The sequence below is a fragment of the Cupriavidus sp. TMH.W2 genome, assembly GCF_050847365.1.
Classification (GTDB): Bacteria; Pseudomonadota; Gammaproteobacteria; order Burkholderiales; family Burkholderiaceae; genus Cupriavidus.
Genome location: NZ_CP193792.1, coordinates 57,672 through 113,421, shown reverse-complemented (window position 1 = coordinate 113,421; position 55,750 = coordinate 57,672). Strand labels below are relative to the sequence as shown.

Annotated in this window: 53 protein-coding genes and 1 pseudogene (2 of these 54 only partly in view); 26 read left to right on the top strand and 28 right to left on the bottom strand. The window is 64.6% G+C overall.

The features are described from left to right. Positions 1–689 carry the 3' portion of a porin gene (locus tag ACREYQ_RS00500; protein WP_432258871.1) on the top strand. 436 nt of this gene lie to the left of the window's left edge, so the window shows 689 of its 1,125 coding nt (coding positions 437–1,125); the start codon falls outside the window, past its left edge; its stop codon occupies positions 687–689. Positions 690–736: 47 nt separating this feature from the next. Here ACREYQ_RS00500 and ACREYQ_RS00495 read toward each other — a convergent pair whose 3' ends face one another. Both ACREYQ_RS00495 and ACREYQ_RS00490 read right to left on the bottom strand, forming a co-directional pair. Next, positions 737–1,501 carry a sensor histidine kinase gene (locus tag ACREYQ_RS00495; protein WP_432258870.1) on the bottom strand — a complete coding sequence of 255 codons (765 nt, stop codon included), beginning with the start codon at positions 1,499–1,501 and terminating at the stop codon, positions 737–739. Next, positions 1,498–2,235 (bottom strand): response regulator transcription factor, encoded by a 738-nt coding sequence (locus ACREYQ_RS00490; protein ID WP_432258869.1) that lies wholly within the window; start codon positions 2,233–2,235, stop codon positions 1,498–1,500. The genes ACREYQ_RS00495 and ACREYQ_RS00490 overlap by 4 nt, the downstream gene beginning before the upstream one ends. 223 nt (positions 2,236–2,458) lie before the next feature. Here ACREYQ_RS00490 and ACREYQ_RS00485 point away from each other — a divergent pair, with 223 nt between their 5' ends. Beyond that, the gene (locus ACREYQ_RS00485; RefSeq protein ID WP_432258868.1) at positions 2,459–3,139 is read left to right on the top strand and encodes a response regulator transcription factor; all 681 of its coding nucleotides are present in this window, start codon (positions 2,459–2,461) and stop codon (positions 3,137–3,139) included. 17 nt (positions 3,140–3,156) lie between these two features. On the opposite strand, the pseudogene ACREYQ_RS00480 reads toward ACREYQ_RS00485, so the two are convergent. The 3 genes and pseudogenes from ACREYQ_RS00480 to ACREYQ_RS00470 form a co-directional block, all read right to left on the bottom strand. Then, positions 3,157–4,142, bottom strand: a pseudogene (locus ACREYQ_RS00480) (Bug family tripartite tricarboxylate transporter substrate binding protein). Positions 4,143–4,242: 100 nt separating this feature from the next. Next, entirely contained in the window at positions 4,243–4,548 is a 306-nt protein-coding gene (locus ACREYQ_RS00475) for a hypothetical protein (protein ID WP_432260446.1), read from the bottom strand. 190 nt (positions 4,549–4,738) lie between these two features. Then, a complete protein-coding gene (locus tag ACREYQ_RS00470; RefSeq protein WP_432258867.1) occupies positions 4,739–5,974 on the bottom strand; it encodes an MFS transporter in 1,236 nt (411 codons plus the stop codon). Between the two features lie 123 nt (positions 5,975–6,097). Between ACREYQ_RS00470 and ACREYQ_RS00465 the strand changes: the two genes are divergently transcribed. Further along, positions 6,098–6,976, top strand: coding sequence for an AraC family transcriptional regulator (locus tag ACREYQ_RS00465; RefSeq protein ID WP_432258866.1), 879 nt, complete (start codon positions 6,098–6,100; stop codon positions 6,974–6,976). 9 nt (positions 6,977–6,985) lie between these two features. Here the strand turns inward: ACREYQ_RS00465 and ACREYQ_RS00460 are convergent, their stop codons facing one another. The 3 genes from ACREYQ_RS00460 to ACREYQ_RS00450 form a co-directional block, all read right to left on the bottom strand. After that, positions 6,986–8,233: a M20 aminoacylase family protein gene (locus ACREYQ_RS00460; protein WP_432258865.1), complete on the bottom strand. Its 1,248-nt coding sequence runs from the start codon at positions 8,231–8,233 to the stop codon at positions 6,986–6,988. A gap of 269 nt (positions 8,234–8,502) precedes the next feature. After that, positions 8,503–9,351 (bottom strand): fumarylacetoacetate hydrolase family protein, encoded by an 849-nt coding sequence (locus ACREYQ_RS00455; protein WP_432258864.1) that lies wholly within the window; start codon positions 9,349–9,351, stop codon positions 8,503–8,505. Positions 9,352–9,358: 7 nt separating this feature from the next. Next, positions 9,359–10,075, bottom strand: a complete 717-nt coding sequence (locus ACREYQ_RS00450) for a GntR family transcriptional regulator (RefSeq protein WP_432258863.1) — start codon at positions 10,073–10,075, stop codon at positions 9,359–9,361. Positions 10,076–10,263: 188 nt separating this feature from the next. Here ACREYQ_RS00450 and ACREYQ_RS00445 point away from each other — a divergent pair, with 188 nt between their 5' ends. The 3 genes from ACREYQ_RS00445 (at position 10,264) to ACREYQ_RS00435 (ending at position 13,649) form a co-directional block, all read left to right on the top strand. Next, entirely contained in the window at positions 10,264–11,562 is a 1,299-nt protein-coding gene (locus tag ACREYQ_RS00445; protein ID WP_432258862.1) for an MFS transporter, read from the top strand. A 91-nt stretch (positions 11,563–11,653) separates the two neighbouring features. Further along, positions 11,654–12,850 carry a serine hydrolase domain-containing protein gene (locus ACREYQ_RS00440; RefSeq protein WP_432258861.1) on the top strand — a complete coding sequence of 399 codons (1,197 nt, stop codon included), beginning with the start codon at positions 11,654–11,656 and terminating at the stop codon, positions 12,848–12,850. Positions 12,851–12,920: 70 nt separating this feature from the next. Further along, complete coding sequence (locus ACREYQ_RS00435; protein ID WP_432258860.1) at positions 12,921–13,649, top strand: maleate cis-trans isomerase family protein; 729 nt, start codon at positions 12,921–12,923, stop codon at positions 13,647–13,649. A 256-nt stretch (positions 13,650–13,905) separates the two neighbouring features. Here the strand turns inward: ACREYQ_RS00435 and ACREYQ_RS00430 are convergent, their stop codons facing one another. The 4 genes from ACREYQ_RS00430 to ACREYQ_RS00415 all read right to left on the bottom strand — a co-directional run bounded on the left by ACREYQ_RS00430 (position 13,906) and on the right by ACREYQ_RS00415 (position 17,952). Further along, positions 13,906–14,520 carry a glutathione peroxidase gene (locus ACREYQ_RS00430; protein WP_432258859.1) on the bottom strand — a complete coding sequence of 205 codons (615 nt, stop codon included), beginning with the start codon at positions 14,518–14,520 and terminating at the stop codon, positions 13,906–13,908. Between the two features lie 96 nt (positions 14,521–14,616). Beyond that, entirely contained in the window at positions 14,617–16,107 is a 1,491-nt protein-coding gene (locus tag ACREYQ_RS00425; RefSeq protein ID WP_432260445.1) for an MDR family MFS transporter, read from the bottom strand. 535 nt (positions 16,108–16,642) lie between these two features. Continuing rightward, a complete protein-coding gene (locus tag ACREYQ_RS00420; RefSeq protein WP_078194692.1) occupies positions 16,643–17,083 on the bottom strand; it encodes a CBS domain-containing protein in 441 nt (146 codons plus the stop codon). Between the two features lie 155 nt (positions 17,084–17,238). Then, the gene (locus ACREYQ_RS00415) at positions 17,239–17,952 is read right to left on the bottom strand and encodes a TetR/AcrR family transcriptional regulator (RefSeq protein ID WP_432258858.1); all 714 of its coding nucleotides are present in this window, start codon (positions 17,950–17,952) and stop codon (positions 17,239–17,241) included. A 65-nt stretch (positions 17,953–18,017) separates the two neighbouring features. Between ACREYQ_RS00415 and ACREYQ_RS00410 the strand changes: the two genes are divergently transcribed. Next, positions 18,018–19,133: a DUF2855 family protein gene (locus ACREYQ_RS00410; RefSeq protein ID WP_432258857.1), complete on the top strand. Its 1,116-nt coding sequence runs from the start codon at positions 18,018–18,020 to the stop codon at positions 19,131–19,133. A gap of 78 nt (positions 19,134–19,211) precedes the next feature. Here the strand turns inward: ACREYQ_RS00410 and ACREYQ_RS00405 are convergent, their stop codons facing one another. From ACREYQ_RS00405 to ACREYQ_RS00385, 5 genes are all read right to left on the bottom strand, one after another. Continuing rightward, the gene (locus ACREYQ_RS00405; RefSeq protein WP_432258856.1) at positions 19,212–19,634 is read right to left on the bottom strand and encodes a type II toxin-antitoxin system VapC family toxin; all 423 of its coding nucleotides are present in this window, start codon (positions 19,632–19,634) and stop codon (positions 19,212–19,214) included. Continuing rightward, entirely contained in the window at positions 19,634–19,879 is a 246-nt protein-coding gene (locus ACREYQ_RS00400) for an AbrB/MazE/SpoVT family DNA-binding domain-containing protein (RefSeq protein ID WP_432258855.1), read from the bottom strand. The genes ACREYQ_RS00405 and ACREYQ_RS00400 overlap by 1 nt, the downstream gene beginning before the upstream one ends. A 148-nt stretch (positions 19,880–20,027) precedes the next feature. Continuing rightward, a complete protein-coding gene (dbpA, locus tag ACREYQ_RS00395) occupies positions 20,028–21,437 on the bottom strand; it encodes an ATP-dependent RNA helicase DbpA (protein WP_432258854.1) in 1,410 nt (469 codons plus the stop codon). Between the two features lie 33 nt (positions 21,438–21,470). Then, positions 21,471–22,373: a DUF72 domain-containing protein gene (locus tag ACREYQ_RS00390; protein ID WP_432258853.1), complete on the bottom strand. Its 903-nt coding sequence runs from the start codon at positions 22,371–22,373 to the stop codon at positions 21,471–21,473. Positions 22,374–22,513: 140 nt separating this feature from the next. Then, a complete protein-coding gene (locus ACREYQ_RS00385; protein WP_432258852.1) occupies positions 22,514–23,722 on the bottom strand; it encodes a DUF4382 domain-containing protein in 1,209 nt (402 codons plus the stop codon). Between the two features lie 418 nt (positions 23,723–24,140). Between ACREYQ_RS00385 and ACREYQ_RS00380 the strand changes: the two genes are divergently transcribed. Further along, positions 24,141–25,940, top strand: a complete 1,800-nt coding sequence (locus ACREYQ_RS00380) for a methyl-accepting chemotaxis protein (protein WP_432258851.1) — start codon at positions 24,141–24,143, stop codon at positions 25,938–25,940. Positions 25,941–25,954: 14 nt separating this feature from the next. Here the strand turns inward: ACREYQ_RS00380 and ACREYQ_RS00375 are convergent, their stop codons facing one another. Further along, positions 25,955–26,395 carry a helix-turn-helix domain-containing protein gene (locus ACREYQ_RS00375; RefSeq protein ID WP_432258850.1) on the bottom strand — a complete coding sequence of 147 codons (441 nt, stop codon included), beginning with the start codon at positions 26,393–26,395 and terminating at the stop codon, positions 25,955–25,957. A 66-nt stretch (positions 26,396–26,461) separates the two neighbouring features. On the opposite strand from ACREYQ_RS00375, the gene ACREYQ_RS00370 reads away from it, so the two are divergent. Then, complete coding sequence (locus ACREYQ_RS00370; protein WP_432258849.1) at positions 26,462–27,352, top strand: class I SAM-dependent methyltransferase; 891 nt, start codon at positions 26,462–26,464, stop codon at positions 27,350–27,352. 101 nt (positions 27,353–27,453) lie between these two features. Here the strand turns inward: ACREYQ_RS00370 and ACREYQ_RS00365 are convergent, their stop codons facing one another. The 3 genes from ACREYQ_RS00365 to ACREYQ_RS00355 form a co-directional block, all read right to left on the bottom strand. Further along, positions 27,454–28,347, bottom strand: a complete 894-nt coding sequence (locus ACREYQ_RS00365) for a restriction endonuclease (protein ID WP_432258848.1) — start codon at positions 28,345–28,347, stop codon at positions 27,454–27,456. Between the two features lie 189 nt (positions 28,348–28,536). Next, positions 28,537–29,055, bottom strand: a complete 519-nt coding sequence (locus ACREYQ_RS00360; protein ID WP_432258847.1) for a lecithin retinol acyltransferase family protein — start codon at positions 29,053–29,055, stop codon at positions 28,537–28,539. Positions 29,056–29,340: 285 nt separating this feature from the next. Beyond that, positions 29,341–29,664 (bottom strand): nucleotide pyrophosphohydrolase, encoded by a 324-nt coding sequence (locus ACREYQ_RS00355; protein ID WP_432258846.1) that lies wholly within the window; start codon positions 29,662–29,664, stop codon positions 29,341–29,343. A gap of 145 nt (positions 29,665–29,809) precedes the next feature. Here ACREYQ_RS00355 and ACREYQ_RS00350 point away from each other — a divergent pair, with 145 nt between their 5' ends. From ACREYQ_RS00350 to ACREYQ_RS00320, 7 genes are all read left to right on the top strand, one after another. Then, positions 29,810–30,469 carry a methyltransferase family protein gene (locus ACREYQ_RS00350; RefSeq protein WP_432258845.1) on the top strand — a complete coding sequence of 220 codons (660 nt, stop codon included), beginning with the start codon at positions 29,810–29,812 and terminating at the stop codon, positions 30,467–30,469. A 134-nt stretch (positions 30,470–30,603) separates the two neighbouring features. After that, on the top strand, positions 30,604–31,398 hold the full coding sequence (locus ACREYQ_RS00345) for an IclR family transcriptional regulator (RefSeq protein WP_432260444.1): 795 nt from the start codon (positions 30,604–30,606) through the stop codon (positions 31,396–31,398). Positions 31,399–31,486: 88 nt separating this feature from the next. Then, positions 31,487–32,242: a glutamine ABC transporter substrate-binding protein gene (locus ACREYQ_RS00340; RefSeq protein WP_432258844.1), complete on the top strand. Its 756-nt coding sequence runs from the start codon at positions 31,487–31,489 to the stop codon at positions 32,240–32,242. A gap of 18 nt (positions 32,243–32,260) precedes the next feature. After that, the gene (locus ACREYQ_RS00335; RefSeq protein ID WP_432258843.1) at positions 32,261–32,929 is read left to right on the top strand and encodes an amino acid ABC transporter permease; all 669 of its coding nucleotides are present in this window, start codon (positions 32,261–32,263) and stop codon (positions 32,927–32,929) included. Then, positions 32,926–33,687, top strand: coding sequence for an amino acid ABC transporter ATP-binding protein (locus ACREYQ_RS00330; RefSeq protein WP_432258842.1), 762 nt, complete (start codon positions 32,926–32,928; stop codon positions 33,685–33,687). Before ACREYQ_RS00335 ends, ACREYQ_RS00330 begins: the two co-directional genes overlap by 4 nt. A 2-nt stretch (positions 33,688–33,689) precedes the next feature. Further along, on the top strand, positions 33,690–34,634 hold the full coding sequence (hutG, locus tag ACREYQ_RS00325; protein ID WP_432258841.1) for a formimidoylglutamase: 945 nt from the start codon (positions 33,690–33,692) through the stop codon (positions 34,632–34,634). A 171-nt stretch (positions 34,635–34,805) separates the two neighbouring features. After that, on the top strand, positions 34,806–35,366 hold the full coding sequence (locus tag ACREYQ_RS00320; protein ID WP_432258840.1) for an N-acetyltransferase family protein: 561 nt from the start codon (positions 34,806–34,808) through the stop codon (positions 35,364–35,366). A gap of 13 nt (positions 35,367–35,379) precedes the next feature. Here the strand turns inward: ACREYQ_RS00320 and ACREYQ_RS00315 are convergent, their stop codons facing one another. From ACREYQ_RS00315 to ACREYQ_RS00295, 5 genes are all read right to left on the bottom strand, one after another. Further along, on the bottom strand, positions 35,380–35,838 hold the full coding sequence (locus tag ACREYQ_RS00315) for a DUF2846 domain-containing protein (RefSeq protein ID WP_432258839.1): 459 nt from the start codon (positions 35,836–35,838) through the stop codon (positions 35,380–35,382). Further along, complete coding sequence (locus ACREYQ_RS00310) at positions 35,835–36,245, bottom strand: hypothetical protein (RefSeq protein WP_432258838.1); 411 nt, start codon at positions 36,243–36,245, stop codon at positions 35,835–35,837. Before ACREYQ_RS00310 ends, ACREYQ_RS00315 begins: the two co-directional genes overlap by 4 nt. Continuing rightward, positions 36,242–36,679 (bottom strand): hypothetical protein, encoded by a 438-nt coding sequence (locus ACREYQ_RS00305; RefSeq protein ID WP_432258837.1) that lies wholly within the window; start codon positions 36,677–36,679, stop codon positions 36,242–36,244. The genes ACREYQ_RS00310 and ACREYQ_RS00305 overlap by 4 nt, the downstream gene beginning before the upstream one ends. A gap of 200 nt (positions 36,680–36,879) precedes the next feature. Then, on the bottom strand, positions 36,880–37,845 hold the full coding sequence (locus tag ACREYQ_RS00300; protein WP_432258836.1) for a hypothetical protein: 966 nt from the start codon (positions 37,843–37,845) through the stop codon (positions 36,880–36,882). A 157-nt stretch (positions 37,846–38,002) separates the two neighbouring features. Next, positions 38,003–39,637: a hypothetical protein gene (locus ACREYQ_RS00295; protein WP_432258835.1), complete on the bottom strand. Its 1,635-nt coding sequence runs from the start codon at positions 39,635–39,637 to the stop codon at positions 38,003–38,005. A 507-nt stretch (positions 39,638–40,144) separates the two neighbouring features. Here ACREYQ_RS00295 and ACREYQ_RS00290 point away from each other — a divergent pair. The 9 genes from ACREYQ_RS00290 to ACREYQ_RS00250 all read left to right on the top strand — a co-directional run bounded on the left by ACREYQ_RS00290 (position 40,145) and on the right by ACREYQ_RS00250 (position 53,410). Further along, a complete protein-coding gene (locus tag ACREYQ_RS00290; protein WP_432258834.1) occupies positions 40,145–42,484 on the top strand; it encodes a type VI secretion system Vgr family protein in 2,340 nt (779 codons plus the stop codon). 8 nt (positions 42,485–42,492) lie between these two features. Next, the gene (locus ACREYQ_RS00285; RefSeq protein ID WP_432258833.1) at positions 42,493–43,317 is read left to right on the top strand and encodes a hypothetical protein; all 825 of its coding nucleotides are present in this window, start codon (positions 42,493–42,495) and stop codon (positions 43,315–43,317) included. Beyond that, the gene (locus tag ACREYQ_RS00280; RefSeq protein WP_432258832.1) at positions 43,220–44,164 is read left to right on the top strand and encodes a hypothetical protein; all 945 of its coding nucleotides are present in this window, start codon (positions 43,220–43,222) and stop codon (positions 44,162–44,164) included. The genes ACREYQ_RS00285 and ACREYQ_RS00280 overlap by 98 nt, the downstream gene beginning before the upstream one ends. Positions 44,165–44,173: 9 nt before the next feature. Further along, positions 44,174–45,744 (top strand): IS3 family transposase gene (locus ACREYQ_RS00275; RefSeq protein WP_432257673.1). Its coding sequence is split into 2 segments (ribosomal slippage): positions 44,174–44,603 and positions 44,603–45,744, totalling 1,572 coding nucleotides; the frame shifts between segments, so codons are not numbered across the junction. Between the two features lie 51 nt (positions 45,745–45,795). Then, positions 45,796–46,839 carry a glycoside hydrolase family 19 protein gene (locus ACREYQ_RS00270; RefSeq protein WP_432258831.1) on the top strand — a complete coding sequence of 348 codons (1,044 nt, stop codon included), beginning with the start codon at positions 45,796–45,798 and terminating at the stop codon, positions 46,837–46,839. Then, positions 46,836–47,729 (top strand): tetratricopeptide repeat protein, encoded by an 894-nt coding sequence (locus ACREYQ_RS00265; protein ID WP_432258830.1) that lies wholly within the window; start codon positions 46,836–46,838, stop codon positions 47,727–47,729. Before ACREYQ_RS00270 ends, ACREYQ_RS00265 begins: the two co-directional genes overlap by 4 nt. Positions 47,730–48,236: 507 nt before the next feature. Then, positions 48,237–48,626 carry a hypothetical protein gene (locus ACREYQ_RS00260; protein WP_432258829.1) on the top strand — a complete coding sequence of 130 codons (390 nt, stop codon included), beginning with the start codon at positions 48,237–48,239 and terminating at the stop codon, positions 48,624–48,626. Further along, positions 48,627–49,865 carry a hypothetical protein gene (locus tag ACREYQ_RS00255; RefSeq protein WP_432258828.1) on the top strand — a complete coding sequence of 413 codons (1,239 nt, stop codon included), beginning with the start codon at positions 48,627–48,629 and terminating at the stop codon, positions 49,863–49,865. Next, complete coding sequence (locus ACREYQ_RS00250; protein WP_432258827.1) at positions 49,862–53,410, top strand: ImcF-related family protein; 3,549 nt, start codon at positions 49,862–49,864, stop codon at positions 53,408–53,410. Before ACREYQ_RS00255 ends, ACREYQ_RS00250 begins: the two co-directional genes overlap by 4 nt. A gap of 136 nt (positions 53,411–53,546) precedes the next feature. Here the strand turns inward: ACREYQ_RS00250 and ACREYQ_RS00245 are convergent, their stop codons facing one another. Further along, positions 53,547–54,398, bottom strand: coding sequence for a TauD/TfdA dioxygenase family protein (locus ACREYQ_RS00245; RefSeq protein WP_432258826.1), 852 nt, complete (start codon positions 54,396–54,398; stop codon positions 53,547–53,549). Positions 54,399–54,467: 69 nt separating this feature from the next. Further along, positions 54,468–55,250 (bottom strand): GntR family transcriptional regulator, encoded by a 783-nt coding sequence (locus ACREYQ_RS00240; RefSeq protein WP_432258825.1) that lies wholly within the window; start codon positions 55,248–55,250, stop codon positions 54,468–54,470. A gap of 95 nt (positions 55,251–55,345) precedes the next feature. Here ACREYQ_RS00240 and ACREYQ_RS00235 point away from each other — a divergent pair, with 95 nt between their 5' ends. Further along, positions 55,346–55,750: the 5' portion of an SDR family oxidoreductase gene (locus tag ACREYQ_RS00235; protein ID WP_432258824.1), read on the top strand. The gene runs 378 nt beyond the window's last position; 405 of the gene's 783 nt are visible here — the first part of the coding sequence; it begins with the start codon at positions 55,346–55,348; the stop codon falls past the right edge of the window.

Genomic DNA, 55,750 nt, shown 5'->3' with positions numbered 1-55,750 from the left:
CGCAGCTGCGCCGCAACAACGTGGTCAGCTACAGCGGCTCGTTCAGCGGCTTTGATTTCGGCGCAAGCTATGGCTTTGGCGAAACTCCGGGCAGCTTCACGAAGGCAAGCGGTTCGGGCGCCGGCACCAATTCGCCGTACTTCGGCGTGCGCGCAGCCTATAGCTACGGCCCGTTCGGCGTGGGTGGCGTGTACCAGGAAATCCGCGACCAGAATGGCAACAAGCAGCAAATGTGGGGCGCCAGCGGCAAGTACACGATCGGACCCGCCAAGATCTTCTTGGGCTACATCGGTGGAAAGGACCGCACCGGCGTGATCGACGGCATCCTGAACAACGCCGCAGTCGTCTCGACAACCCGCTGGACCATCCCGACCACCGCCGGCTCGGCTGCTTCCAACGCCAACCCGCGCAAGGACACTCTGGGCTTCGCCGGCCTGACCTACCAGGCTACCCCGGCCCTGGCGCTGACTGGCGCGTTCTACGGCGATTACGTCGAGAACAAGAACGGCATCGCAAATAACAACGGCCGCCGCTACACGGCTGCGTTCATCGCCGAGTATTCGCTGTCGAAGCGCACGCAAGTCTACGGCGCAGCGGACTGGAACAAGGTGTCGGGCGCTACCGAAATGGAACTGCCGGGTCGCGGCAACCAGACCAGCTTCGGCGCTGGTATCCGCCACATCTTCTGATTGTCGTTTGATCAGTTTGGCGAAAGGCACCTTCGGGTGCCTTTTTTTCATGGCCGCGGCCGGCGCCGCAGCCACAGGTACCAGCCGGCTTGCGGGGTGGCCTCGCCCACCGGCTGCAACGGCACCAGCATGCCGCCATGGCGCGCCACCACGCGCTGGGCGCACAGCAGCGCCGGACCGGGCAGGCCCAGGCGCACGCCGCCCTCATCGTTGGCGGGATCGAACACGATCGACAGCGCCAGGCCGCCGGCATGGCCGCGACACGCGATCCGCAGCGCCGTCCCAGGCGCCGCCGCATCGATGGCACTTGCCAGCAGCCATTCCAGCGTGCCGCCCAGCATGGCCTGGTCCCCCCCAATGCGCGGCAGGCGCCCCGCCGGCCGTTCCAGCCGGACACCGGCCTCGCTGGCCAGGGTCCACACCCGGTCCAGCGCTTCATCGAGCAGGGTTCCCATGACAATCCGTTGCATCCGATAGGCATGGCGCGTTTCGCGCAGCAGCCGGTTCAGGTCATCAATATGGCGCAGGGAACGGCGCGCATGGCCGCCGACCTGCGCCAGCAGCGCCGCATCGGCTTGATCCTGGGTGCGGCGCAGCGCCAGCCAGGCCAGCAGCGAGGCATTGGGCTCGCGCAGGTCGTGGCCGAGCACATGCAGCAGCATGTCCTGCACGGCGACGGGATCTCGTATGTCGCCGCGCCGGCCGGGCGCAGGCGCTGCGGCAACGGGGCCGCGCAAACCCCGCGCCAGCCAGCGGCTGCCGAGCCACAGCGCCGTGGCAAACGCGGCATGACGCAACAGCGGCGTCCTCACGCTGCCGCCCGCTCGGGACACCCGGCGCGGTCCGTGCGCTCCAGCCGGTAGCCATGTGTGTAGACCGGCGTCAGCCGCATGCCATGCGCAGCCTGCAGCCCAAGCTTGCTGCGCACGCGCGACACATGGGTATCGATGGTGCGCGACATGGGCGAGATCTCGCGCCCCCAGACCGCGGCGGTGATGTGGTCGCGCGTGACGATACGGCCCTCGTTGCGGAACAGCAGCACCGCCAGGTCGAACTCCTTGGGCGTCAGGCCGACCGGGTGGCCGTTGCAGGTGACCTTGCGCAGTGCGCAGTCAAAGGCGTAATCGCCCACCCGCAGCGGCGCGTGCGGCGCCACCTGCGCGGGATAGGCGCGGCGCAGCAGGCATTCGATGCGCGCGGCCAGCTCGGCCGGGCGCACGGGCTTGACCATGTAGTCGTCGGCGCCCGCGGCCAGGGCAGAGACGATATCGTGCTCGGCATCGCGGCAGGTCAGGAACATCACCGGGATGCGCCGGTCGAGATGGGTGCGCACCCAGGCCAGCACCTCGCGCCCGGACAGCTCCGGCACCTGCCAGTCCAGCAGCAGCAGGTCGAAGCCACCGTCGCGCAGCGCCAGCAGCAGGCGCCGGCTTTCGCCGAAGCTCACGCATTCATATCCCGCGCCGGCAATGACCTGGCGGATCAGCGCCGCATCCGCGGGCGCGTCTTCAAGCGATGCAATGCGCGATGCCAATTTCTTTCCCATGTCTTGCCTCCGACGGAACAGACCACTAGCGCGACATTTAAGACCGTGTTGCGGGCGGCGCGAATAGGAAAGCGCTCAATCTCGACTTTCAACAATCTTTTACTTCTCGCCTCAACGGGCCGCTCCTACCATGGGCTTCGCTGCGGGCCGAACGTGCCTGCGGCGCCCACACTCTCTCCATCCATCGGCGCATTCCGGTGCGCCCCGCGCAGGAGCCACGCTCGTGAAGATCGCCGCGTTGCAGGCGGACCCCACCCTCGCCGTCAGCATCGAACAGACCCTGCGCCTGAACGGCCACCAGTGCACGCGCTACCTCAGCGGGCGCACCATGATCGGCGCGCTGCGCGGCAGGTCGTTCGATCTGCTGATGCTGGATTGCGATACGGCGGGAATCCCGGCACTGGAAGTGCTGGCGTGGGTGCGCCGCACGCTGGGCAATGAGATGCCGGTGATGCTGACCGGCACGTCGAACGAGGAAGGCTTTGTCGCGGCCTGCCTTGGGCAAGGCGCCGACAGCTACGTGCCCAAGCCGCTGCGCGCGGCGGAGCTTGCCGCGCGCGTGCTGGCACTGCTGCGCCGCGCCCGGCCGGCCAGCCCGGACTGCGACCTGGAACACGGTCCGTTCCGCTTTGCCACCGCCGAACGGCGGGTGTGGGTACAGGGCAAGCCGGTGCTGCTGGCCCCCAAGGAATTCGACCTGGCCGTGCTGCTGTTCCGCAACCTGGGTGCGCTGGTGCTGCGCCAGACCATGGTCGATCAGGTCTGGCGCTATCACATGGACCCGGCCTCGCGCACGGTGGACAGCCACCTGTCGCGCGTGCGCACCAAGCTGGCGCTGTGGCCGCACAACGGAGTGCGGCTGTCGGCGGTATATGGGCTGGGCAGCCGCCTGGATGCGGCTTAGCGCAGCCGCTGCCAGCGTCAGTCGGCCTTGATGCCGGCTTCCTTGACGATGCGGGCGTTCTCCACGGACTCTTCGCGGATGGCCTTGGCGAACTGCGCCGGCGTACCGCCGGTCGGCACCTCGCCGCCCTTGAGCAGGCGCTCACGGACTTCCGGCTCGGCCAGCGCCTTGTTCAGCTCGGCGTTCAGCCGGTTGATGATGGCTGCGGGCGTCTTGCCCGGCGCGAATATGCCGAAGGTCGAGGTCAGGTTGGCCTTGGGGTAGCCCAGCTCAGCCAGCGTCGGCACCGCGGGCAGGCTCTCCAGGCGCCTGGGCGCACCCACCGCCAGCGCGCGCAAGCGGCCGGCCTGCATATGCTGGGTCAGCGCCGGGCTGGCGTTGGTGCTCATCACCTCGAACTGGCCGCCGAGCGCGTCATTCATTTGCTGGCCGGCGCCCTTGTACGGGATCAGCGCAATCTCGGCCTTCGACTTCTGCCTGATCTGTTCCAGCATCACATGGCCGACGGTGCCCAGGCCCGAGGTGGCCCAGCGCACCGAGCCCGGCCTGGCGCTGGCCTGGCCCACCACATCGGCAAAGCCCTTGCCGCTGAAGGCGGAGGTGGCCAGCACCAGCACCGGCGAGTACATCACGCTCATCACCGGCGCCACGTCCCTCTGCGGATCGTAGTTGACGCGGCCCACATGCGGATTGAGCGTCAGCGGGCTGGTGGCGGCGAAGCCCAGCGTATAGCCGTCCGGCGCCGCCTTGGCGACCGCATCGAGCCGATGCCGCCGCCGGCGCCGGCCTTGTTCTCGACCACCACCGAGGTGCCCGTCTGCGCCGACAGGCGCTCGCCGAGCGCGCGCGCCACGGCGTCGCTGATGCCGCCGGTCGGATAGGCGACGATCAGGCGGATCGGGCGGCTGGGATAGGCATCGGCTGCGGCGGCAGGCAGTGCGACGGCGACGCCGCTGGCGACGCAGACTGCGGCCAGCACGGACGAGCGGAGGGGGAAGGCCATGACGGAAAAGCGGGAGAGATTCGACAGGGGCGCGCCCGAGGCGGCAGCAAGGTACCGGACCGGTGCGGAGCAGCCGCTATCTTAGCCGATCGGGATGCGCTCAGCGCTCCAGTGGCCGTTCCGGCACCCACGAGACAAAGAGTTCGTTGGCACGGTCATAGAGCCGCCACCCTGTGCCGCAGTCGCGGCAGGAAAACGACATCATGCTGTATGGCACGCCGGCGGCGCTCTGGCTGACCACCGGCGCGGTGCTGCGCAGCGCCAGGCAGGCCGGCGGCTCGCGCCGGCGCGGGTCGTCGGCCAGCGCCAGGCAGCGCTCGCAGGGCGGCATGGCGGGTGTGGCGGAAGGGGCTGTGGCAGATGGCATCGGCTGGAACTGGGGCACGTCAGACTTCATGCCCGCCATCATGCCGCAAAACGCCGCCCGGCAGCAGCAGCCTTCGCGGATGAAATCAGGCAGGCTGCGCGCGCGTCACCGCGGCCGGGGCCGCCACGCGCTGGCCAAGCCACACGCTGCCCAGGCGCGCGCCGCTGGCTGCGCATTATCGATGCCGCCACCGGGCGGTGGCGGCGAAGACACTGAAAAGGCCTGAGCGTCAGGCCCGTTGCGCGCGCTCGCGCAGGTCCGGCAGGAACACCGTCAGCAGGCCCAGCAGCGGCAGGTAGGCGCAGTACTCGTACACCGCGCGGATGCCGTGCGTATCCGCCATGCCGCCCAGCACCGCGGCGCCGATGCCGCCCATGCCGAAGGCAAAGCCGAAGAACAGGCCCGACACCATGCCCACCTTGCCGGGGATCAGCTCCTGCGCGAACACCAGGATCGCCGAGAACGCCGAGGCCAGGATAAAGCCGATGATGAAGGTCAGCACCGTGGTCCAGAACAGGTCCACGTGCGGCAGCAACAGCGTGAACGGCGCCACGCCCAGGATCGACGCCCAGATCACGCGCTTGCGGCCGATGCGGTCGCCGATCGGGCCGCCCAGGATGGTGCCCGCCGCCACCGCGGCCAGGAACATGAACAGGTGCAGCTGCGCGTCCTGCCGCGCCAGCCCGAAGCGCTCCATCAGGTAGAAGGTGTAGTACGAGGTCAGGCTGGCCATGTAGAAGTACTTGGAGAACACCAGCACCATCAGCACCACCATGGCCCGCACCACCACGCGCGTGGGCACCGGGCTGGCGGCCGCGCCGGCGGCCTTGCGCTTGCGCGCGCCCTGCGCCAGCTGGCGCGAGTACCAGCCGCCGATGCGCCACAGCACCACGATGCCCGCCAGCGCCGCCAGCGAGAACCACGCCAGGCTGGCCTGCTGGTGCACGATCAGCGCGGCCAGCAGCGGCCCCATGGCGCTGCCGCCGTTGCCGCCCACCTGGAAGATCGACTGCGCCAGCCCGTGCTGGCCGCCCGAGGCCATGCGCGCCACGCGCGACGACTCCGGGTGGAAGATCGACGAGCCCGTGCCGACCAGCGCCGCGGCCACCAGCAGCACGCCGTAGGTGGGCGCCACCGACAGCAGGAGCAGACCCGCCAGCGTGAACGCCATGGCGATGGCCAGCGAATGCGGCTTGGGATGCTTGTCGGTGTACAGGCCCACCACCGGCTGCAGCAGCGACGCCGTGACCTGGTAGGTCATGGTCAGCAGGCCAATCTGGGTGAAGCTCAGGTTGAAGCCCCCTTTGAGCATCGGATAGATCGCCAGGATCAACGACTGGATCATGTCGTTGAGGAAGTGGGCGAAGCTGATCGCCGACAGCACGCGAAAACCCGTGCGTTCGGCCTGCGGGGACGGTGAAGCGGAGGCTGCGCCGGTGGGCGCGGAGTCGATGGTTGTGCTCATTGGCGGCTCTCGACAAACGGAAGCCAGCGGGGGCGCCGGCCTGTAGGGATCTGAGCATCGATGCTAGCTGGCGCCGCGGCGCCTGTCCTGCGAGAATAGGTCCGCAACCTTGGAGAAAAGGACATGCCGCGCGCCCCTTGCCCTCTTTCCGCATCCGGCTCGGCCCGCCGCCGGCCCGGCGCACGGCATGCGCCCCCCGCCCCCACGCCGGAAACGCTGGCGCTGGGCGACACCTACGCCGATCCTCCCGCCTACGTCCGCTTTGACCGCAGCCCGCTGCCCGTGACCGCGATGGCCGCCGACTACCTGCCCGGACACGTGACCAATCCGCACCAGCATCCGCACGCGCAGCTGATCCACGCGGTGCATGGCGTGATGGTGGTGGCCACCGCCGAAGGCCAGTGGATCGTGCCGCCCACGCGCGGCATGTGGATGCCCGGCGCCACCACGCACTGGATCCGCATGGTGGGCCGGGTGCAGATGCGCACCGCCTATATCCGCCCCGATGCCGCGCCCGACCTGCCCCGGCGCTGCACCGTGCTGGGCATCTCGCCGCTGCTGCGCGAGCTGATCCTGGCGGCCGTGGACATTCCCTTGCCCTATGCGCCAGACACCCGCGACGCGCGGTTGATGCGGCTATTGCTCGATGAGGTGATGCTGGTGCCGTCGCTGCCGCTGCACCTGCCGCGCCCGGCCGACGACAGCCTGCGGCAGATCTGCGATGTCATCACCAGCGCGCCCGATACGGCGCTGACGCTGGCGGACTGGGGTTCACGGCTGGGCGTGGACCCCAAGACCATCCAGCGCCGCTTTGCGCGCGAAACCGGGATGACCTTCGGGCAATGGCGCCAGCAGGCGCGCCTGCTGGCGGCGCTGGAGAAGCTGGCCGCCGGCAGCAAGGTGGTGGATGTGGCGCTGGACCTGGGCTACGAGAGCCCGAGCGCGTTCGCGACCATGTTCAGGCGGCAGTTCGGCGTGCCGCCGAGCGCGTTCTTCCGCTAAGCCTTGCGCTTAGCTTCTCAGATAGCGCTCCACCAGCCGCGTCCAGTAGGCCGCGCCCACGGTCAGGTTCTCGTCGTTGAAGTCATAGCCGGCGTTGTGCAGCAGCGGCTGGTTGGCACCGTTGCCCAGCCGCACGAAGCAGCCCGGGCGCTGCTGCAGGAAGTAGGCAAAGTCTTCGCTGCCGGCGATGCGCGCGGCCTGGTCCACCACCTTGCCGGCGCCGACCAGTTCCTCGGCCACCTGGCGCGCGAACTCGGTCTCGCGCTCGCTGTTGACCAGCACCGGGTAGCCGCGCACATAGTCGATCTCGGCCACCGCGCCATAGCCTTCGGCGTGCGACGTGGCAAGCTGGCGGATACGGTGTTCCAGCGAGGCGCGCACCTCGGGGCTGAACGAGCGCACGCTGATCTCCATGCGCGCGTTGTCAGGGATCACATTGGGGGCATGGCCGGCGTGCAGCGTGCCGATCGTGACCACCGCGGTCTCGTTCGGGTCGACATAGCGCGATACCACCGACTGCAGCGCCATCACCAGGCTGCCGGCCACCAGGATGGGGTCGACCGACTGGTGCGGACGCGCGGCGTGGCCGCCCTTGCCGCGGATGGTGATGGTGACCGTATCGCACGCCGCCATGAACGGGCCCGAGCGGAACAGGAAATGACCCTGCTCCACGCCCGGGTGGTTGTGCAGCCCGAAGATCGCATCGCACGGGAAGCGCTCGAACAGCCCGTCGGCCAGCATGCGCTCGGCGCCGCCGCCGGCGCCGATTTCCTCGGCCGGCTGGAAGATCAGGTGCACGGTGCCATTGAAGTTGCGCGTGCGCGCCAGCTGCTTTGCCGCGCCGAGCAGGATCGCGGTATGGCCGTCGTGGCCGCAGGCGTGCATGCGGCCGGCATTGACGCTGGCATAGGGCAGTGCGGTGCGCTCATTGATCGGCAAGGCGTCCATGTCGGCGCGGATGCCCACGCTGTGGCCGCTGTCCCCGCAGCGCAAGGTGCCCACCACCCCCGTGCCACCGACGCCGCGCGTGACCATATAGCCCCAAGTCTCCAGCAGGCTGGCGACCAGGCCCGAGGTGCGGACCTCGTCGAAGGCAAGTTCGGGATGCTGGTGGATATTGCGCCGGATGGCTTCGAGTTCGGCGCGGCTGTCCAGGGTGTCGGCCAGCGCGCAGTAGCGGTGCCTGAGTGGCGATGCGGGGGACGCCGCGAGGGCGGTGCCGAGATAAGACTCGATTTCGGGGGCGTGCTCGGACATGATGTTTTGCTCTCTGGCGAAACCTGTATAACCAGTATTTCACGCAGAAAACGCGAGCGAAACGCCAAGTGTGCGATTTCCTGTAAAACCATGTAATCCGGCCCGTTTCGGCGCCGGAACTGTTGCCCTAATCGTACGCTTTGTATGGAAACCCAACGCTTTGTGTGAAAGCGTATCGGTGGGGAACCATCCGAGGCGGCGTTCTTTCCGCCTCCGCATGGACACCGGCCCGCGTCATGGCAAAGGCAACCCGTGCCGGCGCCCTGCCCTCAACGCTCGCCGTATGCCACCACCTGCTGGGTCTGCTCTCCCAGCCCGTCCACGCCCAGGCGCATGGTGTCGCCGGCCTTCAGGAAGCGCGGCGGCTTGAAGCCCATGCCCACCCCCGGCGGCGTGCCGGTCGCGATCAGGTCGCCCGGCAACAGCGTCATGAAGCGGCTGACATAGCTGACCACGGTGGCCACGTCGAAGACCATGGTGGCGGTGCTGCCCTTCTGCACGCGCTCGCCATTGACCTCCAGCCACAGCCCCAGCGCCTGCGGGTCCGGCACTTCGTCGCGTGTCACCAGCCAGGGGCCGGCCGGGCAGAAGGTGTCGCAGCCCTTGCCCTTGTCCCAGGTGCCGCCGCGCTCGATCTGGAACTCGCGCTCCGATACGTCGTTGACCACGCAGTAGCCGGCCACGTGGCCCAGCGCCGCTTCGCGCGAGACATTGCGCGCGGTGGTGCCGATGACCACGCCCAGTTCCACTTCCCAGTCGGTCTTGTGCGAGCCGAACGGCAGCATCACCGCGTCGTTGGGACCGTTCAGCGAACTGTTGGCCTTGAGGAACACGATCGGCTCGGCCGGCAGCGGCATGCCGGCCTCGGCGGCGTGGTCGGCATAGTTCAGGCCGATCGCGACGATCTTGCCGATACCCGTCCAGGGCACGCCAAAACGCGCGCCTTCGACGACAGGCAGCGCCGCCGGGTCCACCTGCGCCAGCGTTTCCAGCGCCGCCGGCGCCAGCTCGGCCGTACCGATATCGGCGATCACGCCGGACAAGTCCCGCACGCGCCCCTGCGCGTCGATCAGGCCCGGGCGCTCCGCGCCGGGCTGGCCCACTCTTACCAGTTTCATGTCTTCCTCAGGCTGCTGTCTTCGAATTGAAGAGGCGGCCGGACTCGGCGAGCGAGCGCTCGACCACACTCAGGACTTCTTTCGCGGTGTTCTCGGAGTGCCAGCGCAGTACCTGCGCCAGGCGTGGGCGGCCGGGCTCGCGCAAGGCGGCCATGATGGCCTCGTGTTCCTCATGCGATTCCTGCCAGCGCAGCATGTCGGCATTGGCGGCGCCGCGCGCACGGTGGACCTTGCTCATCAGCGTGGCGTACACGCTCGCCAGCACCGGGTTGGCGGCGCCGTCGATGATGAGCTGGTGGATCTCCTGGTTGATGCGGAAATACTCGGTGCGCCGCCCCGCAGCATGGGCGTCGATCATGGCCTGGTGGCGGCGCTCCAGCTTCGTCAGGGCGGCATCGGTCAGGCGCTGCGCGGCCAGTTCGCCGGCGGTGGCCTCCAGCCCGTGCAGGGTCTCGAAGGTGGCGCGCAGCTCGTCCAGGTCCAGCGGCGCGACGCGGTAGCCGATGTACTGCCGGTGCAACACCAGGCCTTCGGCCACCAGCACCTTCAGCGCCTCGCGCAGCGGCGTCTTGGAGACATCGAAGGTCTCGCAGAAGGCCCGTTCATCGATCCGCGCGCCGGGCGGCAGTTCGCCCTCTTCGATCATGGTGCGCAGCCGCGCGGCAATTTCAGCCGACATGCCGAGCGTGCGCAGGCGCGTGGTTTGGGAAAGCGTTTGTGTCACAGACGTCACCAGAATGGGGAAATGCACCAGGACAAGGCTACCACACCCTCAAATTGTGCACATTCAATACCGTAAAATCAATGACTTAGATACGTTGTAATTACAGATTACGTATCCTATACTCGGGCCTGTTGCGCAACAGGCCAACAGAACTGCCTCACCCAAGGACTAAAACAGGAGACGCCGTCATGGAGACGACAAGCCGGGCGACAGTGATCACGGAGGCCAAGACCTCCGTACGCTGGAAGATTTTTTTGATGATGCTGTGCCTCGTCGCGATCAATTACATTGACCGCGCATCGCTGTCGGTGGCCATGCCACTGATCGCCAAGGAGTTCGACCTCAGTCCCGCCATGCAGGGGCTGATCCTCAGCTCCTTCTTCTGGACTTACGCATTCATGCAGATCCCGGGCGGCATGCTGGCCGACAAGTACAAGCCGCGCATCGTGATTGCCTGCGCCACTGTGTTCTGGGGCTTCTTCCAGGCGATCGCGGCGGTCTGCACCAACGCCACCTCGCTGCTGCTCACCCGGCTCGGGCTGGGCGCCGCCGAAGCGCCGATCTACCCGGCCGGCGGCAAGCTCAACGCCATCTGGATGACGCAGAACGAACGCGGCCGCGGCGCCACGCTGCTTGACGGCGGCGCGCCGCTGGGCGCAGCGCTCGGTTCTCTCATCATTGCCGGGCTGATCAGTGAACTCGGCTCGTGGCGCATGTCGTTCGTGGTAGCCGGCGTCGGCACCGTGCTCGCCGGCTTCGTGGCCTGGTGGTACATCCGCAATTCGCCGCGCGAACACAGCGGCGTCAATGACCTCGAAGCGCGCCACATCGAGGAAGCGCAAGCGCGCGAGCACAGCGCCGAGCCGGCCAACCTGTCCGGCCGTTCGCTCGACTTCTTCAAGTACCGCTCGGTGTGGTGCATGGCCATCAGCTGGATGTGCTTCAACGCCGTCTTCTACGGCCTGCTCACCTGGATGCCGACCTACCTGAGCAAGGCCCGCGGCTTTGACCTCAAGACGATGGGCGGCGCCAGCTTCATCATCTTCATGAGCGGCTTCGTCGGCGAACTCGTCGGCGGCTGGATCGCCGACAAGTGGAAGGAAGCCGGCGGCCGCCCCAACGTGGTGATGCGCACGCTGTTCGGCATTGCGGCCGTGGTCGCCACCGTGTCGATCTTTTCGGTGGCCTATGTCACCGACGCCGTGGCCGTGGTGGCGCTGCTCTCGTCCACCCTCTTCTTCCTGCGCTGGTGCGGCCTGTTCTGGTCCGTGCCGTCGATGCTGGCCACCCGCAACAAGATTGGCTTCCTGGGCGGCCTGATGAACCTGGGCGGCAATATCGCCGGCATCAGCGTGCCGATCATCGTCGGCCTGATCGTGCAGGCCACGGGCTCGTACTTCCTGGCGCTGATGTTCTTCGCCGCTGCCGGCGTGGGCCTGCTGTTCGCTTCCACGGCCATCGACTACGAGACCAAGATCCCGGTCTGACCCCCCGCAGCGCTGCGCGCCCCCATCCACGCAAACCCGATTTGCACACGCCGCGCTGCCTTCGGCAGCGCGGCGGTGGAGGACACTCCCCATGAAACGCCTGTCCCGTATGTTCGCGGCCGCCCTGCTGGTATTGGGCGCCGCACAAGTCCACGCCGCCCCGGCCGCGTCCGCCAGGGCCACTGCCGAAGGCATCCCCACAGCCCAGCCGGAAGCGGTTGGCGTCGATTCCAGCAAGCTCATCGCCCTGTCCGAATGGATCCGCCGCGACAAGCTCGACGTACGCAGCCTGCTCGTCATCAAGGACGGCAAGCTGGTATTCGAGCGCTACGGCGACGGCCTCTCGCGCGACTACAACCATGAACTCTATTCCGTCACCAAGTTCATCAGCGCCCTGCTGGTCGGCACCCTGGTCGGCGACGGCAAGCTGAGCGCCGAAGAATCGCCCGCGCCGCGCCTGGCGGCCGCGCGACCCGACCTGGCCAGCGCGCTGGCAGACAAGCAGGCGATCCAGCTGCGCCACCTGATGTCGATGTCCAGCGGACTGTCGTACAAGCTGGTGGAAGGCACCGACACGCTCTACTACGGCGTGCCGGACCGCCTGCGCGTGGCGGCCGGCGCCGCGGTGCGCACCAGGGCCGGCACCGAGTTCGACTACATCGACGTCAATCCGGTGCTGGTCGGCGCCGCCATCACGCAAGCCGCCGGGCAGCCCGAAGACCAGTACGCGAAGGCCCGCCTGTTCGGTCCGCTCGGCATGAACCACTACCGCTGGGACGGCGCCGACGGCAAGGGCGCGGTGTCGGGCGGCTGGGGCTTGCGGCTGCGCGCCATCGACATGGCCAAGCTCGGCATGCTGATGCTGAACCAGGGCCGCTGGAATGGCCAGCAGATCGTGCCGGCCTCGTGGGTCGCGCGCATGACCACGCCCGCCGGCCCGGCGAAGGACTACGGCTTCTACTGCTGGGTCAACAACATCGTGCAGGGCGAGCGCGAGTTCAGCGCGATGGGCTACAAGGGCCAGTTCATCACGGTGCTGCCGAAGCAGAATGCGGTGATCGTGATGAACAGCATCATGTCCACGCAAGGCGGCCTGCGTGATGCGGCGTACCTTGACCTGTACCGCCGCATGGTGAATCAATACGTGCTGCCCGCGCTGCAGGCCGGCAACACCGTCAGGCCGGATGCCGCGCGCCAGGCCGCGTTGCAGAAGGAACTGGCGCTGGCGCGCGCCAGCCAGGGCGTGCCCGGCACTGCCCTCGCCTTTAACGACAAACCCGAACAATGAACCCCGCAGGCGCCGCCTTCGCCCTTACCGCAACAGGACGGCGCCGCCCCAACTCCTGAGAACGACTGATATGACCAAGCAAATCCGCCTCGGCATGCTGACCCCATCTTCCAACACCGCGCTCGAACCCATCACCAGCGCGATGGTCAGCGGCCTGCCCAACGTCAGCGCGCATTTCTCGCGCTTCACGGTGACCGAGATCTCGCTGCGCGACCAGGCGCTGGGCCAGTTCAACCTGGACAAGATCCTGGCCGCCGCCAGCCTGCTGGCCGACGCGCGCGTCGATGTCATCGCCTGGAACGGCACGTCGTCCGGCTGGCTCGGCTTCGACAAGGACGAAGCGCTGTGCAGGCAGATCACCGAAGCCACCGGCATCCCGGCCACCACCTCGGTGCTGGCGCTCAACGAGATCCTGGCAAAGACCGGCGCGCGCAACTTCGGCCTGGCCACGCCCTACCTGGACGACGTGCAGCAGCGCATCATCGCCAACTACGAGCGCAGCGGCTTTCACTGCGTGGCCGAGAGCCACCTGGACCTGCACGTGAACTACAGCTTCGCCGAGGTCCAGGAAGACACCATCCGCGACATGGTGCGCGGCCTGGCCCAGCACAAGCCGCAGGCCATCACCACTTTCTGCACCAACCTGCGCGCCGCGCACCTGGCTGAAGAACTGGAAGCCGAGACCGGCATTCCGCTGTACGACACCATCTCCACGGTGGTGTGGAAATCGCTGCGCCTGTGCGGCGTGGACACGCGCGAGCTGCAGGGCTGGGGCCGCCTGTTCCGCGAAGTCGAATAAGGGAACAAGCCGGCGCGATGCGCCGGAACCCCTGTGCAGATTTGCAATGCGCGTCCGCAAGGACGCGCATTGCCGCTTAAAGCGGGGCGATCCTGGACTGCCTGCACGGCCGCCGCGTGGCGTGGCGGACAGGCAACCACTACAGGATTGCGCAGTGCCTGTCGCGCGTTGCCGCGCGGCCGGCAATGCAGGAAGCCATGCGGGCCAAAGGACTGGTGCGCGACTGAACCCGGCCGCGCGCAGAGCATCGCCCTGCTCAGCGCTGCGCGCCGAGCAGCGATTCGATCTTCGCCACCAGTTCCTTGTCGTCCGGCCTGGTGCGGCTGCCATAGCTGGCCACCACCTTGCCGTCGCGATCGATCAGGTACTTGTAGAAATTCCACTTCGGCGTCGTGCCGGTCTGCTTTGCCAGCAGCGCGTACATGGGGTTGGCATCGCTGCCGCGCACATGCGACTTGCCGAGCATCGGGAATTTGACGCCGTAGGTGTTGTAGCAGAAGTCCGCGATCTCTTTCTGCGAGCCGGGCTCCTGCGAGAAGTCATTGGACGGGAAGCCCAGCACCACCAGGCCGCGCGCGCCGTACCGGGCGTACAGCGCCTCCAGCCCTTCGTACTGCGGCGTGAAGCCGCAATAGCTGGCGGTGTTGACCACCAGCACCACCTTGCCGGCGTACTGGCACAGGTTCTGCGGCGCATCGTCCTGCAGGCGCGGGAAGGTGAAGCTGAGCGAGGCAGGGCACGCGCCCGCGGTAGCGGCAGGGGCCGCCGCGGGCTTGTCGGCGGCGCGCACCGGCGCCGGCAACAGGGCGGTGCTGGCCGCCGCAAAGGTCAGGGCGGCAGCCAGGCTGGAAAGCAGGGGATGACGGATCATGGCGACGGGGCTCCGGTGGTCGGCTCGCTGTATCGGGTACGCGCAGGTTACGCGTAGTTTACGCCGATGGCGGCCCGCCGGATGCGGCGCGCCACGTCAGTCCATCGCCAGCGTGGCCGCGTGTTCGGTGACGCTGCTGCGCAGTTCCAGGTCCGGCATGCGGCGCACGATCAGCAGCGCCAGCACGGCCGCTGCCGCGCCCATGGCAAAGATCAGATGGAAGCCCGACTCCACGCCGCCCGCCAGCACCGCTCGCACCGATGGCGACAGTTGCGCAAAGGCCTCGCTGCCATGGCGCAGCGCGCCCAGGTCCAATGTCTGCGTGACGCCCGAAGCCGTCAGCGCGTGGCGGAATTCCAACGTCAGCAGCGTGCCGGCCACTGCCCCGCCCAGCGCGCTGCCGAGCGAGCGCAGCACCAGCAGCGCACCCGTGCCGGCGCCGGTATCGCGGCGCTCCAGCGCGTTCTGCACGCTCATCAGCGTGGCCACGATGGTGATGCCCAGGCCCACGCCGGCCAGCGTCATCGCCACCAGCACCACGGCCAGCGGCACCGTCGGGGTCATCAGTGCCAGGATGATCAGCCCCAGCGCGCCGGCGATATACCCCGCGGTCAGGATGCCGCGCATGCGGCCCACGCGCGGCGCCAGCCACGCCACGATGAAATTGCCAGCCACGTTGGCCAGCAGGAACGGCATCACCAGCAGGCCCGAGGTCGACGCATCGACGCCGCGCACCAGCTGGAAGTACAGGGGCAGGGCGAAGATGCACAGGAAGATATCGAGCGCGGCCAGCGCCGACGCGGCCACGCCCAGCACATAGGCGCGATTGGCGAACAGGCGCGGCGGCAGCATCGGGTCCGCGGCGCGGCGCTCCTGCCAGGCCAGCAGCAGCACCGCGGCCACGGCGGCCAGCAGCAGGGCGCCCAGTTCTGGCGAGAGCCAGTCGTAGACGTCGCCGCCCCAGCTCATTGCCAGCAGGAAGGCGACGATGGCCACCGCCAGCAGCAGCGCCCCGAGCCAGTCCACGCGCGCACGGCCGCCGCGCCTGGGCAGGATCGCCAGGCCGCGGTAGCACATGAACATCGCCAGCAGGCCCAGCGGCACGTTGACCCAGAACAGCCAGCGCCACGACATATGGTCGGAAACCCAGCCGCCCACCAGCGGCCCGGCGATCGACGCCACCGCCCACACCGTGGCCAGGTAGCCCTGGTAGCGCCCGCGCTGGCGCGGCGCCACCACGTCGGCAATCGACGCCTGCGCCAGCGACATCAGCCCGCCGCCGCCCACGCCCTGCAGCGCGCGGAACAGGATCAGCTGGCCCAGCGTCTGCGCCAGCGCGCACGCCACCGACGCGCCGATAAACAGCGTGATCGCCACCATCAGCAGGCGCCGCCGCCCGAAGCTGTCGGAAAGCTTGCCATACAGCGGCGTGGTCACGGTCGACACGATCAGGTACGCCGTCACGATCCACGACAGGTGGCCGAAGCCGTTCAGGTCATTGGCGATGGCCGGCACCGCCGGGATCACCACGGTCTGGTCGAGCGCGGCCAGCAGGATGCACAGCACGATGCCGCCGATCACCCGCATGACGGCGCGATGGTCGTGGGCGGGCAGGGCTGGCGTGGCGTCCGGGGCGATTGCGGCAGAGGAGGGGGAAGACATGGGCAAGCAGGAAACCGCAGCGATGTGCGGCGAAAGCAACGTCAAATGCAGGGAATATCGGCCGGTACCCACGCGAGAGGAGGCGTAAAGCCGTCGCGGCTGGCCAAATTCAGCGAACGCATAAGTATATGCGCTCAGCAAATATCGTGCTGGCAGCGGATAGGGGAAAACCCGGCATGCCGGCGCAGCGGCCGGCTTGCTCCGCTCTCCGCATCGGCAAGGGAGCACACCGTTGGTCAAGGTTGCGGTGGGAGGAATGGCAGGCCGTTGTCCGGCCAGTAGATATCAGGCGCTACACGTCATTCGCGCGCAGGCGGGACAATCGTTGGGCGTCCACAGGACGGCCCGCAGGGTGAGCGATCGCGAGCAATCCAGCGTCGTAAAAGTCACTGGGTTCCCGCCTTCGCGGGAACGACGGTGATGGACTGAACGGCGATAAGGGCCAGTCCGCTGATACGGCCTAATGCCCGCCCCCAGTGATGTAATGCTCAAGCTGCTCGATGATGAACTGCTGCTCGGAGATGATGTCCTTCACCAGGTCGCCGATCGACAGCATGCCGATCAGCGCGTCGCCTTCCATCACTGGCAGGTGGCGCAGCCGGTGCCGGGTCATCAGTGCCATGCATTCATCGGTGGTCTGGGTGGCGCTGACGTAAATCACCGCATTGGTCATGATGTCGCGCACCAGCGTCTCACGCGAAGTGCGCTGCATCAGGATCACCTTGCGCGCGTAGTCGCGCTCGCTCAGGATCCCCTTGATCTCGCCATGCTCGATCACCAGCAGCGCGCCGATGCCTTTCTCCGCCATCAGCTGCAGGGCGGCGTAGACGGTCGCCGTGGGCGGGATGCTGTAAATGGACTGACTCGGCTTGGACTCCAGAACCTGGCGTGCGGTTTTCATCCCCAACTCCTTTTCCGTCGACAATGCAATGCGGCTGGCGGTGCCGGCAATCGGCGCCAATGCAATCAGAGTAGCAAAGGATCGCCCGCCCTTACAGGGTGACTTACGCGAATCTTTGTAAGCAATGCTGTGACGCATGCATGGCAGTCCTGACGTCAGGTCTGCGGACCGGCACCTTTTTCCTCAAGTGCCGCCAGGCATAGTGCCTGCATTTCGGACACCCATTGTGCCGGCCCCAGCGCCGCGCCCTGCAGCAACAGCCTATAGCGGCGCGCCCCCCAGACCGCCAGCACCAGCGCCTGCACCCTGGCGGCATCCGGGACCGCGGGCAAGTCAGGACAGGCACACAGCGCACTGCGCCACGCCTCGCAGAACTCCTCGAACACGCGCCGGTGGTGCTTGGGCTCGGCGATGCGCGGCTCCAGGCCGATGATATCGGCATCGAAGACGATGCCCGTGGCCGCATCGTCCGCGCCGCAGGCGATGGCCACCAGCCGCCGCACGCGCGTGCGCCAGTCGGCATTGGCCGCTTGCGTGACCTCGGCGTCGATGCGCGCCAGCATGGTCTCGACGGTGTGGCGCACATAGCCTGATGCCAGCGCTTCCTTGCTGGGGAAGTACTCGTACAGCGTGCCCACCGAGAACCCCGCCTCCAGCGCCACCGCGCGCGTGGTCAAGGCGTCCCAGCCGTCGCGGCGCCAGATCCGAACAAAGGCGTCGTAGATGGCGTTGACGGTGAAGTGCGCGCGCTGCTGCGACGGGCGCTTGAGCGGCTTGCTGCGCGGCGTGGCGGGCCGTTTCAGGCCGCTGGCGGCGGGCGCTTCGTTTCCGAACCCGGCGGCGGCGCCGCGGCGATAGATTCTTGGCATCGGCCTCACGGAAGTCATGGCGGACATTGCACGCCGGGCGGACGGGCCGCGAACCAGGAGAAGACATGGCAGCAACCGAAACGACCCTTGCCGTCACGCGGCTGTTCAGCCGCAAGGATGCCCTAAACGAAAGCCGTCTGGAAGCCGCGCACGAACCCGCCCGCGCCGCGCCTGGCGAGGTCCTGCTGCGCCTGGACCGCTTCGCGCTGACCACCAACAACATCACCTACGCCGCCTTCGGCGAGGCCATGCAGTACTGGGACTTCTTTCCCACCGGCCAGCCGCAGTGGGGCCACATGCCGGTGTGGGGCTTTGCCGATGTGGTGGACTCCGCAGTCGAAGGCATCGTGCCCGGCGAGCGCTTCTACGGCTACTTCCCCATCGCCAGCCATGTGCGCATGCAGCCCGGGCGCGTCACCGCGCGCGGCTTCTACGATGCGGCAGCGCATCGCGCCAGTCTGACCTCGGCCTACAACCAGTACACCCGCGTACAGAACGACGCCGCCTACGCGCCGGAGCTGGAGCACTACCAGATGCTGTACCGGCCGCTGTTCATCACCTCGTTCATGCTGGCCGATTTCCTGGAAGACAACGGCTTCTTCGGCGCCCGCCGGCTGGTGGTGTCCAGCGCCTCCAGCAAGACCGCCTACGGCACCGCCTTCTGCCTGCGTGACATCGACGGCATCACGCTGACCGCCCTGACCTCGGCCCGCAACCGCGGCTTTGTCGAAGGCCTGGGCTGCTACGACAGCACCGTCACCTACGACAAACTGGAGTCGATGCCCGTCGGCGAGCCCACGCTCTATGTCGACTTTTCCGGCGATGAATCGCTGCGCGCGCGCGTGCATGCGCATTTCGGCGACAGCCTGGTGTATGACTGCTATGCGGGCTCGGCGCAGAACACCGGCTTCCTGCGCGACCTGCGCCTGCCCGGGCCCAGGCCCGAGTTCTATTTCGCCCCGGTGCAGATCCGCAAGCGCAATGCCGACTGGGGACCGCAGGAAGTGAACCGGCGCTTCAACGCCGCGCAGGGCCGCTTTATCGAGCATGCGCGCGATCCGGCCAACGGCTGGCTGGCGCTGGTGGAGGAACGGGGCTTCGAAGCCGCGCAGGCGCGGATCGCGCGGCTGGCGGCGGGGAGCGGGGCGCCGCGGGAGGGGTATGTAGTGATGGTGGGATAAAAGCCGAACGGGCCCCGCATGGGCTAGCCGTTCGGTTAAGGCGTTGATAAGGAGCCGTAGACAGCTCTAGCCAGGCACTCAAAACTCGAGCGGCTTAATCTTCATTCGCTTCGCATTGCGGGCCAGTACGTCATCGAGCGTCGCCATGGTCTTGGCCTGGGCATCCAGCGCAGACGCAAGGTGCAGTGCATCCCCCGCACGGAGCCCCGTGGACGCATCCAGGGTTAGCACGGCAGCGCGATGGAACGTGTACGGTTCGACGGGCAATAACTGCAGGTCGCCAGCACACAGGCGTTCGAATGCCTGCCATGCAGATGCCCCCTGTTCGACTGACAGTTGTCTTGTCCGTTGCTTGATGCCGAGGGCGCTCGCGAATTCGGTCACACACCACGTGGCAGAGGCCATTTCTTCGGTACACGCCGCGTACCACTGCGAAACAGCGGGACTCATCGGCTCATTCACGCAGAGCGCCACCAATACACTCGTGTCAACGTACACCATCAGTAGCGCGCTCCGTGCCGCAGTTCCTCCATGACTGACTGCGTCATCGGCATCGCCTCGCGAGTCGACGCCAGTTCTTGCGCGAAAACCTTCCGGTCCCATTTGGCCGCGCGAATGCTTATTCCCCCATCCACGGTCAGGTTGGCCTGCACCTGGTCGCCCTCCTTGAGACCAGCGTGGCGAACGTAATCAGCGGGGATGCGTAGCGCGAGGCTGTTGCCCCATTTCGCGATTTGCAGGTTCATCACCCCTCCATTGATATACATTGACGTATATACATACTAGTGCATCGCGGATCCCGGATCAACACGTGGCCAGGAGCAGACGTGCGCAGGCGAGCCCGTCCCTATCAACTCTTTAACCAAACGACCAGCCCGCATGGGGCCCGTTTTCTCACTCCGTCAGCATCCGCACCTTCACCTTCTTGCCCTTGACCTTGCCGGCATTGAGCCGCTTCACCGCCTCGCGCCCGATACTGCGCTCCACCGCGATATAGGTCGACATCTCCAGCACGTTGATCTTGCCGATCTGCTCCTTGGTGAAGCCCGCCTCGCCGGTCAGCGCGCCCAGGATATCGCCGGGGCGGATCTTCTCCTTGCGCCCGCCCAGCATCTGCAGGGTCACCATCGGCGGCAGCAGCCGTTCCGTGCTGGCGGCCCGCAGTTCGGCCAGCGCTTGCCATTCGAACTCGCCGCCGTGGTGCTGTTCCAGGTTGCCCACGCGGCCCATCTCGTCCATGCTGACCAGGCTGAAGGCCCAGCCTTCCTCGTCGGCGCGGCCGGTGCGGCCGATGCGGTGCACGTGGACTTCAGGGTCGGGGGTGATCTCGACATTGATCACGGCCTCGAGCTGTGCGATATCCAGCCCGCGCGCGGCCACGTCGGTGGCCACCAGCACCGAGCAGCTGCGGTTGGCAAACTGCACCAGCACCTGGTCGCGCTCGCGCTGCTCCAGTTCGCCATGCAGCGCCAGCGCCTGGTAGCCCTGCGCGCGCAGCAGTTCCACCAGCTCGCGGCAGCGCGCCTTGGTATTGCAGAAGGCGAGCGTGCTGGCCGGCCGGAAGTGGTCCAGCAGGCGCCCCACCGCGTTCAGGCGCTCGCCCTCTTCCACTTCATAGAAGCGCTGGCGGATAGTAGTGTTGTCGTGCGTAGCCTCCAGCTTGAGCGACTGGGGATTGCGCAGGAAGCGGTGGCTGAGCTTGTCGATGCCGGGCGGATACGTGGCCGAGAACAGCAGCGTCTGCCGTTCCTTCGGGCAACGGCTGGCCACATAGGCGATGTCGTCGAAGAAGCCCATGTCGAGCATGCGGTCGGCCTCGTCCAGCACCAGCGTGTTGATGCCGGACAGGTCCAGGCTGCCGCGGTCGATGTGATCCAGGATGCGGCCGGGCGTGCCCACCACGATATGCGCGCCATGGATCAGGCTGTCGACCTGGGGGCGCATCGGCGAGCCGCCGCACAGCGTCAGCACCTTGATGTTCTCTTCCGCGCGCGCCAGGCGGCGGATTTCCTGCGTGACCTGGTCGGCCAGCTCGCGCGTGGGGCACAGCACCATCGCCTGCACGTCGAAGCGGCGCGCATCGAGCCGGTGCAGCAGCGCCAGCCCGAAGGCGGCGGTCTTGCCGCTGCCGGTCTTGGCCTGCGCCACCAGGTCCTGGCCCGCCAATGTGATCGGCAGGCTGGCCGCCTGGATCGGCGTCATTTCGTCATAGCCAAGCTGCGCCAGCGTGGCGAGCATGGTGGGCGAGAGCGGCAGGGCGGAAAAAGCGGTGCCGGCTTGCGGCTGGGCGGGGGTCGAGTTCATGCGCGATTATAGCGATCCGTGATTGTCGATCCGTCACGCATCGGCCGGCTGCCAGCCCAGACGGTCCAGCAACGCCTGCGCCGCGGCGGGCGCGCGTTCCTTGGCGCCGTTGATGAAGAAGACAAAAACCTCGCGCTTGCGCGCGGCGGGCTTGCGGTCTTCCACGGTGGGCAAATCGTCCGGCTGCCTGCCCCCGGCCCACGCACGCGCCCGTTCGGCCCACGCATCGAGCGCCTTGGGCGCATAGCCGGTCTTCAGCTTCTCGCTGCTGGCCATCAGCCGTGCATAGACGAAGTCTGCAGTGAGATCTGCCATCGACGGAAACTTGGGCGAATCGGTAAAGACCGTGGCGGCCTTGTACTTGCGCGCGAGCTTCAGGTAGTCCGGCGACTGGAAGCTGTCGTGCCGCACCTCCAGCACGTGGCGCAGCTTCACGCCTTCCACCGAATCCGGCAGTAGCTGCAGGAAGGCCTCGAAGTCCTCCGCATCGAACGACTTGGTCGGCGCGAACTGCCATACCACCGGCCCCAGCTTGCGGCCCAGTTCGGCAATGCCGCTGTCGATAAAGCGCTCGATCGATTCGCCGGACTCCGCCAGCACGCGCCGGTTGGTGGCAAAGCGCGAGGCCTTCACCGCGAACACGAAGTCATCCGGCGTCTCGTCGCGCCATTTGGCGAACGAGGTGCGCTTCTGCGTGCCGTGATACGTGCTGTTGATCTCGATCGCGCTGAGGTGGCGGCTGGCGTAGGCCAGCTCGCGCGATTGCGGCAGTCTGGCGGGATAGAAGTTGTCGCGCCACGGCGCGAAATTCCAGCCACCGATGCCGACGCGCACCTGATCCGCGGACGCAGAGGCCTTGCGTGACGTGGCCTTGGGCGTGGCCTCGGACCTTGTTGCAGGCGTGGATGCGGCTTTCGCCGCGGTGCGTGCTGCCATGGCGCGATCTCCCGAAACGCGAGACTGGCAGTCTAGCGGGAAACTGCGCCAGGCGGTGGCGGCGTGGCAATGTCTGCCGCACATAAAAAAACCGGAAGAGGGTGATGCCCCCTTCCGGCTCGCTTACCGATCCCCCGGAATCAGAACGAGAAGTTCACCAGGGCGTCCGTGTTGCTCACATCAGCCGGCTGAGTCTGCACCGCACCCGTGGCGCTGGTAGCCTGCACACTGTACTTGCCCGCGGCAGTGCCATTCGGCTGCAGCGGAATCGGCAGCGCAGCCTGGTAGGTGCCGATCATCGGCGCGGCCACCGGCAGCGCGGGTTCGGTCACAAACATGCTGTAAGCACCGGTATCGCTGGCCGCGGCGGTCGCGGCGATCTCGAAAGTACCGCCATTCGCCAGCTGCAGCGCGCGCAGGGTCGCTTCCGCCGAAGCCGGCGCAACCGTACCCGAAACCCGGCGGTAGGTCGACGCCGGCAGCGTCATCGGCGCCGCCGCGGTCGAGATTGCCGTGGGCGTGCCCACCACCACCGGCACGCTGCGCACGATGCCCGTCGCCTTGGCATTGGCTGCGCCCGGCACCACCACCACGTCAACCGGGCCGGCCGTGCTGCTCTGCTCGATCGGCGACAGCTTGAAGTTGCCGTTGGCATCCGCCACCGTTGCCTTCACCACCACGCCGTTGCGCTCGGCATAGACGCGTGCGCCCGGCGCCCCGCTTACCACACCGTTCACTTCACCGCTGACGATCGTCGGGACTGCCGTGACTACCGGCTTCAGGCCAAAGGTGCCATTGCCGCGCCTGACCACCGACTTGCACGCATCAAAGTCGAGCACCAGGTCGGTCAGCGTACCGCCCGCCACGGTGAATGGGCGGATGATCTTGATGCCGGACTGCACGGCGCTCGGCGTGTCCAGCGACTGCTCGGTGCCGCCGGTCGGCACCACGGAGTTCGCCAGCGCATTGGCGCCACCACCACGGTTGGCGTCCAGCACCAGGCGCACCTGCTGGTAGCTGCCGGCGGGCAACGCGGTCTGGCCCAGCGTGGTCAACACGCCATTGGTCAGCGACAACAGGTCGATTTTGCGTGCCGGCACCACGTCGACGTTGACCCAGCCGCTGGCATTGACATCGGCATCGGCGCTGCTGTGCACACGCACCTGGTTGACGGTCACAAAGACATGGTCATAGCCGCAGGATGGCGCATCAGTCATCGAGACCTGCAGCGTACCCTGCCCGCCGGAACCATCGCCGCCGCCTCCGCCTCCGCCACAGGCTGCCAACGCAAGGGCACCGCTCAGGGCAAGAATGCGCACGGGCGCGGATGTGAAAGATAGTGCTGACACGGTAGTGGCTCCATTTGTCGTAATAAGTCGATCAGAGCTTATGCGGCAGGGCGCACCCCGGCTGTAATTCTTTGTAATCCGTTGTGAAAAGGATCCAGAGCCTGTCTGCATGACTGATCAGGCAGAGGTCTGCACCAACCATGCGGTCCTGTGCGTCGCAGGCGACTGCGCGGGCAAAGACCCACGGCACCCCACGTGGTTCGCGGGGTGTCCCGAGGTTCGCCTCGCGAACTATAAAATGCACGATCACGCACAGAATTGAAACGTTACGTCGACAACAATCGCAAAATCAACAGGATATTGCTTAATCGCCTCAAGTCGGCTGTCCCCGCTCCGTTTACAGCGAGGTGGTAATCCCACCGTGCTGGATCTGAATTCAGCAAACGCCCCAAACGATTCCTTACGAAGGAACTTGCCGATGTTCACTACCCTCCGCGCGCGCATCGTGGCCCTTTGCGTGGCCATTGTCGTCATCGCACTCGCCATCAATACGGCGCTGAACCAGTTTGTCGCCAACCGCTATAACGAAGACGCCATCCACAGCAGCCTGGCCGCGGTGCAAAGCGGCCACGCCGGTGCCATTGCCGACTGGGTGGCCGCCCACAGCCAGATGATCCAGTCACTGCAAGACACGGCGCTGCAGCCCGAACCCGACGCCATGCTCAGGCAGATGGCCAGTGCCGGCGGCTTCAGCAATGTCTATGTCGGCTACGCCGACAAGCGCTCGACCTTTTCCAACCCCCAAGGCATTCCGCCCGGCTACGACCCCACCGTCCGCCCCTGGTACAAGCAGGCAGCGGCGGCCGGCAAGCCTGCCGTGACGCCGCCGTATGTCGACATTGCCACCGGAGACCTGGTGGTGGCCTTTGTCGTGCCGGTGGTGCGCGACGGCGCCCTCAAGGCTGTGGTGGCCGGCGATGTGTCCATGGACACGGTGATCGCCAACGTCAAGTCGATCCAGCCCACGCCCGCCAGCTTCGGCATGCTGGTGGCCAGGAGCGGGGAAATCGTGGCGCACGCCGACCACAAGCTCACGCTCAAGCCCGTCACCGAGCTGGTGCCCGCGCTCAATGCCGACAAGCTTGCCGCCCTGGTCAGCGCCAAGGCACCGATGGAGGCCGAGGTCGGCGGCAGCGCCAAGCTGCTCAGCGCGCGCGCCATCCCCGGCACCGACTGGATCGTCATCGTCGCGCTGGACAAGGCCGAGGCCAACGCGGGGATGCGTTCCGTGCTGATCGCCTCGGTGATCGCGCTGGGGCTGATCGCCGCCCTGGCCGCGATCGTGGTGTGGGGCGTGGCGACGCGCTCGCTGCGCGGCCTGGCCACCGTGCGCGACGCCATGGACGCGATCGGCTCCGGCGACGGCGACCTGACCCAGCGCCTGCCCGCCCAGGGCAACGACGAGGTCGCGCAGATCGCGCGCGCCTTCAATACCTTTGCCGACAAGCTCTGCGGCATCATGCGCCAGATCCGCGACGCCAGCGAATCCGTGCGCGCCGCCACCGACGAAATCGCCGCCGGCAACATGGACCTGTCGCGCCGCACCGAATCCGCCGCCGCCAGCCTGCAGCAGACCGCGGCATCGATGGAACAGATCACCGCCACCGTCGGCCAGTCCGCCAGCTCCGCGCAGCAGGCCAATGATTCCGTCACCGCCGCCTCGCGCGTGGCCGCCGACGGCGGCGAGGTGATCGGCGCAGTGATCACCACCATGGGCCAGATCGAACACGCCTCGGTCAAGGTCTCCGACATCATCGGCGTGATCGAAGGCATCGCCTTCCAGACCAACATCCTGGCGCTGAACGCCGCCGTCGAAGCCGCCCGCGCCGGCGACCAGGGCCGCGGCTTCGCCGTGGTGGCCGGCGAAGTGCGCGCCCTGGCCCAGCGCAGCGCCCAGGCCGCCAGGGAGATCAAGACCCTGATCGAATCCACCGTGGGCAGCGTCAGCTCCGGCTCCGACCAGGTCCGCCGCGCCGGAGACACCATGAGCGAGATTGTCCGCAACGTCTCCCGGGTGACAGAAATTATTGCCGGGATCACTAACGCTGCCACAGAACAGACCCGTGGCATTCAAGAGGTGAATATGGCGGTGACCCAGCTGGACCAGATGGTGCAGCAGAATGCGGCGCTGGTTGAGCAATCGACCGCGGCAGCGGCGGCGCTGCAGGCGCAGGCGGGGAGCCTGGCGGGGGCGGTGGGGCAGTTCAGGCTGGGGTGACGATCTCCGGGAAACTATCGCAGTTTCCCGCCCCCCGGTAGCCGCTCCCGCCCCCCACCAATCGCCCTGGATCCAGCCGCCCGCAGAATTCGCTTGAACGTCGGGCATTCCATCTGGCTTGGCGCCGGGCAGACCGCCGCATGCCGCAGCCCGTCACGCATCGCAGTCAGCTTGCGGATGGTCCGATCCAGTTCGTCCGCCTTGGCCGCCAGTCTCTGCCGGTCGATCTGCGGCTGGCCCTGCGGCGAGAACATCTGCGCGATATCGTCCAGCGAGAAACCGGCGGCACGCCCCAGCACGATCAGCGCCAGCCGCTCCAGCACGCCGGCATCGAACACACGCCGCATCCCGCTCCGGCCGATGGACGCGATCAACCCTTTTTCCTCGTAGTACCGCAGCGTCGATGCCGGCACACCAGCCTGCCGGGCCACTTCCGAAATATCCAGGCTTTTCACCGCTTGACCTCAAGTCCACTTGAACTGGCAAAGTGTAGCTTCCAAACCAGGCAAGGAGATACGACCATGGGTGAGCAACAGCAGATCCACATCAACGGCGGCGACCAGGCCGCTCTGTGGAACGGACCGTCCGGCCAGGCCTGGGTCGAGGAGCAGGCGGTGCTCGACGACATGCTCCGGCCGCTGGAAAACCTGCTTGTCGAAGCGGCCGGCAAGATTGCAGCACGGCATGTGCTCGATGTCGGCTGCGGCACCGGCAGCACCACGCTTGCGCTGGCGCAGCGGATCGGTGCGCAGGGCCGATGCACTGGCATCGATATATCCGAGCCGATGCTCGCCACCGCACGGGCCCGCGCGCAACGGGACGGCTCCACTGCGAGCTTTATCCGCGCCGATGCGCAAGACTACGCGTTCGCCCCGGCAAGCTTCGACATGATCGTGTCGCGCCTGGGCGTGATGTTCTTCAGCGATCCGGTCCTGGCCTTTGCCAACCTGCGCCAGGCAGCAGCGCCGGATGCCACGCTGCACTGCATTGCCTGGCGCAGCGCCGCTGAGAATCCGTTCATGACCACCGCCGAGCGAGCGGCCGCACCGCTGCTGCCAAACCTGCCGCCCCGTCAGCCGGGTGCGCCGGGACAGTTCGCCTTCGGCGACCGGGAGCGTGTGTTGTCGATCTTGCAGGCGAGCGGCTGGCGCGACATCGATATCCGTCCGATTGACATCGCATGCACGCTGCCGGAGCCTGCGCTGGTAGCGTACCTGTCCCGGCTTGGCCCGGTCGGCCTGGCCCTGCGCAATGCCGATGCAGGCACGCGTGTGCGCGTCGTCGAAACAGCACGCGCCGCATTCGAGACTTACGTGCATGGCGCAACCGTGCGCTACACGGCAGCTTGCTGGATCATCACTGCGCGGGCAACCGCCGCATCGCAACCGGCTGGGGAGACTGCCTATGCCTGATACCGCGACGGCGCTCCTGTTCAATGCCATCGCAATCGGCACCGCGCCACGCTGGCGATGAGCGGTACAGCGGCAACCTGGTGTGTCCAATCCAGAGCCCGTCAGAGACCACGCACGCCGCGGCATTCGGGGAACGTGGCGCAACCCCAGAACGGCTTGCCCGCATTCGCGCCCTGCCTGGCGATGCGCTGGATCATGGCGCTGCCGCAGCGCGGGCAGCCGGGTGCGGCGGCTGGCGACATGTCGGTTGGCTGCGGCGGCTCCGCGGTGGGTGCAGGCGCGCTCGCGGCCGCAGGTGGCTTTGTGCTCGATCCCGTCGGTGCTGCAGCGCTGGCGCGCTTGATCAGCGCAGTGAGTGCTTGCCCATTGATCAATTTGATGTTCCGCCCGGACGCGAAGGCCCGCGCATCGGCCGTGAACTGTCCCGATGTGACAACGAATCCTTGTGCCGCACCCTGCGCAGCCATCGCGCCATACAGTTCGCGCACCACCGTGACCGGCACTTTGTAGGCTCGCCAATGCTTGCACTGCACCAGCGCCAGTTCGTTGCCCTTCCTGAGCCGCAGGTCGATTCCCTCATCCGCACCGCCGCCACCGGTCTCGGCAACGGCGTAACCGCGCATCCGGAACACCTCCCCTACCAGCCGCTCGAAATCGCGCCAGGTCATCTGGCGCAGGGCATCGCCAGACTGGTTCGCCGCGACGCTGCGTACCAGCCCTTGCCGCTTGCGGCGACCCAGCCATGACGCCAGCGCGCCGGCCAACAGTGCCAGCGGCACAATGTACTGCCCGTATGTCGACAGCGCCTTGACCACCTGCGACACGACCATTTGACCCATCCGCCCCGGTACAGCGGTGGCCTGCGCCTCGGCCATTGCATAGCTGTGCAACACCACGTAGGCAAAAATGGCCAACGCAACGCCCACCCACCATGGCAGTGCGGCGGCAATGCCATACAGATCCTCGAAAACGCTCGATTGCTTCCTGCGACCCATGGCGACCCTTTCCCTTCTTGCTTTTGTCAGTCGGAAGGATGCCGTGCGGGGGCTGGCATGTCGTCCCTGCGCACGCGGGGAGCGAGCGCAGGCAAGAGGGATCAGCGCCCCGGATATGTGACCCTGGATGCGCACCCGAGGCAGCGAGCAAGGCGTGCCGCATCGCTCCGTGGGCTATCGCACCCAGGCTCATGCCGCCGCGCCAGCCCACGCCGGCGCGGCGGCGGTCCTGCACCAGCAAAGCAGCATGCTCGCAGCCACACGCAGGCCGCTGAGCGGATGGATCAGACAATGGCGCACCTGTTCGCTGCGGCTTTCGCCATACAGGCACCACATGCAGAAGTGCTCGCAGTTGTTGGTCAGCAGGCGGTAGCGGTCCTCGCCCAGCCGTGAGCGGGCTCGCCCGACGGATTCGGCGGCACTGTAGCGTGCCATCGGCGTGTTCAGGACCGTAATGCCATGGCCCGCGGCAAAGGCGGCCAGGCTCAGTTCTTCCACCGGGCCGCGCTGCTGCCGGTGGCAATAGCCAGCGTAGTGCACCACCATGCCACGCCCGACGTAGATGCCGTGATGCGCGTAGCCGTGGCGCGGCGTGACAAGGTGGGCGCCGACGGGCGGATCGGCATCGAGGGCGACACGCGCTGCCAGGGCATGCGGGTTGCCCGTGCCCTGCGCCGTTGCCTTCATCGTTTCGCTGTGGGATGCCATCGCCGTCTCCGTTGCAGGCCTCTGCTGGGCCATGCCCGGTAACCGCATAGGGCGTGCCAGTGACGGACGCGATGGGATACGAGTGGCGCGGGCGTTGCGCGAAGGGGAACGATGCGAAGGATGCGGGACACAGCGCGTTGCCGAGCCGCCGCGCATCGCAGAAACAGGGCTCTGCCGGCTTGATCAATTGATCAAATTCCGAACACTGCCAGGATCCATTGATCAAAGGATCAAACCGCTGACAAAGCACCGCGACGATGGCGCTACATCCGCGCCGCGACCGGCTTATTCCGGCAGCGGATACTTCCTGGCGTTCATCTCCATCTTGGCCCGGATCGCCGCGTCCAGGTCCACGTCCAGCGCCGTCACCAGTTGCGCCAGGTAGATGGTGATGTCGGCAAGCTCCTGTTCCACATGTTCGCGCTCGCCGGTGGACATGATGGCGCGTGATTCCGCGTCGGTCTGCCACTGGAAGATCTCGACCAGCTCGGACACCTCCACGCTCAGCGCCATGGCGAGGTTCTTGGGGCTGTGGTACTTGCCCCAGTTACGGGCTTGGCCGAAGTCCTGGGCGGCTTGCTGGAGGTTCTTGATGTCGATCAGCGGCATGATTGTATGGCGATAACACTTCAATGCGCGCCGGCATCCGCTGGCGCAAAACGCAGATTTAAGCACGACCCGGCCACCCTCGACACGCGGGCCGCCTGAGGCTTACCCTTCTCTTGTGCACCCACCGTCGCAACGGAGGCACTCCATGCGGCCGACTCCCGGCCTGGCATTTGCCACTCTGGCCGGCACGCTCGCCTGCCTGGCCATCGCCATTGCGGGTTGGGGCGGCATCGGCCCGTTCTTCGCGCACCCGGCGCGCGTGATGCTGACGCTGGTCCTGTTCGCCTTGTCCATCGTCGCACTCTTCTCTGGCGGCAATATCAGTAGCGGCATGCGAGAAGATCGCGGCAACCGCTGGGTGCTGGCCGCGTTTGGCGTACTCGGCCTGCTGGCGGCTTACCTGCCGCCCTTTACCGACCGCATCGGCTTCTGGACGCTCGACCGCGACACCATGCGCTGGATCGGCGTGGCGCTGTTCGCCGGCGGCGGCGTGCTGCGGCTGTGGCCGGTGTTTGTGCTGGGGCGGCGCTTCAGCGGGCTGGTGGCGATCCAGCCGGGGCATACGCTGGTGACCACCGGCATCTACGGCGTGATCCGGCATCCGAGCTATCTCGGCTTGCTGATCAGTTCGCTGGGATGGGTACTGGCGTTCCGCTCCGGCGTGGGCGTGGTGCTGACGCTGCTGATGGTGCCGGCGCTGCTGGCGCGCATCCGTGCGGAAGAAGCGCTGCTGCGCGACCAGTTTGGCGATGCGTACGCGTCGTATTGCGCCCGGACCTGGCGGATGCTGCCGGGCATCTACTGATCGCGGTGCAGCGGCGCCCCGCGCACTTGGCTGATCGATCTGCCAGACACCAAGGGTTATCCCTAGCCACGCATTCCCATTTTCCGGGACTAGTGGTTTTGATTTTTGGGAATCAGGTCCTATCCTTGGCTCCTATGTTGAATGCCGTCGACCACCCCACCGCCGTGAAGCCCGCGACCTCCGCGCCCGCCGAACCCGGCCAGCCTGCGGGCGGTGCGGATCGCGTGTTGTTCGTGCTGGCGGCGCTGGCGCAACACGGCGCGCCGATCACCGTGCGTGAGCTGGTTGCCAGGACCGGCCTGCCCAAAAGCACGCTCTACCGGCAACTGATGATGCTCAAGCGCTGGGGCTTTGTGCTGGAGTCCGACGGCGAATACGCGCCGGGCCCGATCAGCCTGCAACTGGCGCTGGGCTTTGACATGGCCTCGCACCTGGCGCGCGAAGCCTTGCCCGACATGCGGCTGCTGGCGCAGCAGTCCGATGAAAGCGTAGGCCTGGTCGTCGCCGTCAAGGATCACGCGGTGTGCCTGGAGATGGTGGAGAGCCGCCAGTCGCTGCGCTGCTCGTTCGAAAAGGGCCGCGGCGTGCCGCTGCGCGCCGGGGCGTCGGCCAAGTCGCTGCTGGCGTTCATGCGCGACGAAGCGCGCGAGCGCCTGGTCCGCGCCCAGTGCGAACCAGACGAAGCCGAACGATTGCTGGCCGAGCTTGCCGCCATTCGCGAAACCGGTTACGCCGTCAGCGAGGGTGAAGTGGACCCGGGCGTGTGGGGCATAAGCGCACCGCTCTTCTCCCGGCGCAGCAAGGCCGATGCGCTCGGCTCCATCACGCTGATGGTGCCGGCCACACGGCGGCAAGGGCGTGAGACCGCGCTGATCGACATGACCGTGGCCGCGGCGATGCGGATTTCCGCCCGGCTGCAGTCTTACTGAATACCAGGCTACCAAGCAAACCATTACCGCCGCCGTCGGCAGACCCATGCGACGGCAGATCCCTCGTTCCCGAGAATAGGAGACTTCCATGAACCTTCGCCGCAAATGCCTGATGGCCGGCCTGGCAACCCTGACCGCCCTGACCCTCGGCACCGCCGCGCATGCGCAGGACAATGCCGTACTGCGCGTGGCCACCGACGCCACCTTCCCGCCGATGGAATTTGTCGAGAACGGCAAGCGCACCGGCTTTGACGTGGAGCTGGTCGAGGCCATGGCCAAGACGATGGGCAAGCAGGTCGAATGGACCGACATCGACTTCAAGGGCCTGATCCCCGGGCTGGTCTCGCGCCGCTTCGACATGGCGGTTTCCGGCATCTACATCACGCCCGAGCGCCGCAAGGTGGTCGACTTCACCGAGCCCTACTACATCGGCGGCCTGGTGGCGCTGGTCAAGAGCGGCAACACCACCATCCACACCCCGGCCGACCTGAACGGCAAGAAGGTCAGCGTGCAGGTGGGCACCAAGTCGGTCAACTTCCTGCGCGACACGTATCCGCAGGTGCAGCGCGTGGAAGTGGAGAAGAACCAGGAAATGTTCAACCTCGTCGAGATCGGCCGCGCCGACGCCGCCGTGACCGGCAAGCCGGCCGCGACGCAGTACGTCAAGACCCGCGGCGGCCTGCGCATGGTGGAGCAGCCGCTGACCACCGAGGAATACGGCATGGCCGTGCGCAAGGACACGCCCGAGCTGACCCGCGCCCTCAATGCCGCACTCGCCAAAGTGAAGGCCGATGGCACCTACGCCAGGCTGACCCAGAAATGGTTCGGCGCGGCCGCCAAGTAAGCCGCGCGGATTCTCATCATGGAATTGGATTTTTCTCCTGTTTTTGCCGGCTGGCATGACATCCTCCACGGCGCCGTCGTCACCGTGGAGGTGACGGCCTGCGCGCTGGTGCTGGGCTGCGTCATGGGCCTGCTGGTCGGCATCGGCCGGCTGGACCCGAAGCGCCGCTTCGTCTACGGCCTCTGCACCGCCTACGTGACCTTTATCCGCGGCACGCCGCTGCTGGTGCAGCTGTTCCTGCTGTTCTTCGGGCTGCCGCAGTTCAACATCCTGCTGCCGGCCTTTGTGTGCGGCGTGATCGGGCTGGGCATCTATTCCGGCGCGTACGTGTCGGAAATCGTGCGCGGCGCCATCCAGTCCGTCGACAAGGGCCAGATGGAAGCCGCCCGCTCGATCGGCATGTCTTCCGGCCAGGCCATGCGCGCGGTGATCCTGCCGCAGGCCATCGTGCGGATGATTCCGCCGCTGGGCAACGAGTTCATCGCCCTCATCAAGAACTCGGCGCTGGTGTCGCTGCTGACCATTGCCGACCTGATGCACGAGGGCCAGAAGATCATCAGCGTGTCGTACCGGTCGCTGGAAGTCTATCTGGCGATCGCGCTGGTATATCTGATCCTGACGAGCGCGGCCGGGCTGATCCTGCGGCGCGCCGAACAAAGGCTGCGCATGGGAGGCATGGTGCAATGAGCGATTCCGCAATCATCCGGATCCGGAACCTGGGCAAATCGTTCGGCGGCCATACGGTCTTGCGCGGCATCGACTTCGATGTGGAGCCGTCGCAGGTGGTGGTCGTGATCGGCCCCAGCGGCTCAGGCAAGAGCACCTTCCTGCGCTGCTGCAACGGCCTGGAGCAACCCGAGGCCGGCACCATCGACATCGTCGGCAAGCGGCTGGTGAGCGACGGCCAGCTGATTGGCGAGCACGAGCTGAACCAGCTGCGCACCGAAGTGGGCATGGTGTTCCAGTCGTTCAACCTGTTCCCGCACCTGTCGGTGCTGCACAACGTCACGGTGGGCCCCCGCATGCTGCGCGGCGCCTCGCGCGAGGAAGCCGAGCGCAAGGCGATGAGCCTGCTTGAGAAAGTCGGCCTGGCGCACAAGGCGCACGCCATGCCCGCCAGCCTGTCGGGCGGCCAGAAGCAGCGCGTGGCCATTGCCCGCGCCCTGGCCATGGAGCCGCGCGTGATGCTGTTCGACGAGCCGACCTCGGCGCTCGACCCCGAGCTGGTGGGCGAAGTGCTGCAGGTGATGAAGGTGCTGGCCGCCGAAGGCATGACCATGGTCGTGGTCACCCATGAAATGGGCTTTGCCCGCGAAGTCGCCGACGTGGTGGTCGTCATGGATGGCGGCGGCATCATCGAGGCCGGGCCGCCGTCGGTCATCTTCTCGGCGCCGACGCAGGAACGCACGCGCGGCTTCCTGCAGGCCGTGCTGACGCGGGCGTGAGGATGGCTGTGACGCAGAATATCTGGCAGGGCCGCATCGACAACGGCGAGCGTGGCGACACCACGCGCCTGTTCCGCATCGTGCAAGCGCTGGAAACGGCAGACGTGACGCCTCTCGGCGGCGCCACGGTATTGCTCGGCTTCCGCTGCGACGCCGGCGTGCTGCGCAACCAGGGCCGTCCCGGCGCCGCGCACGGCCCCGACGCCATCCGCCAGGCGCTGGCCAACGTGCCGGCGCACGGGCTGCCCGCGCTATACGACGCCGGCAATGTCAGTTGCGAGGACGGCGACCTGGAGTCGGCCCAGCTGGCGCTGGCGGGCACCGTGCGCGACGTGCTGGCGCGCGGCGGGCTGCCGCTGGTGCTGGGTGGCGGCCACGAAGTCGCCTGGGGCACGTGGCAAGGCCTGCGCGCGCACCTGGATGCGCAGGACGATGGCGGGCGCGTGCTCATCATCAATATCGACGCCCACTTCGACCTGCGCACCAGCCGGCCCGCAAGCTCCGGCACGCCATTCGACCAGATCGCCAACGCCTGCGCCGAGCGCGGGCAGCCGTTCGACTATATCTGCCTGGGCGTGAGTCGCCTCAGCAATACGCCGGCGCTCTTCAGCCGCGCCGACGAGCTGGGCGTCAGCTACGTGGAAGACGTCGACATGCAGGAGCGCCACCTGGCATCGCGTCTGGCGGAACTGGCGGCGCGCATCGATGCCACGGACCACTTGTACCTGACCATCGACCTCGACGCGCTGCCGGCGGCGGTGATGCCGGGCGTGTCGGCGCCTGCCGCCTATGGCGTGCCGTTGCCGGTGGTGGAGGCAGTCGCCTTGCTTGCCCGCCGCAGCGGCAAGCTGCGCGTGGCCGACCTGGCGGAGTACAACCCGCAATACGACCGCGACCACCTGGGCGCGCGCGTGGCGGCGCGCCTGGCTTGGCGCCTGTTCGGCTGACCGGCAGGTCACGCCCTCCCGGCCGGCTGTTTCCAGCGATAACCCGGGGGGCTGGGGCGGTGATGGGGGTGATTTCGTTGGCGGTGGGGGTGGTTAATGCGGCTTGTTTGACTTGAGGCGATCTTGCCCTAAGGTTCACGAAGTTCCATTGCCAATTGCATGACTCGCCCGATGCCGTCTCAGGACGACCTGACCATTCGACTTGCCACCAAAGCCGACGCGGCCGCGATTTCGGCGGTTCTTGCGCTTTGCTGGCATCAGGCATATGGGGAGTTGCTCCCCAGAGATCTGCTTGCGAATGTGACTGCGGAAAGCCGTCTGCCAGCGAGGCATCGCATTCTCGCGGATTCTTCGGTAGCCTGTTTCGTCGCGACCGGTGAGGCTGAAGTTGTCGGCTTTGCCGATTGCGGACCAAGTCGCGGCGCGGAGCAGGAAGGTTGGGGGGAGGTTTACGCCCTCTATGTATTGCAGTCGTTTCACGGCAGGCGAGTTGGTCTGAGGCTGATGTCTTGCTGCGCGGCAGCCTTGGCGAGGCGTGGTTGCAGTTCGATGCGCCTGTGGTCTCTCGAGGAAAATGCGCGGGCACGCAAGTTCTATGAGAGTGCGGGCGGACGACTGGTAGACCGACGTTCGTCGGCCCGCGGCTCAATGGTACTGACCGAGGTGGAGTACCACTGGGACCTAATCGGCATGGAGCGGTTGGCTGCGGTTTTGCCGGTACCGTCCCAGTGACTCGCAGTACCTCCTACTTCGCCGGCGCCTTGACCAGATCGCCGGTGTAGCTCAGCGACGCGAGGTCTGCCGTCGCCTTCTCCGGCGTTTCCAGCTCCAGCACGACGCGGCCCACCATCAGCCCTATCGACGGTGAGCTGCGCACATACTTCGTCTCGCCCGCAGCCAGCACGAAGCTCAGCGTCTTCTCGGTTTCGGTCGCAGCCGAGGCCAAGTACTTGCCGGCCGGGCGGTCCACAAAGAAGAAGCCGCCGGGCTTGGACTCGCCCACTACCTGGTTGTTAAGACGCAGATCCGGCTGGATCGCGGCGCCGAACATTGATGCCGAGCGCAGAAAATAGATCCGACCCTCGCCCGGCTTCAGCGTCGGCATCGACGCTTCCATGTCAGCATGTTTCACACCCGAAGCACATCCAGCCAGCAACGACGATACCGCCAGTCCGGCGATCAGCATGCGTGCAACCCGTTTCATTCCGATTCTCCCAAGTTCAAAGGTACTGCGGTGGATAGCGGGGAATAGTTCTGTTCCCCGGGCAAATAGAAGCCCACCAGGGTCTTGTCGCGGATGACCAGGTAGGCCTCGTGGACCTGACGGCCCTCGATCGTAAAAATGGTGCCGATGGGCCGGTAGACGTCGCCCTGTGGAACGTGGCCAATCCTTGACCAGATGGACTTTTCGGGCAGCGTGCGGGAATAGCCCGTGTCAAGTCGGACGGTTGTGGCTGTCAGGATCTGGATGCGTCGGGCTGCCGTGCTTGGTTGCGTGCCTCCGATAGTCGACGGAGTCGTCGCGATCATCGGGGCACAGGCCGCAAGCGCCAAGCAACATCCGGCGGCAAGTTCAAGGCGCCGAAAATGAAGAAGGAATGACGTTTTCATTCAGGTAACCGTTTGAATCGATATTTTGAGAAGTGCTTCGCAGTACCAGTAGGAATCCCTCCAAGCCGCAGGCTCATGTGAACCTGCATCGAATCTTCCGAAACTAGATCTCCTTGGTCATCTAGATAGAGCATTGCCATCGAATCCGTAGTATTTGGTCCGAATTCTGATCTGCCACCTTTGCTAGCTCCTCCCCATATGATCTTTCCATGGGAGCCGGTGCATACGAATCTGCCCTTGTCTTCAAGCAAGACGGCGCGTGATGCGCTTTTCTCATTCTCATAGTTCACGCTGATCTGAAATGACCGCCCGGCAACCCTCGTTACTTCTCCGTATTTTGGATACGAGGTATGGCCTGCATCGGATCTTGCAGCGCTCATGAATGTCATCGCCTCTGCGTTATTGGCAAATGGGAAGACATAGTCAATGCGCATTGTCTTGGCCCAACCTTGAGCCGTGGCGTCCCATCCAAGAGCTCACCTCTGCCCTCATATCGCCCACTCAGGTCGGGGCAAGCAGCGTTAACGTAGCCAGCCGGATCGATATTGTTGCCGCCGGCCCCTGGGTAGTTCGGGGGTGAATGAAGGCACCCCCGAACTACCCAGGGCTATCACCGCAACTATTGTCCATCCTCTCATTTTCGTTCCTTCGATTGCTGAGTCTGGTTACGAAAAACGGACCAATCGATTCCGTACTGATTGAGCAACGTCACACCGGCAAACGGCGCTGCCAGTGGAATGTCGATATCGGTCTGGATCTCGAACATCATTCGCTGGAAAGCGGTCATTCCTTCCTTCAAATTCCCCAACTGATCATAGGCCGTCAGGCTACCCAGATAGTCATGGGGACCAGCAAAGGATTCGAGCACCTTGTCGGTAAACGTGCCAGGAGGATATGGCGACTTCAGAAGCGTGCCTGACAGGCCTTGGAATCCGCCCGTGATCCCACCTTCCTTGTTAAGCGCCTCATTCAACGTCCATAGCTTGTCCGTATCGGGGTTGATCTCCGTTGCATTGAACGTCAGCGCCCCGTCCGAGCGCTCGACAATGAACCCATACTTTCGCAGATCATCGAAGCTGACTCGTGTCCCAGCAAGCTTGACTCCGTCCCCATCTATCCCCGCACTCGGGCCCGTAGCATTGGAGACCAATTGTGCGTCCCCGCTTTTGTCAGCGCCGTCATAGATTCCCCTGAATTGCTGGGAGGATTCGATCTGATCCTGCCGCATGGCATCTGCCGCCCACGCCACAGCCGCGGTCGCAAAACCTGTCATAGCCCCGACCTTGCAGTCGCCCTCGGACATTGCTGCGGTGCCACAACCAGCAGCACCAGACGCCAACAGACGGTCCACACCATAGCTGGACCCAAAGTATCCCGTCAGTCCCCCGGTCACTGCCCCAGCGATACCCGCAGTCGCCAACTTATCGAGCTTGATCTTGCCAGTCATGCCAAGCTGAATGGTTGCGCTGGAAGCAATGCTGCCTAAGGCGCCGGCGATGGCCAGGTTGGCCATACCTCCGGCTGCAAATACCGAACTCGCCAGAATCCCGCCTGCAGCCGTCGCTTCCGCGATGGATCCAGTAGCAATCAGGGCGGCCATACCTGCCTCGGCCGCGGCCAACTGTGCCGCTGCCAAGGCAGCCGCCGCGGCACCCGCGGTGACCACTGCAAGCGCCACGGCCGCCACAATCGCCACAATCTGGCCAATCGGCCCAAACCCCTTCTCCTCCTTGATGAACTCCTGATCGATGTCATCGCTAACTCTTGTGCAGCGTGACCGGGTCCATCGTCTTGTTGACCAGCGTCGGCGCGGTGATCGAGATGTCGCCGGCGAGAGATTGGATGGCACCAGCCTGGTTGGTTGCGCTGTCGCGGGCCGTGAGCGCGACATCGCCCTGCGCGACCAGGGTGCCGTTCAGGTTCCGGATATTGGCAGCGTTGATGACAAGCGTCTTGCCGGCGGCCACGGTGTTGGCCGTCTGTTGCCACGTCAGGGTGTCAACGTGCGGATCGGCCTCGCGGCATGTCTGGGCACCCGGCAGGCAACCTGCGGTGGTGGTGAGCTTGCTGTCGTAGGTGCCCTGGTTGGTGAAGGTGCCCGGTGTCGTGATCGTGAGATGGCCCACGGCCGCCAGGTCGCCCGCGTTGGTCAGGTCACCGGTCCCGTTCAGGTTCAGGTTGCCGCCTGCCATGATCTGGCCGGCTTTGCCGTGCTGGATGCTCACGGCCGGCGCGGCAGGGGCGACGACCGCACTGCCATCGGCTGCCTTGCCGATCAGCAGCGGTGTCGCGGGCACCTGCGGGCCCGAGCAGTTGTCGCCACAGTCGTTGCCCGGCTGCCCGTAGAACATCTGACCCGCCCATCCGGCATTGGGCGCGTACTGTGCCAGGGCACGCAGTTGGTCGAGGAAGGCGTTCAGGCCGCCCGCGGTGACGACATCGGTCACCCCATTGGCCAGATTCTCCGAGCGGCCATTGTCCAGGGCGCCCACGTTCAGGGTTGCGTCCTGGCCCGCCGCGATCACGCCACCCTTGTTCGAAAGCGTCGTCGCCGTGGGGTCCAGCTTGCCACGCGCGATGATCTGGCCCGCAACGCCATCGGTCTGCTGTTGTACGGTGCGTTCCACCGTGGGCAGGATCAATGTCGGCGGCGTGGGCGGAACAATGCCGAAGCCATGGCTGGCGGCCGCGTCGGTGGCGCTCACGCCGAGGAACCAGGCACCGGCGGTGCCGAGGCTATCGCCGGCCGGCACGGCCGCCATGGCGAACTGCAGCGAGATGGTGCCGTCCGGGTTGCGCAGGAGATCACCCAGCGTCACGTTGACCGGTGCACCCAACTGCGGGGAGCAGCCGTCGCAAGTCGGCATGTGCCACGGCTGGTAGCTGCCGATCACCGTCGAATTGAGCAGCGCGTCATTAGTGACCGTGCCCGTGGTGCTGCCAGCGTCGATGGGCGCCGCACGGTCGTTGATGACGGCGTCGGCGGCGATGTGCACGTTGCCCTGCGCGCCCAGCACGCTGCCGCTGTTATTGAGCGTCCCGCCGAGATCGAACCTCAGATTGGCTCCGGCCTGCGTGGTGCCGCCGCGGTTGTCATAGTCGCCCCCTGTCACAGCCACGTTGCGCAGTGCCTCGACGGTCCCGGAATTGGCGATATTGCCGGCCAGCGCCAGGTCGCCATTGGCGTGGATAACACCGGTGTTGCTCAGGTTGCCCGCCGACAGCGAGACGTTGCTGCCGCCCACGATCTGGCCGCTGTTGTCCAGCGTGCCGCCGGTGGCCAGCGTCAGGTCACCCGCCTTCTGGATCGTGCCGGTGTTGGTGATGTCTTGGGTCGCATTGAGCACGACATTCGTGCCAGGCACATCCCACGTGCCCTGTACTTGATGCACTGACCGTGCTCCCGTCTTGCTGGATGGGCACGGCCTGGACTCCTGGTGGCTACGAACACGTTTCGACGATGCGTCCGCAGCGCGATTCGCCGCGCTGAAATTTAGCGCGACGATAACAAGCGGAATATTGGCTGAATATGGGACATGCCTTAATTAGCCCCATGCTCAATACTCGTTGGAAATGAACGACGAAATTTCTACGAAATTGTGGTCGTCTGCAACGATAGGCACCGACATTGATTCAGATCATTCCCACATTCAGGAAGATTTGCTCCCTCCTTCCGCGCCAAGCACGCCCCCTACTATCACAAAAACTCCGACGCAGGACTAAGTAAAATCCTATTCTTGGTACGCATTTTCTAAATTTCCGACGTATTGGAATAATTCGACCAATCAGATTTCCGGCGTAAGCAAAAGCGTTTACCGTGCGGCGCGAGAAGCTAAGCCTTGGGCGATGCATAGCCCAAGGCAAGAAGATTCGATCTCGCTGACAACGGAGCGCATACCATGCCGGATCCAGGTAAAGAACTGCGGACTTATGGCGATCCCCTGCTCAGGGGACTGACCGGGCGACAGGCATACTTCCTCGAAGTCCCCGGCACCGCCAGCGCCGCCGCGCTGTCGGTGGTGTCATTCGAAGCGGTGGAGCGGCTGGGCGAGCCCTATACCGTCACCATCCAGCTGACACACCCGCTTGATCTCGATCGCGCCGACTATCTGGGCAAGGAAGCCACGTTCCTGATCGATCCCGCCGACGGCACCGAGCCGCGCAAGTTTTCCGGCTGCATCCTGCAGTTCAGCAAGATCCGCCAGACCCCCGACTTCTGCGGCTACCAGATCGTGCTGGAACCACTCATCGCACGACTGCGGCTTACCCGCGCCAGCCGCCTCTACCAGCAGAAGACCGCACCTGAAATCATCGAGGCGATCCTGCGCCGGCACGGGTTGAAGGGTCACCAGTTCGTCTTCAAGATTCGCCGTAAATGTCCACAGCACCGATTCAGATTTCAGTACCAGATGTCCGACTGGGCGTATATCCGGCTGCTGATGGAGCAGGAGGGGCTTTACTGCTATGCCATGCCGGGAAAATTCGGCGAGCTGGTGGTGTTTGGCGACGATATCGACCACTACATCTACCAACCGGAACTGCGGGTGCCGTACCGTGAAACGGCGGGACTTGAATCCGGCACCGAAGCGGTGTTCGACCTGAAGACCCATGCGCAGACTGTGCCGGAGTCGTTCGTGGTTGCGGACTACAACCCCGATCAGTCCTACGAGCGCTTCAGGGCCGAGGCAAACATCGCCCGCAAGGACAAGACGACCTACGGCCAGCCCTATGTCTATGGCACCCACCACCTGGATCAGGACGGCGCCAAATGGGAGGCCCAGCTGCGCCACGAGAGCGCGATTTCAGGGCAGCTGATTATCTCGGGCGCAAGCAACGTCCTGGAACTGCGCCCCGCTCGCATACTGCGGATGGACCAGGCGTTGCCGGATGCGCCAAACGGCGTGGTGGTCACCGAGGTCATCCACAGCGGGGCACGCGACGCAGCCTACCGCAATGCCTTCAAGGCCATCCCATCGGACCGGCGCTTCCGGCTGCCGCTCAACGAAGACAAATGGCCGAAGATCCACGGCACACTGAGTGCCCGCGTCACTTCGCCGGGCCGCTACAAGTATGCCTACCTCACCCAGCAGGGCTACTACACCGTCCGCTTCGACCTGGACTTCGACGAATGGCCCAACGGTGGCGAAAGCGTGCCGCTGCGCCTGGCCAAGCCGTTTGCCGGGGCCAGGCAGACGGGATTCCACTTCCCGGCACTGGACGGCACCGAAGCGGGGATTGCGTTCCTCGACGGCAATCCGAACAAACCGTATATCGCTCATTTCCATCACCACAGCCAGCACCCGGACCTGATCACCAGCCAGGACGGCTGGCTGTCGCGCAATGTCATTCGCACGCAGAGCAACAACAAGATGCGGATGGAGGATAGTGCGGGGCGGGAGAGCATCAAGCTCTCGACTGAATATGGAGGGAAGACCCAACTCAATCTGGGTTATCTCGTTGACCACCAGAAGCAGAAGCGAGGCGATGGTTTTGAGTTGCGTACCTCGGGGTGGGGGGCGATTCGGGGTGGCAAGGGGTTGTTTCTGTCGGCCGATGATCAGCCAGGCGCTGAAGGGAAGCAACTCGACATGCAAGACGCCGAGGCAACGCTCAAGCAGGCCATGGACATGATGCGTTCCCTAAACGATTCGGCCGATGCGGCGCGAGCATGGCTTGCTGAAATCGACCAGCAGCGCGCACTCATCGAACAGAAGCTCATGGGCCTGCAGAAGCCGGTACTCGTCGCGAACGCACCCGAAGGCGTAGGCGTCACGAGTGGAAAGAACATGCTGTTGGCAGCGCGCGCACAGATGTTCGTGACCGCAGGGCGGGGCCTGGATATTGGCGTGTTCAAGCGCGTGACCGTGGCTGCCGGCGAAGCCATCTCACTATTCGCCGCAAGACTCGGGATTCGCATTTTCGCTGCGAAAGGCAAGGTACAGGTTCAGTCGCAAGGGGATGGGTTGGAGTTGCTGGCGCTCAAGGATATCGCCATGAGTTCATCGTCGGGCGAAATAATCATCACCGGCGCAAAAGGCATCACGTTGGGCGATGGCGCCGGTGCGTACGTGAAGATCGCCAACGGAAGAATCGAGATCGCGAGCCCAGCCGGAAAGGTCGATATCAAGGGAAATCTTGATGTGAGTGGACCAGCCGGGGGAAGTTTCACGTTCCCCAACTGGACGAGCGCTCCCCTGAAGGACGGGAAGGGTGACATGAACTTCGGCTTTTCTGAGTGAGCGCAAGCATGGCAACGAAGACACCAGCAAGTTCCCCCAGCACCCCTGTCAAACAACTGCGTTTCGCCTTTCCATTTCGTAAGAAGCCGCAGGATAGCGGAACGGCCAGTGCCAATTTCACCAACGAGCACGAAGTCCACAGACTGCTGAAGCGGGAGCCATCTGGAGGATATGCCGTCAGCAGCAAGGGCATGTGGCATGGCGGCATCCATGTGACCGAGGCCGGTGCCGGGCAGTCACTGGACCTGAAGCATGGGGTGCTCTGTATTGCGGACGGCGAGGTCGTGGCGTGGCGCTTGAACCGCGTCTACCTCGTAAGCGAAATCGCCGCCCAGGATGGCAAGCCCGCCTTCCATGCCCCCTATAGCACTGGATTCGCCCTCGTGCGGCACACCCTCGAGTTCCCCAAAGACACGAAGCTTACGTTCTTCAGCTTGTACATGCATTTGCAGGATTTTGCAGGCTATGAAGCTGACAAGACGCTGCGCAAGCCGGCCTACTGGTCTCCTGACTTCAAGGTCACCGGATACGCGAGAGACAAGCCACGTGCATCCGCGGGCCAAACAGCGCCTGCGCAGCGAACAGGACTAAGGGTCCGGGCCTCGCACCCGCACGGCGCACCGCTGTGCATCCTGCCCCAAGGAGCGCAGATCAGCCTGAGCAGGCGTGAAGGCAACTGGGGAAAGATCAGGGACACGCATGGCGCACAGTTGATTCCCCCAAGAACTGGAGACTATGTCGCCAGGCAACTGGGGAAAGATCAGGGACACGCATGGCGCACAGTTGATTCCCCCAAGAACTGGAGACTATGTCGCCCCATCGGCCGCGATTGACGGTTGGGTCTTCCTGGGCGATGAGAATGGCGGGAGCGTTGTCGAGGAGGTGATGCCGGAATCGTCACTGGATCGCGTGGTCGTGCCGTCAACGCCAGTACCGATCAAGGCTGGTCAGCTGATCGGGCATCTCGGGCGCTATGACTCCCTTACGCAGCAAACGCCTAACCGCATGGTCCACATCGAGGTGTTCTGCGGCGATGAAATCAAGTCGTTCATCGACAAGGGCCGTACGTGGATCAGTGCCAACGGGGCGCAGGCGAGCGCCTGGAAGCAACTGGGATTGCCCGCAGACCCGACGATTCTGCGTATCGATAAGAAGACCACCTTGTACAAGGCGGCCAATCAAGCAGGCCAAGACGCGCCTCAGACCGACGTGATCCAGGTGGCAGCGCTTTCTGAGCTGGGCAAGCAGCGCGAGAACCAGTACACCGAAACCCAAGCAGGAAGCGACGGGCTGAAGGGTCGCTGGTGGAAGGTCGAGGGCGCTGACGTGCTTCGCCGCGACATTACCGGCTGGGTGCGTGAGCAGAACTTCGCAGGTGGGCGAGTAACACGGGAGTTTCCGCAGAAGTGGGTGGATTTTGAGGCTTTCGACGACCCGCACGATCAGACGCATACGATCTTCGCCAATGCCAAGGCATTTGTTGACTACTCGATAGGTGCCGACGTGCCCGAACGGGGGGCGCTGGGCAAGCTTAGCCCGCTGATGGGGAAGGTCTACCGTGCGCTTTATCCGACTGGGGAGCAAAGCAGGGCTGCGGACGAACTCTGTGCTGCCGCGGGGGATCCCCCCCGCGGCAGAATAGATGTCGCCCCTATAGAATTTGAACCCTGGGGGCGATAAGAGAAAGAAGTGGCTCGTTACGGACAAGAATTCAAGGACCGGGCGGTAGCACGGTTGTTACCGCCGGAGAGTGCGGCGGTGGAAGTGGTTTCAAGGGAATTGGGTGTGGCAGTGGCCACGCTTGAGCGCTGGCGTGCGGACGCTATGTCCATGCCCGCTCGCGAGCGAGCATGGACAGCGGCGGCCAGGTTTGAGGCGGTGCTGGCGACGGCTGCGATGGACGAGGCCAGTAAGAACGCCTGGTGCCGTGAGAAAGGTGTGTATCCGCAGGAGTTGGAGCAGTGGCGCACCGCCGCCACGCAGGCGCTGGCTGAGCCCGAGGATGCGCGCGCCACCCATCGTGAGACCAAGGCCGATCGGCGCCGCATCAAGGAACTCGAGCGCGAGCTGCGCCGCAAGGAGAAGGCCCTGGCCGAAGCCGCCGCCCTGTTGATACTCTCAAAAAAGCTCGAGGGCATCTTCCCGAAGGACAAGGACGAGGACGCATGATCGGCCTGGAAGATCGCCACACGATGGTCCGCCATATCGAAACCGCTCACGCAGGCGGTGCTCGCCTGCGCCTGGCCTGCGAGGTAGCTGGCATAACCGTGCGGACGCTGCAACGCTGGAAGGCCCACGATGGCTTGGTGGTCGGCGACCGCCGCCCCGGGGCCGAGCGGCCCACGCCCGCGCATGCGCTGAGCATCGAGGAGCGCGAACGCATTCTGGCCGTTGCCAACGAGCCGCGCTTCGCCGACATGCCGCCGGCGCGCATTGTGCCCATGCTGGCCGATGAGGGTGTCTACCTGGCCAGCGAGTCGAGCTTCGGCCGGGTGCTGCGCGCCCATGGGCAGGCCCGGCACCGAGGACGCGCCAAGGCGCCGCGCCAAAGCCGTCCGCCCACCACGCACGTGGCCACCGGGCCACGCCAACTGTGGTGTTGGGACATGACCTATTTGCCGGCTGAGGTCGCCGGGCGCTGGTTCTATCTGTACCTCATCCTGGACGTGTACAGCCGCAAGATCGTGGGTTTCGAGGTTCACGACCGTGACGACGCCGACCACGCGGCGCATCTGGTCAAGCGCACGGCGCTGGCCGAAGGCATCCATGCCATGGCGGCCAAGCCGGTGCTGCATGGCGATAACGGCGCCACGCTCAAGGCCACCACGGTGCTGGCGATGCTGCACTGGCTGGGGGTCAAGCCTTCGTACTCGCGCCCGCGCGTGAGCGACGACAATGCCTTCGTCGAAAGCCTCTTCCGCACGGCCAAGTACCGGCCGGAGTTCCCGTCTACAGGCTTTGCCGATCTGGCCACGGCGCGTACGTGGGCGGCCCACTTCGTCCACTGGTACAACCATGAGCACCGGCACAGCGGCATCCGCTACGTGAGCCCGGCACAGCGCCACGCCGGTCAAGACGACAAGATTCTCGCCGCGCGCCACGCGCTGTACGTTCAGGCCCGTGAGCGCAACCCGCGTCGCTGGTCATGCAACACTCGAGATTGGTCGCCAATCGACACGGTCACGCTCAATCCGGAGCGCGAGATTGCCGTGCCCACCGGTATCAAGCCAGGCGCCGAAAACCAGCGTTTGGCTGCATGAATGAGGCGACATCTACCTTGACGCGCGCCGGATCCGTGGAGGGCGCTACGGATGTCTCGTTTGATTATCAAGCATGAGAGCGAATGGGCGAATGCTGGGAAGTGGAAGCAGCTGGTCGGCGAAATTGAGAAGCAGACTGGGCCTCGAGCTCTGCACGGGGCGGAGCAAGAGCGAATCGAGAAGCTTGTCTGGTGGGACGATGTGAAGTCCCGTGTGGTCGACTTGCCTGGGTCGAATGCTTTTCATATCCATCCGATTGGCTTGATCGGGAATTTCGCCGTAGCAGGCTGCAAAGCTCAGGAAATTTCCTCGGAAGACCTAAAACGCATAGCCACGGCCGCAGCTGATGAACTAATCCACGAGTACACGGCACCATTGAACCAGGCGTTTTCCGATTATAAATTCGACACCTGCATATCACAAGGGCACTTTCTTGCTCAAATTCTTCACGAAAGTGGAGAATTTAAGTACACACGAGAACTCGGAAAAACCAAGTCGTATGACCCATGGCGCGGCCGCGGGCTTATTCAGATCACATTTGAGAGCAATTACCGATCCTACCAGGATTATTCGAAACACGATTCCACTTCAAATCAGACAGCAATGGAAAGCCTCGAAAGGCCACCTCACGCCCTACTGTCGGCGGCGTGGTTTTATGTTATTCACTCGGACTTACTTGGCCCCAGCAATGCCGATGATTTCATCTGGATCACAAGAATAATTAACGGCGGATTCAATGGGTACGATGATCGTCTCAAGTATTTCAATCGTGCGATACAAGCCCTGAACCTTCAAAACTGCCTGAAACTCAACCGGAACGGTCAGTATCGATTCGAAGAAAGCTCGGCTTACAATGAAAAGAGAGCTTCTTGTGCGTGGGGCATGTGGCACGATCCCGGGCTCGACAAGCCCGGAATATCGAATAAGGATAAAACTGAAGCATTAAAAGGATACAAGCGATATCTCGAACTCGATTCATCCGCAGGAAGCCCGGTCGACAAGAGTGGCCATCCGAAGGATAAGAACTGGTATGGCATAAGAGGTTACGTCAAATCATTCGTGCAAGATAGGCATAACGTTCTAGAAGCGATATGAAAACACTAAAAATCTTCAACTCCCTTCGTCACGCCCTTATCGAGCTGTTCGTCGTCGCGACTAGCCTCCTGCTACCGATTATAGCTCACGCGATGCACGGCGAGCTACAGAGCGATTTCGAAGGCAACAACATGACGGGGCGAATTATTTATCGAGAAACATCCACGGGTCTTTCGGTGGAATACCACTCGCCCTCACTCAATAAAATTCTCCTCTATTCCGTGCAGAAATTTGATGATTGTAGCTCCATGACGATCTACAAAATCCCGAACACCCGACAAATAGCCATTGATGGGAGCTGCTCCAGCCAAGGAGGCCAGATATACCGATTGGTATACGAATGGAAGCGCAATTACTCCAATTGGTGCCTAGTCAGGGAGATCACTGGTGAGCGATCCGATCTTACCGCTGGAAAGTTCCTGCCATCAGAGCAAGTGCTAAGAACCAAAGACTGTTCAGGCATTGGGACGACAGAAGCATATGCCTATGAATCATCCGCAGAAACCGCCAAGGACATCGAGCGCAGCCTGGAAAGCTTTGAATCAGCAAGAAAGGATGCAGACACGCTGGATCGCTATCTTAATTCAATTACAGCCTACGACTCAGCGGAACTAGCTGAGTATGTGAGCACAACGAATGTTCGAGATATCAACGACATTGCGCACTTTCTCGCAGAAAAAGGCAGATCAGATGATGCAATTCCGCTCCTCGAAGCAATCCTCAAAAAATTTCCGAAACGGATCGTTACCAAATTAAACCTTGCGGACGCCTATTGGAATATTGGAATAAAAGTCCTGGCGTCCCAACTATACGACCAGTATTACCATGACATGACATCAAACAACATGAAACCGAAGATACCACCAAGGGTTATTGATCGAATGAAGTAGACGAGCTTGCCACCAACATAGTTTTTCAAAAAAACGTCTATTTGGCGTTACCGTCCAGCACTTCTTTCAATAGAGCCAAGATGATAAAGCGCACGATCGTCGCGCCAATGCTGCTGAAGATAAAAAATTGCCGCCTGATTTGGGATATTGTTAGAAAGCCGACCGGCGGGGATTTTTATGCCCCTAGCAAAGCGGCACTGGATCATGCCAAATAACCCGCCCACATCAGGCTTGGACTGTCAAATTACTATGTCTACGACTCATAAATGGGCTCTGTTGGCATTAATAGCAAAATGGTCCCCTATCGCCTTTCCTTGGTGCGAGGGAAAAGATACTCAATTGGCTGGCTATTGCAACGAGGTTGGTGAGTGCGCAATGTCTCTGAATAACGTGGCCCCGACAAAGGATGATCTGTGCGACTCATCCGATTTTTCAGCATTCTGGACCAAGGGAACTGAGCGATATCTAATTCAATGTCGGAGCGGAAATACCGCTGAAGATAACATCGTGTGGATCGTAGACCGGAAGAGCGGGCTCTTTCGCAGCCTGAATTACGGCCGCTTTTATAGTAAAGGCGCACTCGAGGAAAATCCCAATATGACCATCCCAGATAAATTCGCGTCGCGGGCTCTTTGCAGCCCGATCGACATACCAAAACTCATGGCCAGTGATTTCGTACTGCTCGACAAGAGACCGACCGACGACGACGAAGGACCTTACTGTTATGAGCCGACATATTTGACAATAAAAATGGGAAAGCTCGTCATCCGCACTAATCGTCGTACTGATAAATGCAGTGACTCCGACCACGTCGCACACGAAGTACCCGCTCGCGACCGGGTGCGCCTGATTCATCTTTTGGATGCAGCGCGCAATTGCCGCGCAACGGTCCGATAAATGCCCATCGATTTCGCGCGGGTACCGCCACAGGTCCCGGTACCGGCTCTTCCCCGCCCGTCAAAGCTGATCTGGTCAGCCTTGCTGGTCGGCGTGCTTTGCCTGGGTGCTGCCCTGACGATCCTTCTATGGCCCGCGGGCAGGCCGACGAATACTGTTCGATTTTGGTTCTACGTTGCCGGCTATCCGGTGATGACCTGGGCGCTGATGCTGTCTGGCTATCTCGGATTCTCGTCTATACGGATAAGCCAGGCCCTCGCAATCAATCGCGCCAGCGAAATTATGGAAGAGGCCTGCCATGCAATGGCTGGCAAACCTCGGGTCATGCTGGCGCATGCGTGGTGCTTTTCCTGCGACGATCAGGAAAACAGCGCGCAAGGGATCGTGGACGGCACTTTGCGAATAGCGCCGCGACCAAGCGGGGCCGACCCTGGCGTTGATGTCAACGCTCGCTGGCTGCAGATTCCCGACCGGCCTTTTTACCCGGGCAATGAACTGACCGAACACAGCCGTCACCGGGTGGTATGTGACTGGCTGCTCCAACGGTTGGTAGAGCAAATCGGCAAGGAGCTGGCGCAACTACCAGCGGATACCTTCCTTCACGTCGATCTGTGCATACGGTCGTCTGTGGAGCTGTCGGAATTGCATGCTCGCCTGGAGGCATTGATCCGTGCCAAGGCACCGGCAATCCGGCTGAAGATCGACGCATCGCCAGATCACCTGTCCTTGTTCTCCATCGATACCTGGCATGACCGACTCCAACCTGGCGATGCGCAGCTGCTAGTCTCGATTCAGCTATGCAACGCGATCAGTGAGCGGCTGCCGGACGGCGCTGCGGAAGCGGGCGTGGCGATTCTGTTGGGATCGGCTGGGCGCACACGTAGCCCGGCGACGAATACCCCGAAGCTGCACATACATCGCCCTGCCATTGGCGGACCGGACGCGGCTGTGCAGACGGTCGGCCTTGGCGTGCGCTGGGGACAGGCCTCGGCCTCACAGGTCAAGACTATCTGGAGTCACGTCCCATCAGAGGACTTTGCGCGCCCTATCAAAGCCGCGTTCAGTGACGGCGCCAAATGGGTCCAAGTGGACAAGACAATCGGCGATTGTGCCGGCACCGGAGGCTGGCTTGCCACGGCGCTGGCCGCTGAGCACGCATTGCTTACTGGAGAGCCGCAACTCGTGCTCTCACAACAAGGCAGCGACATGGTCGCGCTCATATGCAGGACGCAAGTATGAATGAGAAGAAGCCTCTGCCGGTTGCGCTCTATATCGGCATCGCCGTATCGATCGTATTTCTGGTCGTAGGCATGACCGTCTGGTTCGAAGGACCCGACCGGGGGCTCTCGAACGACCAACGCACCATCATAGCGCTCAGCCTCGTTGCCGGTCTTCTTGTGGTGCTCTTCCTTGTGAAGTATCTGGAGGCTGTCATTCAATGGATTGCCTCGCGGCGCGCACTGAGGGAGCTGGCGAGCCATGATCGCGAGAGTCAGGCGCTTGATGGTGGGATTACACGCGGGAACGCATTGGCACAGTTGGATGCGCTACGTATCGCAGTTCGCGCACGCTACGGTATGCGTTGGCGCTACCGCCAGCCCTGGCTTCTTCTGACTGGTGACAACAACGCTATCGTAAAGCTCCTTCCCGAATTCGCCGACCAGGGTTGGCTGCTCACGGCAGATGTAGTGTTGCTGTGGTGCAAGACCGGGGCAAACGGCGAGCCGGATGCTGACTGGCTCAAGCGGCTTTACAAACTAAGGCGGCGCAGACCGGTGGATGCCATTGCTCTCGTCGCCGACGGCGAGGCTGCATGGCACGCGCGACGTCCGGGCGCCTTGCCCTACGGTGTCTGCTTGGCGCGAATCGCCGAAGTGCTGCGTTGGTCCGCCCCCGTCTACGTGCTCGACGTAGCGAAGGCGGATCCCGTCGCCAATGGCAATTCGCCGGTAATCGGCTGCGATTTGCCGCCACAAGCGGATGCGGCCGCCATCAAAGACGCCCTGCAGGTGTTGCGCGACCGCCTGGCACAGCGGGGCGTCGAGCGGCTCCTTCACAACCAGAAGGACCGGTATCAGGGCAACCTCTCCGCGCAACTCGATCAGCGCAGCAACGTGCTGGCTGACGCTGTCGCTAACCTGGCTGGCGGCCAGCATCGACGCATCCCGGTTGCCGGCATCGTGTTCGCACCGTATCCACTGACAGATAGCAAGAGCACGGACATGCAGGCCAGCGGCGAACTGCCCCTCTGGCAGTACCTGGGCGATGCGGCTCGTGTCCGACCAGGTCGCCGGGTCGGCTGGCACCCGCTCACGGTGTGTTCCATGCTGGCGATAGGGGCCATCGCCATCTGGACCGCCGGCATGCTGCTATCCGGTCTCCAGAACAGCCACGAGGTCCACACCGCCGAACAAGCAATACACGATATCCAATCCGCCCCCAACCCCGCCGCCCGCCTGCGCGCACTGCTGGCGCTCCAACAGCAGATCGAACGCTACGAGTACCGTACGCAGCATCACGCCCCTCTCAGTACACGCTTCGGCCTCAATCGCGATCCGGCCGTGCTGGAAGCCTTGTGGAAACCCTATGCACAAGCCAGCCGCCGCTTGCTGGCTACGCCGGTGCAGCAAGACCTGGAGGCCACGCTGGTAGATCTGGCGCAATCGCAGACAAGCTCCCTGGACGAGCAGACCGGCAAGTGGGCACTGAGCGGACACGATCAACTCAAGACCTACCTGATGCTGGCCAACCCTCAGCGCGCAGAGCCATCCTTCCTGACAGAGCAACTGGTGCGACATTGGTCCACCGAAGCACGCATCACGCCGGGCGAGCAACAAGACCTAGCCGAACGCCTGCTCACGTTCTACGCCCAGCACCTGAAGGCCAACCCATCCTGGCGCATCGAATCCCGGCCCGAGGTGGTAACGGGCGCGCGCCAGACGCTGCTGGCCGTGATCGGGGAGCGCAATGCCCAGGACACGGTCTATCAGGGCATCCTCACCGCATTCGCCGACAACAGCGGCAACAAGTATCCGGACAAAACCCTGGCGTCGCTCACCGCCGGCACCGATCCCCGGGGGCTGATGCGCGCCACCGCGATCGTGCCTGGCGTCTTCACCCGCGAGGCCTATGAGGGATATATCGCCCCCGCGATCGAGGTGGCAGCCAAGCGGACAGAGATTGCCAGCGACTGGGTGCTCACCGACGGCAGTCCACAATCCACGCAAGCGCCAACGCAGACAGCAAGCCACTCCGCCGAAGCACTACAGGCGGCTCTCACCGAGCAATACTTTGCCGACTACGCCGACCACTGGCAGGGCTTCATGAACAGCCTGCAGTGGGCGGAAGCGCGCACGCTTCCCGCCGCGATCGACCAACTCAAGCTGATGGCCGACGCGCGCCAGTCACCCGTGACCGCGCTGATGAGATCGCTCGCGTACCAGGGTGGCGCCGGTGCCCGCAAGGACTCGTTGTCCGATACGCTGGTTGCCAAGGCGCAGGACCTGCTGGGCAAGAACGCCGCAGCGTCCGGGCAGATCAAGCCAGACGCCTCGGGGCCGCTTGGCGCCGCCTTCGGCCCAGTGCTGCGGCTGGTGGCGCAGACGCAGGCCGGGCGGGACGTCAATGGTGACTTGAGCCTGCAACGCTTTCTCGACCGCGCCACGGCACTGCGCCTGCGCTTGCAGCAGGTCAGCAACAGCGCCGATGCCGACGCGCAGGCCCGCCAGATGGCGCAGGCGCTGTTTCAGGGCAAGGGCTCGGAACTCGCCGATACCCAGGCCTATGCCCAGCTGATGGCCGCCAGCCTTGGCAGCCAATGGGCGGGCATGGGCGAGACGCTGTTCGTGCGCCCGATCACCCAGGCCACACAAACCGTGCTGCAACCGGCGCAGGCAAGCCTGAACGACGCCTGGCGGCAGAGCATCGTAATAGCGTGGGGCCGCTCGTTCGCCGGGCGCTATCCGTTTGCGGATAGTGCCAACGACGCCTCCCTGCCCGAACTGGCGCGCTTCCTGCGCCCACAGACCGGGCTGATCGGCGCGTTCCTCGGCACGCAGCTGGCCGGCGTGCTGGAACTGCAGGGCGATCAATGGGTACCGGCCGCCAGCGGCGGACAGGCACTGGCCTTCGATCCGACTTTCCTCAAGTCGATCAACACCCTGCAGCGCATCGCCGCCCACCTGCTGGCGCAAGGCGAGCCGCAGTACCGCTTCGAGCTCAAGCCAATTCCCACGCCGGGCCTGACCGACACGGTACTGACCGTTGACGGGCAGAAGCTGCACTACTACAACCAGCGCGAGACTTGGCAGGCGATGACGTGGCCCGCCACCAACCTGCAGGACCTGGGGACGCGGCTGCAGTGGCAGAGCGAGAAGGCTAGTACGAACAAGAGTTATGAGTTTGGTGGCCGATGGGGACTGGTACGCATGCTGGAGCGGGCACATGTTGAGCCATTGGACAGTGCCACCTATCAGCTGACCTGGCGTGGGATTCCGGACACCAAGGGGTTAAAGGCCGGTGCTGGTGAGGGCGCGGCCGATGGAAACGGGCAAGCCACTGCTGGTGCCACGGATGGTGATGCCGACAGCCTGGTGGCTCGTGCCGCGAAGGTTCCTGCTTCTGCCGAATTGACCTACCCGATCAGCTATCAACTGCGTACCGAGGTTGGGCAGGGACCGCTGGAGATGCTGATGCTGCGTGGTTTTGTGCTGCCGTCGCGGATCTTCGCGGGGGGTGAGCAGCCGCAGATCGCGGCGCGGGAAATGGCCGGTCCGCGCAAATAGGCGCCTCTGCTCAACATGGTCATGCTCAACAGAGGAGCAGCAAGTGCAGGCATAGACGAAGTTCCGACGGCGTCCTGACTGAGGCAAGTCATACATTCGCCATCATCCCGTCAGGCCCCAACGCCCGGCTCGCGATTCAATCGGCGTGAGGGCTGCGCTCCTCCACAGTGATCCGGTGCAACAGCCGATCATACCCATCGTAACCACCAGTAGCCGCATGGTTCACGCATCGGTTATCCCAAACGACAAGCATCCCCTGCGACCAGCGATGGCGGTACACGAACTCCGGCCGAGCCTGATGCTCGAACAGCGCACGCAGGATCGGTGCAGCCTCCTCGTCGCCCATGCCATCGATGCCGATCGTGTAGCCCATGCTGACGAACAAGGCCGTGCGCCCGGTTTCGGGATGCTTGCGCGCAATGGGGTGTAGCTGCGTTGCCAGCGCACTGTCCGAATAGCGGATCGCCATCGAACGCCCCTTGTCCTTTTCCCCATACGCGCCTTGCCGTGAATAGCCGCGCCGCGCGGAGTGGACGCCTTGCCTGCCGGCCACCAGTGATCTGAGTTCCGCCGGCAGCGCTTCCCAGGCGGCGTACTGGTCGGCGAACAGCGTGTCGCCGCCCTCTGGCGGAATGACGTCGCCGTAAAGCACCGTTGCCGCCGGTGGCTGCGCCAGGAAGCTCCAGTCCGAGTGCCAGGTCTCGGCGAAGATCGGCGTGCGCTCGGCGGCATCGCGCCGGACTTGCGCGACATGGGGGTGGCCAGGAATGGCCGTGAAGTAGGGATCGCTGCCGAGCGGGCCGATCGTGGAAGCGAAGCGTTCGATGTCCTCGATGGCCAGGTCCTGGTCGGTGAAGGCAAGGACCTTGTGCTCAAGCCAGTGCCGGCGTATTTCGGCAACCTGCGTATCGGTCAGTGCCTGCTTCAGGTCCAGGCCTTTGACCAGCGCGCCGCAGGGAGCGCCCTGGGGCAGAACTTGCATTGCCATTGCATCTCCTTAATCAGGGTAAGGAAGCGAGCGGGGAACGCAAGGCGAATAGCGTCACGCGCGCACTGCTCAGCCCTTCCCCCCCGCACGGCCCACCTTCGCAACCCGCTTCACAGGCACCAACGCAGCCGCCGCATCCTCGGCCCTGTCCGCATTGACCAACACCCCCGCCGAGACAATATAGGCCGCCGCGCTCTCGATATCCCCGCGCAGCGCCGCGCATGCAGCCGCACTGTCATGCCTGCGCAGGGCTTCGATCAGATTGTCGTGATGCTTGACCGCGACGCGCTCTTCCACGCGGCGTGATCCGGAGCGGAGGTCATGGTTAAGAATCGGGCCGATGCGCAGCCACTGCGACTCGATCATCTGCAACAGGATCGGCATGCGCGCCGCCGCGTAGACGGCAAAGTGAAAGGCCTGGTTCGCGGCGATGACATCCGCACCGTCCGGACTGCGTTTGGACATCTCGTCGGCAAACCGGCGGTGCAGTGCCTGTACCTGCTTCAGTTCCTCATCGGTGATGCGCTCTGCCGCAGTCGCGGTGGCGAGTCCCTCCAGTTGGATCCGGATCTTGGTGATTTCCTCGAACTGCCTGACGCTCATCCTCGGTACCCGCAGTGCACGGTTTGGCGTGAGTTCAAGTGCCTGTTCGGCAACCAGGCGATGCACCGCTTCCCTCACCGGCATGACGCTGACGCCCAGTGCGGCAGCAATGTTGCGCAGGGAAATCTGCTCGCCCGGCATCATCTGGCCGCTGATCAGCAAGTCTCGTAGCTGCGTGTAGACGTCGCGGCTGAGGGTCTGGCGGACAAGGGGCGTCACAAGGTCATTCAGGGTCATGCCGCAAAGCATAGCACATAGGGTTATTCTCTATATTTGATCTGTGATCACAGTTCTAATCTTCGTCCGGTAGGCAGGCAGACGCCTGTTCCCAGGAGATTGGAATCATGTGGAAGGATGAATCGCTCGCCGGCAAACGCGCACTGGTAACCGCTGGCGCGGACGGAATTGGCCTGGAGATCACACGGGCCCTTGTGGAGGCGGGCGCCCGCGTTGCGGTTTGCGACGTGGCTGGCGGCAGTCTTGAACGTGTCTGTGCCGAGTTGCCCGGCGTGGTGGCAGTCAGGGCCGATGTGTCGAAGGAAAGCGACGTCGAGGCGCTGTTCCAGGCGGTGGATGCCGCCTTCGGCGGTCTGGATGTGCTCGTCAACAATGCCGGGGTTGCCGGCCCGACCGGCGGTGTCGAAACCCTGTCGCTGGCCGACTGGGAGCGCACGCTTGCCGTCAACATCACCGGCCAGTTCCTGTGCGCCCGCGCCGCGGTGCCGCGCCTGCGGCAGGGGCGCTCGCCG

What these genes read in the sequence shown, in the direction of transcription:
- ACREYQ_RS00465 (WP_432258866.1), top strand. Translation starts at nt 6,098, where the DNA reads ATGCCGCGCGCCCCTTGCCCTCTTTCCGCATCCGGCTCGGCCCGCCGC.
- ACREYQ_RS00300 (WP_432258836.1), bottom strand. Translation starts at nt 37,845, where the DNA reads ATGGCCGCCCTGATTGCTACTGGATCCATCGCGGAAGCGACGGCTGCA.
- ACREYQ_RS00350 (WP_432258845.1), top strand. Translation starts at nt 29,810, where the DNA reads ATGCGGCCGACTCCCGGCCTGGCATTTGCCACTCTGGCCGGCACGCTC.
- ACREYQ_RS00380 (WP_432258851.1), top strand. Translation starts at nt 24,141, where the DNA reads ATGTTCACTACCCTCCGCGCGCGCATCGTGGCCCTTTGCGTGGCCATT.
- ACREYQ_RS00430 (WP_432258859.1), bottom strand. Translation starts at nt 14,520, where the DNA reads ATGATCCGTCATCCCCTGCTTTCCAGCCTGGCTGCCGCCCTGACCTTT.
- ACREYQ_RS00270 (WP_432258831.1), top strand. Translation starts at nt 45,796, where the DNA reads ATGTCTCGTTTGATTATCAAGCATGAGAGCGAATGGGCGAATGCTGGG.
- ACREYQ_RS00315 (WP_432258839.1), bottom strand. Translation starts at nt 35,838, where the DNA reads ATGAAACGGGTTGCACGCATGCTGATCGCCGGACTGGCGGTATCGTCG.
- ACREYQ_RS00280 (WP_432258832.1), top strand. Translation starts at nt 43,220, where the DNA reads ATGTCGCCAGGCAACTGGGGAAAGATCAGGGACACGCATGGCGCACAG.
- ACREYQ_RS00290 (WP_432258834.1), top strand. Translation starts at nt 40,145, where the DNA reads ATGCCGGATCCAGGTAAAGAACTGCGGACTTATGGCGATCCCCTGCTC.
- ACREYQ_RS00285 (WP_432258833.1), top strand. Translation starts at nt 42,493, where the DNA reads ATGGCAACGAAGACACCAGCAAGTTCCCCCAGCACCCCTGTCAAACAA.
- ACREYQ_RS00420 (WP_078194692.1), bottom strand. Translation starts at nt 17,083, where the DNA reads ATGAAAACCGCACGCCAGGTTCTGGAGTCCAAGCCGAGTCAGTCCATT.
- hutG (WP_432258841.1), top strand. Translation starts at nt 33,690, where the DNA reads ATGGCTGTGACGCAGAATATCTGGCAGGGCCGCATCGACAACGGCGAG.
- ACREYQ_RS00405 (WP_432258856.1), bottom strand. Translation starts at nt 19,634, where the DNA reads ATGGTGTACGTTGACACGAGTGTATTGGTGGCGCTCTGCGTGAATGAG.
- ACREYQ_RS00320 (WP_432258840.1), top strand. Translation starts at nt 34,806, where the DNA reads ATGCCGTCTCAGGACGACCTGACCATTCGACTTGCCACCAAAGCCGAC.
- ACREYQ_RS00445 (WP_432258862.1), top strand. Translation starts at nt 10,264, where the DNA reads ATGGAGACGACAAGCCGGGCGACAGTGATCACGGAGGCCAAGACCTCC.
- ACREYQ_RS00440 (WP_432258861.1), top strand. Translation starts at nt 11,654, where the DNA reads ATGAAACGCCTGTCCCGTATGTTCGCGGCCGCCCTGCTGGTATTGGGC.
- ACREYQ_RS00365 (WP_432258848.1), bottom strand. Translation starts at nt 28,347, where the DNA reads ATGGGTCGCAGGAAGCAATCGAGCGTTTTCGAGGATCTGTATGGCATT.
- ACREYQ_RS00435 (WP_432258860.1), top strand. Translation starts at nt 12,921, where the DNA reads ATGACCAAGCAAATCCGCCTCGGCATGCTGACCCCATCTTCCAACACC.
- ACREYQ_RS00470 (WP_432258867.1), bottom strand. Translation starts at nt 5,974, where the DNA reads ATGAGCACAACCATCGACTCCGCGCCCACCGGCGCAGCCTCCGCTTCA.
- ACREYQ_RS00255 (WP_432258828.1), top strand. Translation starts at nt 48,627, where the DNA reads ATGCCCATCGATTTCGCGCGGGTACCGCCACAGGTCCCGGTACCGGCT.
- ACREYQ_RS00250 (WP_432258827.1), top strand. Translation starts at nt 49,862, where the DNA reads ATGAATGAGAAGAAGCCTCTGCCGGTTGCGCTCTATATCGGCATCGCC.
- ACREYQ_RS00475 (WP_432260446.1), bottom strand. Translation starts at nt 4,548, where the DNA reads ATGGCGGGCATGAAGTCTGACGTGCCCCAGTTCCAGCCGATGCCATCT.
- ACREYQ_RS00490 (WP_432258869.1), bottom strand. Translation starts at nt 2,235, where the DNA reads ATGGGAAAGAAATTGGCATCGCGCATTGCATCGCTTGAAGACGCGCCC.
- ACREYQ_RS00415 (WP_432258858.1), bottom strand. Translation starts at nt 17,952, where the DNA reads ATGCCAAGAATCTATCGCCGCGGCGCCGCCGCCGGGTTCGGAAACGAA.
- ACREYQ_RS00360 (WP_432258847.1), bottom strand. Translation starts at nt 29,055, where the DNA reads ATGGCATCCCACAGCGAAACGATGAAGGCAACGGCGCAGGGCACGGGC.
- ACREYQ_RS00355 (WP_432258846.1), bottom strand. Translation starts at nt 29,664, where the DNA reads ATGCCGCTGATCGACATCAAGAACCTCCAGCAAGCCGCCCAGGACTTC.
- ACREYQ_RS00370 (WP_432258849.1), top strand. Translation starts at nt 26,462, where the DNA reads ATGGGTGAGCAACAGCAGATCCACATCAACGGCGGCGACCAGGCCGCT.
- ACREYQ_RS00330 (WP_432258842.1), top strand. Translation starts at nt 32,926, where the DNA reads ATGAGCGATTCCGCAATCATCCGGATCCGGAACCTGGGCAAATCGTTC.
- ACREYQ_RS00240 (WP_432258825.1), bottom strand. Translation starts at nt 55,250, where the DNA reads ATGCTTTGCGGCATGACCCTGAATGACCTTGTGACGCCCCTTGTCCGC.
- ACREYQ_RS00245 (WP_432258826.1), bottom strand. Translation starts at nt 54,398, where the DNA reads ATGGCAATGCAAGTTCTGCCCCAGGGCGCTCCCTGCGGCGCGCTGGTC.
- ACREYQ_RS00460 (WP_432258865.1), bottom strand. Translation starts at nt 8,233, where the DNA reads ATGTCCGAGCACGCCCCCGAAATCGAGTCTTATCTCGGCACCGCCCTC.
- dbpA (WP_432258854.1), bottom strand. Translation starts at nt 21,437, where the DNA reads ATGAACTCGACCCCCGCCCAGCCGCAAGCCGGCACCGCTTTTTCCGCC.
- ACREYQ_RS00390 (WP_432258853.1), bottom strand. Translation starts at nt 22,373, where the DNA reads ATGGCAGCACGCACCGCGGCGAAAGCCGCATCCACGCCTGCAACAAGG.
- ACREYQ_RS00345 (WP_432260444.1), top strand. Translation starts at nt 30,604, where the DNA reads ATGTTGAATGCCGTCGACCACCCCACCGCCGTGAAGCCCGCGACCTCC.
- ACREYQ_RS00265 (WP_432258830.1), top strand. Translation starts at nt 46,836, where the DNA reads ATGAAAACACTAAAAATCTTCAACTCCCTTCGTCACGCCCTTATCGAG.
- ACREYQ_RS00335 (WP_432258843.1), top strand. Translation starts at nt 32,261, where the DNA reads ATGGAATTGGATTTTTCTCCTGTTTTTGCCGGCTGGCATGACATCCTC.
- ACREYQ_RS00455 (WP_432258864.1), bottom strand. Translation starts at nt 9,351, where the DNA reads ATGAAACTGGTAAGAGTGGGCCAGCCCGGCGCGGAGCGCCCGGGCCTG.
- ACREYQ_RS00310 (WP_432258838.1), bottom strand. Translation starts at nt 36,245, where the DNA reads ATGAAAACGTCATTCCTTCTTCATTTTCGGCGCCTTGAACTTGCCGCC.
- ACREYQ_RS00305 (WP_432258837.1), bottom strand. Translation starts at nt 36,679, where the DNA reads ATGCGCATTGACTATGTCTTCCCATTTGCCAATAACGCAGAGGCGATG.
- ACREYQ_RS00410 (WP_432258857.1), top strand. Translation starts at nt 18,018, where the DNA reads ATGGCAGCAACCGAAACGACCCTTGCCGTCACGCGGCTGTTCAGCCGC.
- ACREYQ_RS00340 (WP_432258844.1), top strand. Translation starts at nt 31,487, where the DNA reads ATGAACCTTCGCCGCAAATGCCTGATGGCCGGCCTGGCAACCCTGACC.
- ACREYQ_RS00400 (WP_432258855.1), bottom strand. Translation starts at nt 19,879, where the DNA reads ATGAACCTGCAAATCGCGAAATGGGGCAACAGCCTCGCGCTACGCATC.
- ACREYQ_RS00425 (WP_432260445.1), bottom strand. Translation starts at nt 16,107, where the DNA reads ATGCGGGTGATCGGCGGCATCGTGCTGTGCATCCTGCTGGCCGCGCTC.